Origin of the sequence: Streptomyces sp. NPDC056296 (assembly GCF_042268605.1) — a bacterium.
GTDB lineage: Bacteria > Actinomycetota > Actinomycetes > Streptomycetales > Streptomycetaceae > Streptomyces.
In genome coordinates this window covers 1-53689 of record NZ_JBHJRX010000025.1, presented here as the reverse complement: position 1 = coordinate 53689, position 53689 = coordinate 1, and the positions used below count along the sequence as shown (strand labels likewise).

At 70.9% G+C, this 53689-nt stretch carries 58 protein-coding genes (1 of these 58 cut by a window edge); 20 read left to right on the top strand and 38 right to left on the bottom strand.

The window, feature by feature from the left end; translation table 11 throughout:
* The 6 genes from ACFCZF_RS19785 to ACFCZF_RS19760 form a co-directional block, all read right to left on the bottom strand.
* Nucleotides 1-108, bottom strand: the 5' portion of a protein-coding gene (locus ACFCZF_RS19785) for a carbohydrate ABC transporter permease (protein ID WP_376672743.1). It extends 792 nt beyond the left edge of the window; the window shows 108 of its 900 coding nt (coding positions 1-108); the start codon lies at nt 106-108; its stop codon lies off the left edge, out of view.
* Entirely contained in the window at nt 105-1040 is a 936-nt protein-coding gene (locus ACFCZF_RS19780; protein ID WP_375923626.1) for a carbohydrate ABC transporter permease, read from the bottom strand. The genes ACFCZF_RS19785 and ACFCZF_RS19780 overlap by 4 nt, the downstream gene beginning before the upstream one ends.
* 106 nt (nt 1041-1146) lie before the next feature.
* Complete coding sequence (gene araD, locus ACFCZF_RS19775; protein ID WP_376672742.1) at nt 1147-2868, bottom strand: L-arabinonate dehydratase; 1722 nt, start codon at nt 2866-2868, stop codon at nt 1147-1149.
* Complete coding sequence (locus tag ACFCZF_RS19770) at nt 2865-3773, bottom strand: dihydrodipicolinate synthase family protein (protein WP_376672741.1); 909 nt, start codon at nt 3771-3773, stop codon at nt 2865-2867. The genes araD and ACFCZF_RS19770 overlap by 4 nt, the downstream gene beginning before the upstream one ends.
* Nucleotides 3770-4438: a GntR family transcriptional regulator gene (locus ACFCZF_RS19765; protein WP_375923635.1), complete on the bottom strand. Its 669-nt coding sequence runs from the start codon at nt 4436-4438 to the stop codon at nt 3770-3772. The genes ACFCZF_RS19770 and ACFCZF_RS19765 overlap by 4 nt, the downstream gene beginning before the upstream one ends.
* Before the next feature lie 193 nt (nt 4439-4631).
* Nucleotides 4632-5243, bottom strand: a complete 612-nt coding sequence (locus ACFCZF_RS19760; protein ID WP_376672740.1) for a TIGR03086 family metal-binding protein — start codon at nt 5241-5243, stop codon at nt 4632-4634.
* A 140-nt stretch (nt 5244-5383) separates the two neighbouring features.
* Between ACFCZF_RS19760 and ACFCZF_RS19755 the strand changes: the two genes are divergently transcribed.
* The gene (locus tag ACFCZF_RS19755) at nt 5384-6631 is read left to right on the top strand and encodes an MFS transporter (protein ID WP_376672739.1); all 1248 of its coding nucleotides are present in this window, start codon (nt 5384-5386) and stop codon (nt 6629-6631) included.
* Nucleotides 6632-6876: 245 nt separating this feature from the next.
* Here ACFCZF_RS19755 and ACFCZF_RS19750 read toward each other — a convergent pair whose 3' ends face one another.
* From ACFCZF_RS19750 to ACFCZF_RS19740, 3 genes are all read right to left on the bottom strand, one after another.
* Complete coding sequence (locus tag ACFCZF_RS19750) at nt 6877-7299, bottom strand: adenylyltransferase/cytidyltransferase family protein (RefSeq protein ID WP_376672738.1); 423 nt, start codon at nt 7297-7299, stop codon at nt 6877-6879.
* A gap of 206 nt (nt 7300-7505) precedes the next feature.
* Nucleotides 7506-7889 (bottom strand): hypothetical protein, encoded by a 384-nt coding sequence (locus ACFCZF_RS19745; RefSeq protein WP_376672737.1) that lies wholly within the window; start codon nt 7887-7889, stop codon nt 7506-7508.
* Nucleotides 7890-7937: 48 nt separating this feature from the next.
* Complete coding sequence (locus ACFCZF_RS19740; RefSeq protein WP_376672736.1) at nt 7938-8660, bottom strand: helix-turn-helix domain-containing protein; 723 nt, start codon at nt 8658-8660, stop codon at nt 7938-7940.
* Between the two features lie 196 nt (nt 8661-8856).
* On the opposite strand from ACFCZF_RS19740, the gene ACFCZF_RS19735 reads away from it, so the two are divergent.
* Both ACFCZF_RS19735 and ACFCZF_RS19730 read left to right on the top strand, forming a co-directional pair.
* Nucleotides 8857-9201 carry a hypothetical protein gene (locus ACFCZF_RS19735; protein ID WP_375924326.1) on the top strand — a complete coding sequence of 115 codons (345 nt, stop codon included), beginning with the start codon at nt 8857-8859 and terminating at the stop codon, nt 9199-9201.
* A gap of 352 nt (nt 9202-9553) precedes the next feature.
* A complete protein-coding gene (locus tag ACFCZF_RS19730; protein ID WP_376672735.1) occupies nt 9554-9694 on the top strand; it encodes a hypothetical protein in 141 nt (46 codons plus the stop codon).
* 361 nt (nt 9695-10055) lie between these two features.
* Here the strand turns inward: ACFCZF_RS19730 and ACFCZF_RS19725 are convergent, their stop codons facing one another.
* The 6 genes from ACFCZF_RS19725 to ACFCZF_RS19700 form a co-directional block, all read right to left on the bottom strand.
* Nucleotides 10056-11045, bottom strand: a complete 990-nt coding sequence (locus ACFCZF_RS19725) for a zinc-dependent alcohol dehydrogenase family protein (protein ID WP_376672734.1) — start codon at nt 11043-11045, stop codon at nt 10056-10058.
* On the bottom strand, nt 11042-11926 hold the full coding sequence (locus tag ACFCZF_RS19720; RefSeq protein ID WP_376672733.1) for a carbohydrate ABC transporter permease: 885 nt from the start codon (nt 11924-11926) through the stop codon (nt 11042-11044). The genes ACFCZF_RS19725 and ACFCZF_RS19720 overlap by 4 nt, the downstream gene beginning before the upstream one ends.
* Entirely contained in the window at nt 11923-12867 is a 945-nt protein-coding gene (locus tag ACFCZF_RS19715; RefSeq protein WP_375924332.1) for a carbohydrate ABC transporter permease, read from the bottom strand. The genes ACFCZF_RS19720 and ACFCZF_RS19715 overlap by 4 nt, the downstream gene beginning before the upstream one ends.
* Nucleotides 12864-14234 carry an ABC transporter substrate-binding protein gene (locus ACFCZF_RS19710; RefSeq protein ID WP_376672732.1) on the bottom strand — a complete coding sequence of 457 codons (1371 nt, stop codon included), beginning with the start codon at nt 14232-14234 and terminating at the stop codon, nt 12864-12866. The genes ACFCZF_RS19715 and ACFCZF_RS19710 overlap by 4 nt, the downstream gene beginning before the upstream one ends.
* A gap of 78 nt (nt 14235-14312) precedes the next feature.
* On the bottom strand, nt 14313-15083 hold the full coding sequence (locus tag ACFCZF_RS19705; protein WP_375924336.1) for a DeoR/GlpR family DNA-binding transcription regulator: 771 nt from the start codon (nt 15081-15083) through the stop codon (nt 14313-14315).
* 272 nt (nt 15084-15355) lie between these two features.
* A complete protein-coding gene (locus ACFCZF_RS19700; RefSeq protein ID WP_376672731.1) occupies nt 15356-16165 on the bottom strand; it encodes an NAD-dependent epimerase/dehydratase family protein in 810 nt (269 codons plus the stop codon).
* A gap of 194 nt (nt 16166-16359) precedes the next feature.
* Between ACFCZF_RS19700 and ACFCZF_RS19695 the strand changes: the two genes are divergently transcribed.
* Together ACFCZF_RS19695 and ACFCZF_RS19690 are read left to right on the top strand one after the other, a co-directional pair.
* Entirely contained in the window at nt 16360-17310 is a 951-nt protein-coding gene (locus tag ACFCZF_RS19695; protein WP_376672730.1) for a 5-dehydro-4-deoxyglucarate dehydratase, read from the top strand.
* Nucleotides 17307-18473: a hypothetical protein gene (locus tag ACFCZF_RS19690; protein ID WP_376672729.1), complete on the top strand. Its 1167-nt coding sequence runs from the start codon at nt 17307-17309 to the stop codon at nt 18471-18473. Before ACFCZF_RS19695 ends, ACFCZF_RS19690 begins: the two co-directional genes overlap by 4 nt.
* A 57-nt stretch (nt 18474-18530) precedes the next feature.
* Here ACFCZF_RS19690 and ACFCZF_RS19685 read toward each other — a convergent pair whose 3' ends face one another.
* On the bottom strand, nt 18531-18836 hold the full coding sequence (locus tag ACFCZF_RS19685) for a transposase (RefSeq protein ID WP_375924344.1): 306 nt from the start codon (nt 18834-18836) through the stop codon (nt 18531-18533).
* A 35-nt stretch (nt 18837-18871) separates the two neighbouring features.
* On the bottom strand, nt 18872-19129 hold the full coding sequence (locus ACFCZF_RS19680; protein ID WP_375924346.1) for a transposase: 258 nt from the start codon (nt 19127-19129) through the stop codon (nt 18872-18874).
* Nucleotides 19130-19248: 119 nt separating this feature from the next.
* Here ACFCZF_RS19680 and ACFCZF_RS19675 point away from each other — a divergent pair, with 119 nt between their 5' ends.
* Both ACFCZF_RS19675 and ACFCZF_RS19670 read left to right on the top strand, forming a co-directional pair.
* Nucleotides 19249-19482, top strand: coding sequence for a hypothetical protein (locus ACFCZF_RS19675; RefSeq protein WP_375924348.1), 234 nt, complete (start codon nt 19249-19251; stop codon nt 19480-19482).
* 64 nt (nt 19483-19546) lie between these two features.
* Nucleotides 19547-20767, top strand: coding sequence for a TerD family protein (locus ACFCZF_RS19670; RefSeq protein ID WP_375924356.1), 1221 nt, complete (start codon nt 19547-19549; stop codon nt 20765-20767).
* A gap of 52 nt (nt 20768-20819) precedes the next feature.
* Here ACFCZF_RS19670 and ACFCZF_RS19665 read toward each other — a convergent pair whose 3' ends face one another.
* Nucleotides 20820-21407, bottom strand: a complete 588-nt coding sequence (locus ACFCZF_RS19665; RefSeq protein ID WP_376672728.1) for a TetR/AcrR family transcriptional regulator — start codon at nt 21405-21407, stop codon at nt 20820-20822.
* Nucleotides 21408-21531: 124 nt separating this feature from the next.
* Here ACFCZF_RS19665 and ACFCZF_RS19660 point away from each other — a divergent pair, with 124 nt between their 5' ends.
* Nucleotides 21532-22005 carry a hypothetical protein gene (locus ACFCZF_RS19660; RefSeq protein WP_376672727.1) on the top strand — a complete coding sequence of 158 codons (474 nt, stop codon included), beginning with the start codon at nt 21532-21534 and terminating at the stop codon, nt 22003-22005.
* 66 nt (nt 22006-22071) lie between these two features.
* Here ACFCZF_RS19660 and ACFCZF_RS19655 read toward each other — a convergent pair whose 3' ends face one another.
* Complete coding sequence (locus ACFCZF_RS19655) at nt 22072-23532, bottom strand: alkaline phosphatase PhoX (RefSeq protein WP_376672726.1); 1461 nt, start codon at nt 23530-23532, stop codon at nt 22072-22074.
* 346 nt (nt 23533-23878) lie between these two features.
* A complete protein-coding gene (locus tag ACFCZF_RS19650; protein ID WP_376672725.1) occupies nt 23879-25306 on the bottom strand; it encodes a hypothetical protein in 1428 nt (475 codons plus the stop codon).
* Between the two features lie 312 nt (nt 25307-25618).
* Between ACFCZF_RS19650 and ACFCZF_RS19645 the strand changes: the two genes are divergently transcribed.
* Entirely contained in the window at nt 25619-27448 is a 1830-nt protein-coding gene (locus ACFCZF_RS19645; protein WP_376672724.1) for an endonuclease/exonuclease/phosphatase family protein, read from the top strand.
* A 22-nt stretch (nt 27449-27470) separates the two neighbouring features.
* On the opposite strand, the gene ACFCZF_RS19640 is transcribed toward ACFCZF_RS19645, so the two are convergent.
* The 3 genes from ACFCZF_RS19640 to ACFCZF_RS19630 all read right to left on the bottom strand — a co-directional run bounded on the left by ACFCZF_RS19640 (nt 27471) and on the right by ACFCZF_RS19630 (nt 29263).
* Nucleotides 27471-28175 carry an antibiotic biosynthesis monooxygenase gene (locus tag ACFCZF_RS19640; protein WP_376672723.1) on the bottom strand — a complete coding sequence of 235 codons (705 nt, stop codon included), beginning with the start codon at nt 28173-28175 and terminating at the stop codon, nt 27471-27473.
* Between the two features lie 168 nt (nt 28176-28343).
* Nucleotides 28344-28847 (bottom strand): DUF3618 domain-containing protein, encoded by a 504-nt coding sequence (locus ACFCZF_RS19635; RefSeq protein WP_376672722.1) that lies wholly within the window; start codon nt 28845-28847, stop codon nt 28344-28346.
* Complete coding sequence (locus ACFCZF_RS19630) at nt 28844-29263, bottom strand: phage holin family protein (RefSeq protein WP_375923385.1); 420 nt, start codon at nt 29261-29263, stop codon at nt 28844-28846. Before ACFCZF_RS19630 ends, ACFCZF_RS19635 begins: the two co-directional genes overlap by 4 nt.
* Nucleotides 29264-29418: 155 nt before the next feature.
* On the opposite strand from ACFCZF_RS19630, the gene dapA reads away from it, so the two are divergent.
* On the top strand, nt 29419-30345 hold the full coding sequence (gene dapA / locus ACFCZF_RS19625) for a 4-hydroxy-tetrahydrodipicolinate synthase (protein ID WP_376672721.1): 927 nt from the start codon (nt 29419-29421) through the stop codon (nt 30343-30345).
* Here the strand turns inward: dapA and ACFCZF_RS19620 are convergent.
* The gene (locus tag ACFCZF_RS19620) at nt 30330-30560 is read right to left on the bottom strand and encodes a hypothetical protein (protein ID WP_310873961.1); all 231 of its coding nucleotides are present in this window, start codon (nt 30558-30560) and stop codon (nt 30330-30332) included. The genes dapA and ACFCZF_RS19620 overlap by 16 nt on opposite strands.
* A gap of 171 nt (nt 30561-30731) precedes the next feature.
* On the opposite strand from ACFCZF_RS19620, the gene ACFCZF_RS19615 reads away from it, so the two are divergent.
* Nucleotides 30732-30920 carry a hypothetical protein gene (locus tag ACFCZF_RS19615; RefSeq protein ID WP_376672720.1) on the top strand — a complete coding sequence of 63 codons (189 nt, stop codon included), beginning with the start codon at nt 30732-30734 and terminating at the stop codon, nt 30918-30920.
* Nucleotides 30921-30989: 69 nt separating this feature from the next.
* Here the strand turns inward: ACFCZF_RS19615 and dapD are convergent, their stop codons facing one another.
* The 11 genes from dapD to ACFCZF_RS19560 form a co-directional block, all read right to left on the bottom strand.
* Complete coding sequence (dapD, locus tag ACFCZF_RS19610; protein WP_376672719.1) at nt 30990-31991, bottom strand: 2,3,4,5-tetrahydropyridine-2,6-dicarboxylate N-succinyltransferase; 1002 nt, start codon at nt 31989-31991, stop codon at nt 30990-30992.
* A gap of 79 nt (nt 31992-32070) precedes the next feature.
* Nucleotides 32071-32619 (bottom strand): TetR/AcrR family transcriptional regulator, encoded by a 549-nt coding sequence (locus ACFCZF_RS19605; protein WP_376672718.1) that lies wholly within the window; start codon nt 32617-32619, stop codon nt 32071-32073.
* Nucleotides 32619-32939, bottom strand: a complete 321-nt coding sequence (locus tag ACFCZF_RS19600; protein WP_376672717.1) for a DMT family transporter — start codon at nt 32937-32939, stop codon at nt 32619-32621. The genes ACFCZF_RS19605 and ACFCZF_RS19600 overlap by 1 nt, the downstream gene beginning before the upstream one ends.
* 103 nt (nt 32940-33042) lie before the next feature.
* On the bottom strand, nt 33043-33375 hold the full coding sequence (locus ACFCZF_RS19595; protein ID WP_055416328.1) for a metal-sulfur cluster assembly factor: 333 nt from the start codon (nt 33373-33375) through the stop codon (nt 33043-33045).
* Entirely contained in the window at nt 33372-33842 is a 471-nt protein-coding gene (gene sufU, locus ACFCZF_RS19590; RefSeq protein WP_030868583.1) for a Fe-S cluster assembly sulfur transfer protein SufU, read from the bottom strand. Before sufU ends, ACFCZF_RS19595 begins: the two co-directional genes overlap by 4 nt.
* A 17-nt stretch (nt 33843-33859) precedes the next feature.
* Complete coding sequence (locus ACFCZF_RS19585) at nt 33860-35131, bottom strand: cysteine desulfurase (protein ID WP_375923372.1); 1272 nt, start codon at nt 35129-35131, stop codon at nt 33860-33862.
* Entirely contained in the window at nt 35128-35892 is a 765-nt protein-coding gene (gene sufC, locus ACFCZF_RS19580) for a Fe-S cluster assembly ATPase SufC (protein WP_376672716.1), read from the bottom strand. The genes ACFCZF_RS19585 and sufC overlap by 4 nt, the downstream gene beginning before the upstream one ends.
* A 7-nt stretch (nt 35893-35899) precedes the next feature.
* On the bottom strand, nt 35900-36217 hold the full coding sequence (locus ACFCZF_RS19575) for a non-heme iron oxygenase ferredoxin subunit (protein ID WP_279565804.1): 318 nt from the start codon (nt 36215-36217) through the stop codon (nt 35900-35902).
* Nucleotides 36214-37398: a Fe-S cluster assembly protein SufD gene (gene sufD / locus ACFCZF_RS19570; RefSeq protein WP_376672715.1), complete on the bottom strand. Its 1185-nt coding sequence runs from the start codon at nt 37396-37398 to the stop codon at nt 36214-36216. The genes ACFCZF_RS19575 and sufD overlap by 4 nt, the downstream gene beginning before the upstream one ends.
* A gap of 59 nt (nt 37399-37457) precedes the next feature.
* Nucleotides 37458-38879: a Fe-S cluster assembly protein SufB gene (sufB, locus tag ACFCZF_RS19565; RefSeq protein ID WP_003976894.1), complete on the bottom strand. Its 1422-nt coding sequence runs from the start codon at nt 38877-38879 to the stop codon at nt 37458-37460.
* Entirely contained in the window at nt 38876-39637 is a 762-nt protein-coding gene (locus ACFCZF_RS19560) for a helix-turn-helix transcriptional regulator (protein ID WP_376672714.1), read from the bottom strand. Before ACFCZF_RS19560 ends, sufB begins: the two co-directional genes overlap by 4 nt.
* Nucleotides 39638-39797: 160 nt before the next feature.
* Here ACFCZF_RS19560 and ACFCZF_RS19555 point away from each other — a divergent pair, with 160 nt between their 5' ends.
* The 4 genes from ACFCZF_RS19555 (at nt 39798) to ACFCZF_RS19540 (ending at nt 43840) form a co-directional block, all read left to right on the top strand.
* Nucleotides 39798-40586, top strand: coding sequence for an aminoglycoside N(3)-acetyltransferase (locus tag ACFCZF_RS19555; RefSeq protein WP_376672713.1), 789 nt, complete (start codon nt 39798-39800; stop codon nt 40584-40586).
* Nucleotides 40587-40986: 400 nt separating this feature from the next.
* The gene (locus ACFCZF_RS19550; protein WP_376672712.1) at nt 40987-41910 is read left to right on the top strand and encodes an ABC transporter ATP-binding protein; all 924 of its coding nucleotides are present in this window, start codon (nt 40987-40989) and stop codon (nt 41908-41910) included.
* 88 nt (nt 41911-41998) lie between these two features.
* Nucleotides 41999-42775, top strand: a complete 777-nt coding sequence (locus ACFCZF_RS19545; RefSeq protein ID WP_376672711.1) for an ABC transporter permease — start codon at nt 41999-42001, stop codon at nt 42773-42775.
* 57 nt (nt 42776-42832) lie between these two features.
* Entirely contained in the window at nt 42833-43840 is a 1008-nt protein-coding gene (locus ACFCZF_RS19540; protein WP_376672710.1) for a heme A synthase, read from the top strand.
* On the opposite strand, the gene ACFCZF_RS19535 is transcribed toward ACFCZF_RS19540, so the two are convergent.
* The 3 genes from ACFCZF_RS19535 to ACFCZF_RS19525 all read right to left on the bottom strand — a co-directional run bounded on the left by ACFCZF_RS19535 (nt 43827) and on the right by ACFCZF_RS19525 (nt 46507).
* Nucleotides 43827-44981: an amidohydrolase family protein gene (locus ACFCZF_RS19535; RefSeq protein WP_375923347.1), complete on the bottom strand. Its 1155-nt coding sequence runs from the start codon at nt 44979-44981 to the stop codon at nt 43827-43829. The genes ACFCZF_RS19540 and ACFCZF_RS19535 overlap by 14 nt on opposite strands.
* A 115-nt stretch (nt 44982-45096) precedes the next feature.
* On the bottom strand, nt 45097-45441 hold the full coding sequence (locus ACFCZF_RS19530; protein ID WP_375923344.1) for a hypothetical protein: 345 nt from the start codon (nt 45439-45441) through the stop codon (nt 45097-45099).
* Between the two features lie 112 nt (nt 45442-45553).
* Nucleotides 45554-46507 carry a heme o synthase gene (locus ACFCZF_RS19525; protein WP_375925150.1) on the bottom strand — a complete coding sequence of 318 codons (954 nt, stop codon included), beginning with the start codon at nt 46505-46507 and terminating at the stop codon, nt 45554-45556.
* 385 nt (nt 46508-46892) lie between these two features.
* On the opposite strand from ACFCZF_RS19525, the gene tkt reads away from it, so the two are divergent.
* From tkt to pgl, 5 genes are read left to right on the top strand one after another with little or no spacing between them, the layout of a single operon-like run.
* A complete protein-coding gene (gene tkt / locus ACFCZF_RS19520; RefSeq protein ID WP_376672709.1) occupies nt 46893-48980 on the top strand; it encodes a transketolase in 2088 nt (695 codons plus the stop codon).
* Nucleotides 48981-49016: 36 nt separating this feature from the next.
* Nucleotides 49017-50135 carry a transaldolase gene (gene tal, locus ACFCZF_RS19515; RefSeq protein ID WP_375925154.1) on the top strand — a complete coding sequence of 373 codons (1119 nt, stop codon included), beginning with the start codon at nt 49017-49019 and terminating at the stop codon, nt 50133-50135.
* Nucleotides 50136-50139: 4 nt separating this feature from the next.
* A complete protein-coding gene (gene zwf, locus ACFCZF_RS19510) occupies nt 50140-51663 on the top strand; it encodes a glucose-6-phosphate dehydrogenase (protein WP_376672708.1) in 1524 nt (507 codons plus the stop codon).
* Complete coding sequence (opcA, locus tag ACFCZF_RS19505) at nt 51660-52727, top strand: glucose-6-phosphate dehydrogenase assembly protein OpcA (protein ID WP_376672707.1); 1068 nt, start codon at nt 51660-51662, stop codon at nt 52725-52727. Before zwf ends, opcA begins: the two co-directional genes overlap by 4 nt.
* A complete protein-coding gene (pgl, locus tag ACFCZF_RS19500) occupies nt 52724-53506 on the top strand; it encodes a 6-phosphogluconolactonase (protein WP_375925160.1) in 783 nt (260 codons plus the stop codon). Before opcA ends, pgl begins: the two co-directional genes overlap by 4 nt.
* Nucleotides 53507-53689: the final 183 nt, after the last annotated feature.

The following is a 53689-nucleotide window of genomic DNA, read 5'->3' as shown; positions in this document are numbered from 1 at the left end:
GCGGGGGACCTCGTCCCAGGCGGGGCGGCGCTTCTTCGTCTGCCGCGGCGGCTCGTGGTCGGCCCTCGCGGGCACGGGGGCGGGCGCGGTGGCCTCCTTGGTGATCACTTGTTCTCGCCTCCGAACTTGCTCAGCCGCAGATAGACGATCGAGCAGAAGAGCAGGATCACGAACGCGACCGTGGTGAGGGCCGACGCGTAGCCGAAGTCGTGGGCGTCGACGCTGGTGTTGGCGATGTAGAGGGGCAGGGTCGTGGTGACCCCCGCGGGTCCGCCGCCGGTCAGGGTGTAGAGCAGGTCGACGTTGTTGAACTCCCACACCGCGCGCAGCAGCGTGGACAGGATGATGGCGTCCTTCAGGTGCGGCAGTGTGATGTGCCAGAACTGCTTGAGCCGGCTCGCCCCGTCGACCTCGGCGGCCTCGTACAGGTCCTTCGAGACGGACTGGAGGTCGGCGAGGATGAGGATCGCGAAGAAGGGCACGCCGCGCCACAGGTCGGCGACGACCGCCGCGGAGAACACGGTCGAGGTGTCCGACAGCCAGCTGGTGCCGTAGTCGCCGATGCCCATGTCGGCGAGGTAACGGGTGATGCCGGTCTGGGAGTTGTAGAGCAGCACCCAGATCGCGGAGGTCAGCACGCCGGAGACGGCCCAGGGGGAGAAGACCAGGGCGCGCCCGATGCCCCGGCCCACGAAGGTCTGGTTGACGATGAGCGCCAGTGCCAGACCGAAGAGCAGTTGCAGTCCGACCTCGACGAAGACCCACTTGGCGCTGAAGACGAGGGTGTCCCAGAACATCGGGTCGTCGGTGAAGATCTTGACGAAGTTGTCGAAGCCCGCGAAGCCGTTCCGCCACGGCTTGGTGGGGTTGTACTCCTGCAGGCTGTAGTAGAAGACGCTGATGACCGGGTAGGCGATGAAGCCCAGCATCAGCAGGGCGGCCGGTGCGATCAGCAGGTACGGGAGCCTGCGCGGTGTGGCGGAGGCACGGCGCCGCCGGGGTGGCGCGGGCGGTTTCGCCACGGCTGCGGCTTGGGCCATGACAGTTCTCCGTTCTGGTACGTCGTGCTTGGGTGGTGCAGGAAGCGCTTTCTCGACGTGCAGGGATGTGCGGAGGTGTTCGTGTCGTGTGCGTGTCGTACGGGGTTCAGCCGGCGTACGGGTCCTGCACCTTGCCCGGGCGGGCCAGGAACTCGAAGTCGCAGCCGGTGTCGGCCTGGGTGATCTGTTCGTTGTAGAGCGCGCCGTAGCCCCGCTCGTAGCGGGCGGGCGGTGGTGTCCACGCGGCCCTGCGGCGCTCCAGCTCCTCGTCGTCCACGTGCAGCCGCAGGGAGCGGGCCTCGACGTCGAGGGTGATCGGGTCGCCGGTGCGCACCAGGGCGAGCGGTCCGCCGACGTACGACTCGGGGGCCACGTGCAGGACGCACGCGCCGTAACTGGTGCCGCTCATCCGGGCGTCGGAGATCCGGACCATGTCCCGCACGCCCTGCTTGAGCAGGTGGTCGGGGATGGGCAGCATCCCGTACTCGGGCATGCCCGGACCGCCCTTGGGACCGGCGCCCCGCAGCACCAGGACGCTGTCGGCGGTGATGCCGAGGTCCGGGTCGTTGATGGTGCGCTGCATCGTCCGGTAGTCGTCGAAGACGACCGCGGGCCCGGTGTGCTTGAGCAGGTGCGGCTCGGCGGCGATGTGCTTGATGACGGCGCCGTCGGGGCAGAGGTTGCCGCGCAGGACGGCGACCCCGCCCTCGTCCGCGACGGGGTTGTCGCGGGTCCGGATGACGTCGTCGTTGTGGACGAGGGCGCCGTCCAACTGCTCCCGCATCGTGTCGTGCGACACCGTGGGCCGGTCCAGGTGGAGCAGGTCGGTGATGCGGGAGAGGAAGCCGGGCAGGCCGCCGGCGAAGTGGAAGTCCTCCATCAGGTACCTCTGTCCGCCGGGGCGGACGTTGGCGAGTACCGGGACCGTGCGGGCGATGCGGTCGAAGTCGTCGAGGGTGAGGGTGACTCCCGCGCGGCCCGCCATGGCGATCAGGTGGATCACGGCGTTGGTGGAGCCGCCGAGGCCGAGCACGGTGGTGACGGCGTCCTCGAAGGCGGAGGCCGTGAGGATGTCGCTCAGCTTGCGGTCCCGGTGGACCAGTTCGACGATGCGCAGACCGGCCGCCGCCGCCATCCGGTCGTGCCCGGAGTCGACGGCCGGGATGCTGGAGGCGCCCGGGACCGTGACGCCGAGGGCCTCGGCGGCGGCGGTCAGCGTGGACGCCGTACCCATGGTCATGCAGTGGCCGGGCGAGCGCGCCAGGCCGCTCTCCAGTTCCTGCATCTCGCAGTCGCCGACAAGGCCGGCCCGCTTGTCGTCCCAGTACTTCCACATGTCGGTGCCGGAGCCGAGGGTCTCGCCGCGCCAGTGGCCGGGGAGCATGGGCCCGGCGGGCACGAAGACGGCGGGCAGGTCGACGCTGGCGGCGCCCATGAGCAGGGCGGGGGTGGACTTGTCGCAGCCGCCCATCAGCACGGCGCCGTCGACCGGGTAGGAGCGCAGCAGCTCCTCGGTCTCCATGGCGAGCAGGTTGCGGTAGAGCATCGGGGTGGGCTTCTGGAAGGTCTCGCTGAGCGTGGAGACCGGGAACTCCAGCGGGAAGCCGCCCGCCTGCCAGACGCCCCGCTTGACCGCCTGGGCGCGGTCGCGCAGGTGGACGTGGCAGGGGTTGATGTCGGACCAGGTGTTGAGGATGGCGATGACCGGCTTGCCGAGGTGCTCCTCGGGCAGGTAGCCGAGCTGGCGGGTGCGGGCGCGGTGGCTGAAGGAGCGCAGGCCGTCCGTGCCGTACCACTGGTGGCTGCGGAGCTGCTCCGGGGGCCTCATGCCGACCACCCCGCGGCTATCGCGGCGACCTCGGCCCGCTCGCCCTCGGGCAGCGGCTTGCTCGGCGGACGGACCTCCCTGCGGCACAGGCCCAGCGAGGCGAGGGCCTCCTTGACCACGGTGACGTTGTTGGCGGAGCCGTTGGCGGCGCGCAGCTCCTCGAAGCGGCGGATCTGCTCCCAGACCTTCATCGCCGCCGTGTAGTCACCGGATCGAAGCGCTTCGATCATGTTCAGCGAGACGGCCGGGGCGACGTTCACCAGACCCGAGGTGAATCCGGTGGCGCCCGCGGAGAAGTACGAGGGCGCGTACGGCTCGGCCAGCCCCGCGACCCACACGAAGCGGTCGAGGCCGGCGTCGCGGGCGAAGGCGGCGAACCTGGCGGCGTCCGGGACGGCGTACTTCACGCCGATGACGTTGGGGCAGGCGTCGGCGAGTTCGGCGAGGCGGGCGCCGGTGAGCCGGTCGTTGCGGATGTAGGGCACGACGCCCAGTGCGGGCACCGCCTCGGCGACGGCGCGGTGGTAGTCGACCCAGCCGCCCTGGGAGACGTAGGGGTGGACGGGCTGGTGGACCATCACCATGGAGGCGCCCAGGTCCCGGGCGTGCCGCGCGGAGGCGACCGCGGTCGGCACGTCGTGGCCGACACCGACCAGGATCTCCGCGCGGTCGCCGGCCTCCTCGATCGTCAGCTCGGTGACGAGGCGGCGCTCGGCCGGGGTGAGGGCGTAGAACTCGCCGGTGTTGCCGTTCGGGGTGAGGGTCGTGATGCCACCGTCGAGGAGACGACGCAGCAGGGCCCGGTGGGTGGCCGGGTCGACGGTGCCGTCCTCGGCGAACGGGGTCACCGGGATCGCCACCACGTCGGCCAGGGCCGCCCGCTGGGTCTCGAACGTCGCTGTCATGCCTGACCGTCCTCTTCCTGGGCCGCCGTCCCCGCTTCGGGGAAGGCCCGCTCGACGAACGACGCGATGTGCGCGTACAGGGCGCGGGCCGCGCCGTCCGCGTCACCGGCGAGGGCGAGGCGCAGGATCTCCTGGTGCTCGCCGGCCTCCCGCTCCCAGGAGGGGTCGGCGGCCCAGGCGACCGCGGAGACGAGGGCCGCCTGGTCGCGGACCTCGTCGAGCATCCGGCCGAGCAGCGGGTTGCCGCACGGCACGTACAGGGCGCGGTGGAACTCCCGGTTGGCGAGGGACCGTTCGGCGGTGTCCGTGGCCCGGTCGGCCCGGGTCAGCGCGTCGGTCGCCGCGTCCAGGGAGGCACCGCGGCGCACCGCGCGCTTGAGGGCCTCGGGCTCCAGGAGCAGCCGGACGTCGTAGACCTCGCGCGCCATGTCCGCGTCCACCATGCGCACGGTGACGCCCTTGTACTGGTTCATCACCACCAGTCCGGTGCCGGCCAGCGTCTTGAGCGCCTCGCGCACCGGTGTCTTGGACACCCCGAACTGTGCGGCGAGGTCGGTCTCGACAAGGGCCTGACCGGGCGTCAGTCGGCCGGTGAGGATGCGGCGTTTGATCTCCTCCAGCACGTACTGCGTGCGGGAGGGGATCGGCGTGGGCACAGAGGTCATGCGCGCCTCTCGGAATCTCGCGTCGGATGCGCGTCTCGGATGTCGCGTGCCGGACCCGGTGGGATCCCTCGCGTATCCGATCTCGCGTATCGCGTCTCATATATGACGTACGAAGTACGACGCGTTGAAGGTAAGAGGGGCGCGGGGCCACGTCAATGCTTCTGACAGAGGAAGTTGAGGTTGCGTGCCGTCCCTACGCGGGCCGCGTCCAGCCCGGGTCGCGCCCGCTCAGTCCCACGGCCCGGTCCAGCAGCGGGGCGTCGTCGGGGACGGGGACGACGGGGCCGAACATGCCGGCGTCTCGGTCGGGCTCCTCGGCGGACGCGGCGAGCAGGCCGTACGCCACCTGGAGAGCGGCCGGGTCGGGCTCGTACGCCTGGCCGGTCGCGCGGGCCAGGTCCCAGCCGTGGATCACCAGTTCGTCGGCCACCACGGCACCGGCCACCTCGCCGGGCAGGTCGACGCCGCCGGCCCGGGTCATGCCGCTCCAGGCCCCGGGGGCGCGCCATGCCTCGGCGAGTTGGCCGAGCACTTCGGCCAGTTCCTCGCGCCAGCCGGGCCGGATGTCCGGCACGGTCGCTTCGGGGCTGGTGTCGGTGGTGGCGCCCAGATCCTTGCGCGCGGCGTCGCGGAAGGCGGTGGCCAGGCCGGTCAGATGGCCGAGCAGGTTGCGGACCGCCATGTCCGGGCACGGTGTCGGATCCGCGAGCAGCGCGTCGCTGACGCCGTCGGCGAGGCGTGCCAGGACCCGGACCTGCGGGCCGAGGTCGAGGGTGGCGGTGGGGGTGGGGGCGTCGTGGGTCATCGGGTGCTCCTCGGGAACGCGTGGCCGGCTCTCTGCGGAGGTAGACCGATTCCGGCCGCGAAACTCATCGGCCGCCGCACCGACCGCTAAGGCACCTGCCCGATGCCCGTCCCTCCGCCTTGGCTCCACGATGACCAGGCATGACGCCAAGGACCGCACATACGAGGAAGACGACGCGCGGGGCCTGGCCCGTGGCCCGCGTCCTGCGCGACCGCAACGCGGGCCTGTATCTCGCCGGGGTGGTGGTGTCCGGCTTCGGCACCTCGGCGCTGTGGCTGGCCTCCGGGGTCTGGGTGAAGGACCTCACCGGCTCGGACGGACTCGCGGCGCTGTGCATGCTCGCCATGTGGGCGCCGACGCTGGTGGGCCCGGCGCTGGGCACGCTCGCCGACCGCGTCCGCCGCAAGCCGCTGCTGATCGCCACGAACCTGCTGCCGGCCGTCCTCCTGATGACCCTCTTCGCCGTGGACTCGCCGGACGGGCTGTGGCTGCTGTTCGCGGTCCTGTTCGTGTACGGCGCGGCGGGCGCCGTAAGCGACGCGGCCGAGTCGGCGCTCGTCGCCGCGGTCATCGACCCTCGCCTGCTCGGCGACTTCAACGGGCTGCGCATGACCGCGGGCGAGGGCATGAAGCTGGTGGCGCCGCCGGCGGGGGCGGGCGTCTACGCGGCGTACGGCGGTGCGAGCGTGGCGGCGCTGGACGCGGCGACGTTCGTGCTGGCCACGGGGTTGTACGCGGCCCTGCGGGTACGGGAGGCGCCGCCGCGGCGGCCAGCGGTGAACTGGCGGCGGCAGACGGCCGAGGGCGCCCGGTACCTGTGGGGGCATCCGCGGCTGCGCCCGCTCGTCGTCGCGGGCGGCGTCATGATGCTGTGCGCGGGCGTCTGCGGGCCCACGCTGTACGCCGTGGTCGACTCCCTCGGACACTCCCCCACGTACGCCGGTGTGCTGTACGCCTGCCAGGGCGCCGGCTCGGTGGCGGTCGGCCTGCTGGCGGGGCCCGCCCTGCGGCGACTGGGCGAGCGGTGGTTCGCGGCGGCCGGGATCGCGCTGCTGGCGGTGGCGGTGGCGGTGCGGGCCGTTCCGTACGACGCGGTGGCCCTGGTGTCCAGTGCGGCGGCCGGAGCGGGGATGCCGGCGGTGCTGATCGCCGCCCTGACCGCCGTCCAGCACGCGACGCCGGGGCCGCTGCTGGGGCGGGCCACGGCGACGGCCAACTCCCTGATCTTCATACCGAACGTGCTCGGACTGGCCGCGGGCGCGGCACTGGTCGAGACGGTCGGTCTGCCGCTGCTGCTGCCGACGCTGGGCGTCGTCCTGCTGGCGACGGCGGTGGCACTCGTGGCAGCACCCCGCAACCCTTCGGATACGGGCGCCGGACGCCCCTGAAAGGGGCGCGGGGAACTGCGCGACAAGCCCCCACCGCCCCGCGGCCGAAGCACGACGTCCAGCCCCCACGTCGTCGAGCAGACCTTCGCCCTCCTCCACCAGTTAAACCGCCTTGCCATCCGATGGGACACCGCCTCGAACTCACCATGCCTCCGTCTCGTTGGGCTGCAGCCTCATCTGCTGGAGACGCCTCAAGAAGGCCGGATCACATCCGCGTTAGGAACTACGAGGTCGCCGTGTACCGCTCATGAAGCGGCTACCGCGCGACAGCGTTGGATGAGGTCGGTCGTGGAGACGCCGGCCGTATACCGCACAAGCTGCAACTTTCCCGCAGCGACCACAGGCCCGAAGACCTCTTCGACCGCATCCGCCGTGAGGTCGTCACCATGCACGACCACGTCGATCCCGTGCCGGTCCAGGAACTCGTTCGTGACACGGTAGGGCGCGTCCGGGAGCACCACATCGACGTACCGGCACGCTTCGATCACCGCAACCCGCTCCGCCAGGGTCATGATGGGCCTGCGCTTGTACCCGGCCACGACCTCATCCGAGAGCACTCCGACAATCAGCCGCACCCCGAAGTCCCGCGCGGCTTTCAGCAGCGCGACGTGCCCTGGGCGGAACAGGTCTCCAACCATGTCGACGTAAACGTTCCCGCGCTCAGTCATGTCTGTTGCCCTCTCGACGGTCCCAAGCCGACCAAGACTGGGTCAACGGCCTTGCGCCGTCAACCATCTACCGATCGACGCCCGAAGCGGCTCACGACGGATTGCTCATGATCTTGTTACGAGCCCTATGGGTCCGGCGCCATGGCCTTCTCTCGGCCCATGCCGAGCGAGAGGGGGTTTGCACGCGGCGTTCGGCGTAAGCTGCTTCAAAGCGCGATACCGGCGCGCTCGGCGATCCGAGTAAGCCGTTCATTGCTGCGCTTGTGCTTGGACACCAGGACTCGTGTGAGTTCTAGACTGGTTGGGTGAACGGCTGCCATTTCCGGTGACGTGGCCCATGCCTTCTCAAGGCTTTCAAGGGTTCCGTCCTGGTCGCCTAGCGCGAGCTGAGAGCGGCCGAGATTCATGTAGACCGGAGCGACCCGGTTAGCAGGAAGAGTCATGCCCGCCTGAATAAGGCTTTCGCCGGTTTCCACGGCCCTACGGTGCTGCTCCATATCGGATGCCGTAGAGATGACGTGCGTAGCCGTTTGCTCGGGGCCGAATTGCATCCCGTGTTCGGCCATCTCTTCCGAAACTTCCTCAGCCATCCGCAAAGCGGCCTCGATGTGCTTGTTAGTGGTCTGCTTATCCCTGAGTCAACCGGCAAGGGTCAAGCCTCGCAGATGCAGAACGCCAAGCCCGAATGCCCGTTCGCGTCCGGAGAGCGTAGACTCCGCCTGCACGATGGCATGGTCAATGATGGCCAATCCGCCGGAAAAGTCGCCCGAGTTAAGGAACGTGCCCGCGTCATCGCGTGCGGCAACGATTGCCGAAATAGGATCTGCCCTCTCGGCTGCCATGCGTTGTTTGAGTGTTGCCAATTCAGCCAGATGCATCCACCTATGCCGAGCGGCCAGCCAATAAATGACACCATACACGTCCGCGACCAGACCCCATGCCTTCGATTGTCCTGTGAGATGAGCATGGCTGGTCACCCTGGTGAGTACTCCAGGAAGCCTCTGTAGAACCTTCGAAAGCTCCGTGTCCCAGCGAAGCTGATTCAGTTCGTCGACTTCACCTTGAAGTGTCTCAGGGTTCTGCGGCGGCTCCCCAGGAATGTCGAATCGCCGGATAGCCCAGTTAAGTTCATTCAGGTTTACTTCGGGAGCGCTGCCCAGTAGTTCATCAAGGGTGAGGTTCATCGCGCGGGCAAGGGCGGCGCCGACACCCTGAGTTAGCGCCCTGTCCCCTACTTCAATCTTGCTGAGAAGAGAAACCGACACCCCTGCTCTGCGGGCTAGGGCTACCTGACTTAGCCCATGTTCCTTCCGGTGCGCAGCGACATTGGCGCCTGGTCCGGGTACCTGTGTAGCGCTCATACCTTGCGTCTTCCCCGCTCGGTGACGTCCTCACGTCCCATGGTCCCGCAGCGGCGTGCAACGCGCTCGCCATCTGTGCAAGAAGTGTGCAAGTCGGTGAGCCAGGTGGGGCGTTGACTGATGACGACAGAGACCCCCGCGACCGTGCGACCGGCCCGGGGGCATGGCCAACGCTGAACAGGAGCGTCGACAGTCCATGCTTATCACGCAGCTACTCGAATGGTTGAGCGCGGTCATCTTCGGCCCTCGCACTCCCGGCAGGCACAGCAGCGCGTACGCGCCCCCTGCCGTCCCGCAGGCGCCCACCCCGTACGTCGTTGGCGCGAGGCTGGTCGACGTGGCCACGCTGCGCGCACAGCGCGCCACACCGCCCCCCAGGCCCCTGCCCGGCCCTCACTGGGCGCTGCCCCCTGCCGCCTGGGAGAACGGCCCCGTTGGCCGGCCGTACGTCGCCCACCTGGGCGCCCCGCCGCCCAGGACGGTCCCCGTGGAGGCGCCCTCCTGGGCGGGGCCCTACGCGACCCCGGAGGCTGCCCGATGAGCGCCTGTAAGCAGTGCAGGGCGCTGGAGGCGCTCAAGTCGCAGACCAGTGACGAGAGTCTGAAAACGGACTGCGCCGTGTTGCTGGCTCGCCACCCGCAACACGGGGCCTATCCGGAATCCATCACGGCTGCCCTGCGGACCCTGGAAACGGGCGCACAGGAGCGTGCCCCGCTGAGTGTGCGAGTGGCCGAAGCAAACCGGCGCAGCAGGGGGCGACTGTGACACGCGCGATCAGCAAAGCCGCGGAATGGGCACTCGGGCCTGAAGCCGGAGAGGGCGCACCGCAGGCCGTCCATTCCGCGGTGTGCATGGACTGCGGCCAGGAAGCACCGGCATCGGACCACGGCCGTGTGCCTGTGGAGATGTGGGCGCTCAAGCACACGGGCCTGAACCCCTCGCACCGCCAGTACAAGGCCATGATCGAGACCTATTGGCGGGTGACCCCGGCAGAGGGCAACCCCTACCGCGAGAGCGACATACAGAGCGTCTGAGCGCTCAGCACCAAACCCGATGGCTGCCGCTCCGGGGCGCTGCGAGGCGCAAGGGCAGCGACGCATGCCCCCGCCCAGGCGTCCTCCACCTGGGCGGCCAACGCCCCCGACCGAGCGAGCAAGGGCACACGGTTGGGGGCGTCTTGTAGTGTGCGCCGATCACTGCCGGTCAGTCACGGAAGGGTCACGGAACGGGTGTGCGTGCGTCTCAATCCCGGGCGCCCAGGACGGCCCTGTACCCTCGAATACCGACTGTTTCCGCAGGTCAGACGTCACCCACACTTAGGAAGGTGCAAGGCCCCCAGACCCCCGCTTTCGGCCCTGAACGGGCCTCGTCATCAAACGCCGGACGGGCTGTCCCTCATGGCACGACCACGATCTTCCGTCCCACCCCCGCCGCGAACTGCTCCAGCGCCTCCGGGTAGCGGTCCAGCGGGATGCGGTCGCTGATGAAGACGTCCGGGTCCAGGACGCCGTTCGCGAACAGTTCGGCGGCGCGTTCGTAGCTGTGCAGGACCGCCATCGAGCCGGTGATGGTGATCTCCTGGTTGTAGATGCGGTACGGGTCGATCTGCACTCGTGTCGCGTAGTCGGCCACGCCGAACTGGAGGAACGTGCCCGCCTTGGCGACCCGGTCCAGGCCGTCCTGGATGGCCGCCGCGTTGCCGGTCGCGTCGATGACGAGGTCCCAGCCCTGCGGGCGGTCCAGTTCGTCCGGGGTCGCGGCCGAGGCCGAGACGCCGAGGCCGCGGGCCGTTTCCAGGCGGGCCGGGTTGAGGTCGACCATGTCGACGCCGGCCGCGCCGGTGCGCTTGGCCAGCTCCAGCATCATCAGGCCCATGGTGCCGGAGCCGTAGATCAGGACGTGGGCGCCGAGGCGGGACTGGAGGACGTCGTAGCCGCGGACCGCGCAGGAGAGCGGTTCGATCAGGGCCGCGTCCTGGGTGCGGACGTGCTCGGGGAGCTTCACGCAGTTGGCCACGGGTGCCACCGCGTACTTCGCGGCGCCGCCGGCCGTCGTCACGCCGATGGCCGCCCAGCGTTCGCAGAGGTTGTTGTGGCCGGTGCGGCAGTAGCGGCACTCGTAGCAGTAGAGGGACGGGTCGACCGCGACCTGGTCGCCGACGGACACCTCCGTGACCCGGTCGCCGACGCCGACCACCTCGCCGGCGAACTCGTGGCCCGGCACGATGGGGAGCTTGGGCGCGAACTCGCCCTGGAGGATGTGCAGGTCGGTGCCGCACAGGCCGCAGGCGGCGACCTCCACGACGACCTCGCGCGGCCCTGGCGTCGGGTCGGGGACCTCGGTGACGACGGCACGGCCCACGGACTCGATGACGGCGGCCTTCATTTCACGGCTCCAAGCGACAGGCCCTGGACCAGTTTGTCCTGGGCGGCGAACCCCGCGGCGAGCACCGGCAGGGAGATGACGAGCGACGCGGCGCACACCTTGGCCAGGAAGAGGCCCTGGCTGGTGATGAAGCCGGTCAGGAAAACGGGGGCGGTCTCGGCGACCACGCCCGTCAGCACCCGGGCGAAGAGCAGTTCGTTCCAGCTGAAGATGAAGCAGATGAGCGACGTCGCGGCGATGCCGGGGAGGGCGATCGGGGCGACCACCCGGGCCAGGATCGTCGGCAGCCTCGCGCCGTCCACCCGGGCCGCCTCGATGATCGCGACCGGGACCTCGGCCAGGAAGGACTGCATCATCCAGACGGCGATCGGCAGGTTCATGGACGTGTAGAGGATGACCAGCAGCCAGATGTTGTCCAGCATGTCCGTGTTCTTGGCGAACAGGTAGATCGGCAGCAGGCCGGCCACCACCGGCAGCATCTTGGTGGAGAGGAAGAAGAACAGGACGTCCGTCCACTTCTTCACCGGGCGGATGGAGAGGGCGTACGCGGCGGGCAGGGCCAGGACCAGGACGAAGAGGGTCGAGGCGACCGATGCCACCGCCGAGTTGATCAGCGCCGGCCAGGGGCTGGCGCCACCGCCCGCGCCGAAGAACTCGCGGTAACCGTCCAGGGTGAGGGAGGCCGCGAAGGACGGTGGGTTGGTGGCGGCGTCCTCCTCCGAGTGGAAGGAGGTCAGGGCCATCCAGGCGATCGGCAGGAAGAAGACGATTCCGGCCAGCCAGGCCACCAGGCCCAGACCGGCACCCGCCTTGCGGCGGACTCGCACGGGCTTGGCACCGGTGGTGCCGGTGGCTGCGGGTCGTACGGCGGTGGCGCTCATGCGCGGCCGACCTCCTCGCGGAACAGGGACGACACCACGCGCAGCGCGAAGGTGGCGATGATGATGGAGCCGATGACGACCAGGACGCCCGCGGCCGAGGCGAGACCGTTCTCGTGGGCCTGGTAGAAGCTCTGGTAGACGGTGTAGGGCAGGTTGGCGGTGCCCAGGCCGCCGGACGTGATCGTGAAGACCGCGTCGAAGTTCTGGACGATGTAGATCGAGCCCAGCAGGGCGCCGAGTTCCAGGTAGCGGCGCAGGTGGGGGAGGGTGAGGTGGACGAAGATCTGCCAGTCGCTCGCGCCGTCCACCCGGGCGGCCTCGATCTGCTGCTGGTCCCGGCTCTGCAGTCCGGCCAGCAGGATGAGCATCATGAAGGGCGTCCACTGCCACACCAGCGAGGCCTCGACCGCGAGCAGCGGGGTGTTCGAGATCCAGTCCGGCTGTGGGCCGCCGACGTAGTGCAGCAGGCCGTTGAGCAGGCCGTACTCCGGGTTGTAGAGGACGTGCTTCCAGAGCAGGGCCGCCGCCACCGGGACCACCAGGAACGGGGCGATCAGCAGGGTGCGGACCACGCCCCGGCCCTTGAACCGGCGGTCCAGGAGCAGGGCGAGTGCCAGGCCGAGGACCAGGCTGGCGAGGACCACGGCCACCGTCAGCAGGATCGTCGTCCACACCGACTTGCGCAGCGCCGGGTCGGACAGGACGTCGCCGTAGTTGCCGAAGCCGGTGAAGGTGCGGGCGTCCGGGTAGAGGGAGTTCCAGTCGAAGAAGGAGATCACCAGGGTCGCCACGAAGGGCAGCTGGGTGACCACGATCATGAAGATCAGGGCGGGCAGGAGGGGGGCCCGGGTGGCCCAGGCCCGCAGCCGGGAGGACGGCGGACGGACGGTGGGTCGTGCGTGGTCGGGTGCGGCCGAGGGGGCCGTTGTCGTGGCGGTCATCGTCCCTCGTACTCCTCGGAGATCTGCTCGGCGAGCTGCTGGGACTTCTTCAGGGCCTCCTCGACGGACTGGCGTCCGGCGATGGCCGCGCTGATCTCCTGGGAGACCTTGGTGCCGAGGTCGGTGAACTCGGGGATGCCGACGAACTGGATGCCGGGCGCGGGGCGCGGCTGGACGCCGGGGTCGTTCGGCTTGGCGCCCTCGATGGCCTCCCTGGTCATCTCCTGGAAGGCGGCGGCCTCCTTGACGTAGTCCGGGTTCTCGTACGTCGAGGCGCGCTTGCCGGCCGGGACGTTGGACCAGCCGATCTCGTCGCCGACCAGCTGCTCGTACTCCTTGCTGGACGCCCAGGAGACGAACTTCCAGGCCTTGTCGGCGTTGCGGGAGGCCTTCTGGATGCCCCAGGCCCAGGTGTAGAGCCAGCCGGAGGACTCGGTCTTCTCCACGGGGGCGGGCGCGTAGCCCATCTTGCCCTTGACGGGGGAGTTCGCCGACTCCAGCGATCCGGCGGCGGAGGTGGCGTCGTACCACATGGCGACGTTGCCCTGCGTCATGTTGTTCAGGCACTCGGCGAAACCGGACTGGGCGGCGCCGGACTGGCCGTGCTCGCGGACGAGGTCGACGTAGAACTTCGTCGCCCTCTCCCACTCGGGGGAGTCCAGTTGTGCCTGCCAGTCCGTGTCGAACCAGGTGCCGCCGAAGGTGTTGACGACCGTCGTCAGCGGCGCCATCAGCTCGCCCCAGCCGGGCAGGCCGCGCAGGCAGATGCCCTTCATGTCCGGCTCGGCCCCGTCGAGTTCGGCGGCGAGTTCGGCCACCTGGGTCCAGGTGGGGTGCTCGGGCATCGTCAGGCCCTCCTTGGCGAACACGTCCTTGCGGTACATCAGGAAGGACGACTCGCCGTAGAAGGGCTGGCCGTAGAGCTTGCCGTCGTCGCCGGTGAGGGACTCGCGCATCGGCCCCAGGATGTCCTTCTCGTCGTACGCCGGGTCCTCGGCGACGTAGGAGTCCATCGGCTGCAGCCACTCGTTGCGGGCGTAGATCGGTATCTCGTAGTTGGAGAGGGTGGCGACGTCGTACTGGCCCGCCTGGTTGGCGAAGTCCTGGCTGATCTTGTCGCGGACGTCGTTCTCCGGCAGGACGGTGAAGTTCACCTTGATGCCGGTCTCCTCGGTGAAGTGGTCGGCGGTGAGTTTCTGCAGCTCGACCATCTGCGGGTTGTTGACCATCAGGACGTTGATGGCGTTGCCGCCGGATCCGGCGCCGCCCGCCCCGACCCAGCAGCCGGAGAGCAGCGGGGCGAGCAGCGTCCCTGCGGCGGCCATGGCGAGCGTGGCTCGCGGCCTCCGTCGGCTCTGGGTTCGCATGGATCGCTCCTGAACATATGGGGAGGTATGGGGCAGTGCGGGGCGTAGGGGTGCCCTGCGGGGACGTGCGTGTTGTTCTCAGACGCGGATGATCTGCGGACCGAGCAGCGAGTAGCGGTGGGCCTCGGCCGTGGGCAGCAGTGTGCTGGTGACGATCGCCTCCAGGGCGCCGACCTCCGCGAACCGGCAGAAGCTGACCGCCCCGAACTTGGTGTGCGTGCCCGCGAAGACGGTGCGGCGGGCGGCGCGGATCGCCTGGGTCTTGACCTCGCTGACCGCCGGGTCGGGGGTGGTGAGGCCGTGTTCGCGGGAGATGCCGTTGGCGCCGATGTACGCCAGGTCGATGACGAACCCGGCCAGCATCTTCGTCGTCCAGTGGTCGACGGTGGCCAGCGTGCCCGAGCGGACCCGGCCGCCGAGCAGCAGCACGGACATGTCGCCGGCCTCGGCGAGCGCGCCGGCGACCGGCAGGGACGCGGTGACCACGGTCAGCGGCCGGTCCCGGGGCAGGGCCTCGGCGATGAGCTGGGGGGTGAAGCCCTCGTCGACGAAGACCGTCTCCGCGTCGCCGAGCAGCTCGGCGGCCGCGGCGGCGACCCGGCGCTTCTCGGGCACGTGGCTGGTGGCGCGGAAGGCGAGCGTGGTCTCGAACCCGGCGCTCTCCACGGGGTAGGCGCCCCCATGGGTGCGGCGGACCAGGCCGTGGTCCTCCAGGGCGCGCAGGTCCCGTCGTACGGTCTCCTTCGCGACGCCCAGGTCGGCCGCGAGCGCGGTGACGTCGACCGAGCCGGTGGCGCGGGCGACCCGCACGATCTCGTGCCGGCGTTCTTCCGTCGTCCTCGTGCCCATGCCGAACACCTGCCTCACCGCCTTGTCGCCGTGTCCTTGCCCGTTCGGGCCCGTGGGGCCCATGGAGGAAGTTCTACAGCGGCCGTGCGGCACTGACCAGGCCTGTTGCGGACCCGATACTGCCCGCTTGTGCCCGTTCCGGTCGCCGGGTGCCCGGCGCGGACCTGGCAGGCAGCGGGGCGGGGCGTGAGAACGGGCAGCGCGGATGCCCGCATGCCGAAGCGGGCGGGCCCGTTCGGTGCCCGCCCGCCTCGTGATCGATCGGTTTCCGGTCAGTACGGCCAGATCGGGGGGTCGGTCACGAAGTGGCCGCCGAGGCGGGCGTGCGCCGGGTTGTCCGGGTCGAGGTCGCCCTGCTCGGCGACGAGCTTCTCGGCGTACGGCTCGGAGTCGTCCCGCGGTTCGTAACCGAGCGCCCGCGCGGAGGCGAGGTCCCACCACAGGCGGGTGTTGGCGGAGGAACCGTGGACGACGGTGTGCCCGACGTTCTCGGCGGTCAGGGCGGCGTGGAAGAGGCGGGCGCCGTCGGCGGGGCTCATCCACACCGAGAGCATGCGCACGCTGGTCGGCTCGGGGAAGCAGGAGCCGATGCGGACCGAGACGGTCTCCATGCCGTGCTTGTCCCAGTAGAACTGGGCGAGGTCCTCGCCGAAGGACTTGGACAGGCCGTAGAAGGTGTCCGGGCGGCGCGGGGTGTCGATCGGGATGAGGGGGTCGTCGCCCTGGGGGCGCGGGGTGTAGCCGACGGCGTGGTTGGAGGAGGCGAAGACGACGCGCCGGATGCCTTCCTCGCGGGCGGCCTCGTAGAGGTTGTACGTCCCCTCGATGTTGGCCTTCAGGATCTTCTCGAACGGGGCTTCCAGGGAGATGCCCGCGAGGTGGATGATCGCGTCGACACCCCGGACCGCCTCGCGCACGGCCGCCCGGTCGGCGAGGTCGGCGACCACGGCGTCCGGCTCGCCCTCGATCGGGCGCAGGTCGAGCAGGCGCAGCGTGTACCCGTGGTCGGGAAGCAGGTCCCGCATCAGGGTGCCGAGGCCGCCGGCGGCGCCGGTGAGCAGGACGGTGCGGGGAGCGGGCATCCTCGGGACTCCTGGTTTTCCTGAAGCGGCGACAGTTGTACGAATCCGTGCCTGGAGTTCATATGTGTGGACACGGTAAAGAGCGGGTGGTCGCGCGTCAAGGGGCGCCTGCTTGACGGTGTTCGCGAGGCGACTTAACGTGGTCACGTTCAGAAATGTAGACACAGATCATGGATATGGAATGGGGAGCGCCCGTGACCTCAGCCCCTCTCGCCGCCCGGCTCACCACCCCCAGCGGTCCGCTGTTCTTCCCCGTCACGGCCTACGGACCCGGCGGCGAGGCCGACCTCGACGCCTTCCGCACGCACGTGCGCCGCGGGATCGAGGCCGGGGCCGCCGCCGTGTTCGCCTGCTGCGGCACCGGTGAGTTCCACGCGCTCACCCCGGAGGAGTTCCAGGCCTGCGTCCGGGCGGCCGTCGAGGAGACCGCGGGCAGGGTGCCCGTCCTGGCGGGCGCGGGCTACGGCACCGCCCTCGCCGTGCGCTACGCCCGCCTCGCCGAGGAGGCCGGGGCCGACGGGCTGCTGGCCATGCCGCCGTACCTGGTGCTCGCCGGGCAGGAGGGGCTGCTGCGGCACTACCGGGAGGTGGCCGCCGCGACCTCCCTGCCGGTGATCGTCTATCAGCGCGACAACGCCGTGTTCACACCGGAGAGCGTGGTCGCACTGGCCCGCACGGACGGGATCGTCGGCCTCAAGGACGGGCTCGGCGACCTCGACCTCATGCAGCGGATCATCAGCGCCGTGCGCACCGAGGTGCCCGGCGACGACTTCCTCTACTTCAACGGGCTGCCGACCGCCGAGCAGACGCAGCTCGCCTACCGCGCGCTCGGCGTCACCCTCTACTCGTCCGCCGCGTTCTGCTTCGCCCCCGAGATCGCCCTCGCCTTCCACCGGGCGCTCCGCTCGGGCGACGACGCCGTCGCGCACCGCCTGCTGGACGGCTTCTACCGGCCGTTCGTCGAACTGCGCGCACAGGGCCGCGGGTACGCCGTCGCCCTGGTCAAGGCGGGCGTACGGCTGCGCGGGCTGGACGTGGGGGAGGTGCGGCCGCCGTTGCAGGAGCCGACCGAGGACCATGTGAAGCAACTCGCCCAGCTGATCGAGCGGGGTTACGCGCTGCTCGACGAGGAGGGCCTCAAGTGAGGGCGTCGGCGTTCGTCTACCCCTGGGACGTCAACGGGGACCCGTCGGCGGCGGAGTGCATCGCCGGGACCGGCGTCGAGCAGGTGACGCTCGCCGCCGCCTACCACTCCACCCGCGCCCTCACCCCCCGCCACCCGCGCCACCGCGTCGTCACCGCCGAGTACGCCGCCGTCCTCTACCCGCCGGACGCCCGCTGGAAGGGACGGGACCTGCGCCCTTACGAGGCCGGTGACTGGGCGCCCGGCGACGCCTGGGGCGAGGCCGCCGCCGCCCTCGCGGGCGCGGGCCTGGACGTGCACACCTGGGTCGTCCTCGCCCACAACTCCCGCCTCGGCGCCGAGCGTCCGCACACTTCCGTCGTCAACGCCTACGGCGACCGCTACCCATGGGCGCCCTGTATCGCGCAGCCCGCCACGCGCGCGTACCTCACCGACCTGGCCGCCGAGGCGGCGGTGCGGCCGGGGGCGGGCGGCACCGAACTCGAGTCCCTCGGCTGGTACGGGCTCGCCCACCTGCACGCCCACGACAAGACCGGCGGAGTCGGCCTCGGGGACGCCGGGCAGTACCTGATGTCGCTGTGCTTCTGCCCGGACTGCCGGGCGGGCTACGGCGGACAGGGCCTCGATCCCGATGGACTGGCCGCCGCCGTGCGCGCCGCGCTCGAACCGGTGTGGCGGGGAGCGGGGCCGTCGGACGGGGGCTGGGCCGGCGTGGCGAAGCTGCTCGGCGAGGCGCCGGCGAACGCCACGCGCGCGTGGCGGGACGAGACCGCCCGCACGCTCCAGGAGGCGGCGGTCGCGGCCGTACGCGCCGCCGCGCCCGACGGCTTCCGGGTCCTGCTGCACGCCGACCCCGTCTCGTACCACTGCGGCGCCAACGCCGGCGTCGACCCCGCGCACATCCTGTCCGTCGCGGACGGCGTGGTCGTGCCTTGCACGGGCGGCGCGGGCCTGCTGACGCCCTTCGCCGAGCAGGACCGCGCCGGGGCCGTACTCGCCGCCAACCTCACCGTGGTCTCCGGCATGGGCGGCAGACCGGACAGGCTCGCGGCCGACGCCGCCCGCGCGCGCGAACTGGGCGCGACGGAACTGCGGCTGTACCACGCGGGGCTGGCGTCGGACGGGGATCTGGAGGGGGTGCGGGCGGGGCTGCGGGTGAGGTGAGCGGGTCGGTTGCGGAGTCTGCCCAGGCCCCTGATGTTCGGGGCCCCTTGCGGGAGATCACGGGCAGGATCCGCGGTGCAGCAGTTGTCGGCGTACGGCCGTGGAGTCGTACGCCTTGTCGCCCAGGACGGACTCGGGTCGCCGTCGTGGTCGGCCGGGCCGTCCGGCGACGGGCGGGATGCCGTCGACCAAGTCGAGGGTCTGGGTGATGTCGTTGACGTTGGCGACAGTTGTGATGACGTGCAGTGGAGTGCCCTTGCCGTCGCAGATCAAGTGATGCTTGCTGCCCGTCTTCCGCCGGTCGACCGGCGACGGACCAGTCGCAGCTCCCCCCTTTCGCGCGGACGTGAGAACCGTCCACACACACGCGCGGGACCAGTCGAGGTCGCCGGCCGCGTTCAGCTCGGCGAGCAGGAAGGCGGTGCAGTTCCTCGAAGACTCCAGCCTGCTGCCAGCGGTCCAGACGGCGCCAGCAGGTCTGTCCGGGTCCGAACCCCAGCTCCAAGGGGCAGGAATCGCCAGGCGATGTCCTGATGCAGGACGTACAAGATGCCCTGCAAGCACAGCCGGTCATCAACCGGCCTCGGCCCTGGCGACCGCTCGGGCCAGGGCGGGAGGAGCGGTTCGATCCGTGCCCACAAGCCGTCGTCCACCATCCAAGGCCGAGTCGTCACACGACACGAACGGCGGGCGCAGCCCCAGGGACGGGAAGGGAAGGGGCGGCGGGGGCGAAAACCCCTGGGCCCTCCCCCCGCACCCCTCCTACGATCCCCGCATGCCCAAACCGAACGGCTTCGTCTACACCACCACCGCGAACGGCACCGTCCACATCACCCACCACAACCACCCCGCCACCACCCTCAACGGCTCCCGAGCCGCCCGCTTCCTCCAGGAGGTCACGGCTGGCGACCCCCAGCTGGTCATGGCCCGCTGGACGGGCAACTACAAACACGGAAACGAACGCACGGCCCGCAATCACCCCCGCAACAACCCCCGGCCCCGCCGCTGACCCGATTGGCCCCCGGGTAAGGGAACGGTAAAACGCCCTCGCTCGTTCACCCGGCATGACAGCTATGACCCCCGGCTCGAACATCCCCCTCTCCGCCGCCCGCGTGACGGTGGACGTCGCCGCGCCCGTGCGGCTCGACGTATCGGGCCTGCTGCTCACCGCCGACGGCAAGGTGCGCTCCGACGACGACTTCATCTTCTACAACCAGCCCACCGGCCAGGGCGTGACCTACCGCTCCGGCGGCGGCGCCGCCCCGGACGCGATCGTGGTCGACACCTCCGCGGTGCCGCCGGGCATCGAGAAGATCGTCGTCACCGCCAGCCCGGACGCCGCCGGGCAGACCTTCCAGGGCATCGAACCGACCGCCACCATCCGCAACGCGGACGACAACTCCGTCCTCGCCTCCTTCACGCCCCCGCAGCTCGGCGCCGAGACCGCGCTGGTGATCGTGGAGGTCTACCTGCGCAACGGCGCCTGGAAGGCCCGCGCGGTCGGCCAGGGCTACTCCAACGGCCTCGCCGGCATCGCGACGGACTTCGGCGTCACGGTCGAGGAGCCCGCTGCCCCGGCCGCCCAGCCGGCCACCCCGCCGGCCCCGCAGCGGTCCCAGGCGGCCACCCCGCCGCCCCCGCCCGCCGCCGCGCCCACGATGCCCTCCGCACCGCCCACCGCACCGGCCGCCCCGCCGGCCCCCGCCCCGGGCGCCGGGAAGATCAACCTCGACAAGGGCCGGGTCAGCCTCCAGAAGAACCAGACCGTCTCCCTCGTCAAGGGCGGCCGGCCGATGCTCTCCCAAGTCAAGATGGGCCTCGGCTGGGAGCCGGCGTACCGCGGCAAGGACATCGACCTGGACGCGTCCGTCATCGCGTACGGCCCGCAGCGCAACCACATCGACAGCTGCTACTTCGGCAAGCTGTCCATCGTCGGCGGCGCCATCAAGCACTCCGGGGACAACCTCACCGGCGAGGGCGGCGGCGACGACGAGGTCATCACTGTCGACCTGGGTCGGCTCCCGCAGGAGGTCAGCGGCCTGGTCTTCACGGTGAACTCCTTCTCCGGCCAGAAGTTCACGGAGGTCGCCAAGGCCTACTGCCGCCTCATGGACGCCGCGACCGGTGAGGAACTGGTCCGCTTCGACCTCACCAGCGCCGAGCCGCAGACCGGCGTGATGATGGCGAAGCTGATCCGGCAGTACTCCGGCGAGTGGGAGATGACCGCCATGGGCGACTTCGTCAAGTCCCGCACGGTCCGGGGCATGGTGAAGCCGTCGGCCCAGGCGCTGTAGGCAACCGGCAGGTGGGGCGCCCCCGGCACCACCGGCGCCCCACCAACGCCGCCTACGCCCGCAACCCGCCCCACACCAGGGACAGATACCGGCGGACGGACTCCCCGGCCTCCCCGGCGTCCCCGCCCTCCCCGTCGGTCGACTCGGACGCCGTCACCACCCCGTGCACCAGCCGCAGCACCTCGATCGGCTCGACGTCCCGCCGCAGCGTCCCCTCGTCCCGCGCCGCCCGCACCAGCCGCCCGGCCGCGCCCCGCACACAGTCGCCGCACGCCGTGTCCACCGCCGAGCCACCGGCCGTGACGGCGGTGCCCAGCAACGCCTTCATCCCGCGGACCTGGATCATCCCCACGGCCAGCTCGTTCAGCCACTCCAGCAACGCCTCGCCCGGCGCCCGCTCGGCCGCGATCACGTCGGCGCGCGCCGCGATCGCCTCGATCCGGTCGAGATAGGCGGCCTCCAGCAACGCCCGCCGCGTCGGGAAGTGCCGGTACAGCGTGCCGGTCCCGACTCCCGCGCGCTTGGCGATGTCGTCCAGGGAGGCGCCTTCGCCATGTTCGGCGAAAGCCGCCGCCGCGACCTCCAGCAGCCGCTCACGGTTGCGGCGGGCATCCGCGCGCATGGCCCTGACCTGCGCCATCCCACTACTCCCTGCACACAGAGGATTCTCGCCGCACCTTACCGCGCGCCCGCCCGACCCTGTCCCGAACGGCCCACACGACCGGAAGGAACCATTCCGTGCGCGCCGGATCTCCTGCCCATCGATGATGACCTTGGTGTTGCTGGTGTTCGCGTTGTACGCGCTCAGCGGATGGATAGCGGTACTCGTGGCCTTCGGGTACGTACTGGGGACGCTGGCGCGCATGCGGCCGGTGGACCTGATGCGCGTCGAGGGGCCGTGGCAGGTGAGGCTGTTCGTCCCGACGCGCGCCTACCTCCGCCTGGACCGGGTCGCGACCCTCTGCCTGATGCTGTTCGACCTGTGGGTCGTGTCCCTGATCCTGCTGCTCGGACAGGAGGGCATCTTCACCGAGGACTGGATGGCGCATCCGGGCATGATGGACACCTCCGCCGCCTCGTTCCAGAGCGACGCCGTGCACGCTCTGCTCACCATCATGTGGTGGACGTGCGGTTTCGCGGTCCTGTGCCGGTGGTGGACGGCGGCGGTGGCACAGCTGTGCGTCCTGTCGGCGGCGGCCTGGTGGATCGGCTCCTTCGAGACGTTCTGGAACAGCTGACGCCCCAGAGCACTATCGCCCGTCCGCCGAAGCGGACGGGCCCACTCGTAGGTGTGATCCCCTGTTCTAACGCCGCTGCCGCTTCCACGGCCCGGTGATGGCGAGCAGGATGCCGGGGTCCTGGATGTTGGCGTAAAGGGTCTTTCCGTCGGGCGAGAAGGTGACGCCGGCGAACTCGCTGTACTCGGGCTCCTCTTCGGATCCGACGTTCAGGTCGTTGCGGGCGATGGGGTACGTGCGCCCGCTGTCGGTGGCGCCGAACAGGTGCTGGACGCCGTCGCCGTCCTCGGCGATGACGATGCCGCCGTACGGGGAGACGGTGATGTTGTCGGGGCCGTCGAAGGCGCCGTCCGCCGACGGGTCGGGGTTGACGCCGAGGAGGACCTTGAGGGTGAGGGTGCGGCGCCCCGGGTCGTAGAACCAGACCTGGCCGTCGTGCGGCCGGCCGGGGCTCTCGTCACGGGCGAACGAGGAGACGATGTACGCGCCGCCGTCGGCCCACCACATGCCCTCCAGCTTGCGGGCGCGGGTGACCTGGCCGGCGCCGAACTGCCTGCGCACGGAGGTGCTCTGCGCGTCGCGGTCGGGGACGTCGATCCAGTCGACGCCGTAGACGGTGCCGGTCCTCGTCGCGCGGGAGAGGTCGTCGACGAACTTGCCGCCGGAGTCGAAGCACTTGAACGCCTGGAGGACCCCGGCGTCGTCGGCGAGGGTGCGCAGCCTGCCGCGGCCGTGCCGGAAGCCCTCCGGCGGGGTCCAGCGGTAGAAGAGGCCGTTGGGGCCGGAGGCGTCCTCGGTGAGGTAGAGGTGGCCGCGCCTGGGGTCGACGACGACGGCCTCGTGGGCGTAGCGGCCGAGCGCCTTGATCGGCTTGGGATCGCGGTTGGCGCGGCGGTCCTCGGGGTCGACCTCGAAGACGTAGCCGTGGTCCTTGGTCATCCCCTCCTCGCCGGCCTTGTCCTCGGTCTCCTCGCAGGTCAGCCAGGTTCCCCAGGGGGTGCTGCCGCCCGCGCAGTTCTGGGCGGTGCCGGCGATGCCGACCCACTCGGCGACGTGGCCGCCGCGGCGGACCTCGACGACCGTGCAGCCGCCGGCCGCGGCGGGGTCGTAGACGAGGCCCTCGATGAGCGGGACGGGGTGGTCCCAGTCGTCGCGGTGGCCGCCGAGCTCGTGGTTGTTGACGAGGAGGGTGGTGCCGCGCGGGCCGTCGAAGGTGGCGGTGCCGTCGTGGTTGGACGGGGTGTACTCGCCCGACTCCAGCTTGGTCCGGCCGCAGTAGGTGAGGATCTCGTAGCGGAAGCCTGCGGGCAGGGCGAGGATGCCGTCCGGGTCGGGGATCAGCGGCCCGTAGCCGACCCCGCCGTGGTCGTGTCCGTGGCCTCTGCCGTGCTCCTCCCCCGCGCTCTCGGTGTCCGTGGACGCGAGGGCGTTCGGGGCGGTGGCGAGGGCGCCGACGCTGCCCGCCAGCACGACTCCGGCGCCGGTGAGCGCGGAGCGACTGGCGAAGTCCCTGCGGGTGAGCGACATGGTGACTCCTGTAACGGTGGACGTGCCGGACGTGCCGTGGAGGGTGGCGGACCTCGGTCCGGCGACACGGTTCCGCCCACGCCTGAACGGCGGTTGAACTACGCACGGCGCCCGTGCGGCAGCCCGCACAACCACGAACCCGCCCCCTGTACCCGCGGGCACCCTCCCGCATAGCCGCGGCCACGCACACCCCCCGGCAACCGCGGGCATTCGTGCCGCCTAGGGCGGCACGGGTGGGCGCGGCGGCACCCCGCAACGCCGGGCCGCGCCACCCACCCCCGCCCAGCTGACCGGCGTGCAACAGGCTCCGCCCGACGCACCCCGACGCACCCCGACGCGCCCGGCGTCAGCCCCCCTGCTGCGACCGTGCCTTGAACGCCGCCTTGCGCGCTTCCTTCGCCACCTTCTTGTCGGGATGCAGCCGCCCCATCGCCTCCAGGACGTCCGGCGTGGCCGGGTGGTCGACCCGCCACACCGTGTCGAAGAACCCGCTGTGCTGCCGGGCCAGCCCCTCCACCAGCGCACGCAGTTCCTCGGAGTTCCCCTCGGCCGCGAGCTGTGCCGCCACGGTGTCGATGGTCAGCCAGAAGACCATCTCCTGCGGCGGGGCGGGAACGTCCCGCGCGCCGTGCTCGGTCAGCCAGACCCGGGCCAGGCCGCCCAGCTCGGCGTCGTCGAGGACCTCCCGCAGCGCGGGCTCCGCCTCGGCGCCGACCAGGGACAGCGCCTGCTGGCAGCGCAGCCGGCGCAGGGGCGCGCCGGTGTCCGAGCCGCGTGCCGCCGCCAGCAGTTCACGGGCCGCGTCGAGAGGGCTCCGGCCGGCCAGCCACAGCTCGGTCTCGGCGTGCGCCGCGGCCGGCGGGAAGGGGGCGGTGCCGTCGAGCAGCGCGTCGGCGCCCTTGTCGGTGAGGTCGCCGACGGCGGGTGCCTCGAAGCCGGCCTCCAGGAGCCGGGCGCGCAGTCCGTACAGGCCGAGCGGGGTGAGCCGCACCATGCCGTAGCGGGCGACGTCGGTCTCGTCGACGGGCGCCGCGGGCTCCTCGTCCGCGTCGGCCATCAGGGCCTCGTCGACCGGCTGGTACTCGACGAGGCCGATGGGCTCCAGCAGCCGGAACTGGTCGTCCAGCCGCATCATCGCGTCGGACACCTGCTCCAGCACGTCGTTGGTGGGCTCGCCCATGTCGCTGGGCACGATCACGGACGCCGCCAGCGCGGGCAGCGGCACCGAGGCGTCGCCGGGGCGGTCCTCGCCGACGGTGAGCAGGTAGAGGTTGCCGAGCACGCCGTCGAGGAACTCGGCCTCGGCCTCCGGGTCCCAGTCGAGGGACGACAGGTCGACCTCGCCGCCCTCGGCCATCGCGTCGACCAGGTCGTCGAGGTCGGGCACGCTCGCGTCGGCGAGCACCGCCTCCAGGGCGGTGAGCCACAGCCCGAGCACGTCCTGCGGAGAGCCGCCGGTGAGCAGGGCGACGTCCTCGCCCGCCGCGACGGTGCCCGCCTCCTCGTCGGTGATCTCGACGAGCCCGGTGTCCACGGCGATCCGCCACGCCTCGCTCGCGTGGGCCGCGGCGTCGTCCCCGCTCAGCCCGAGCTCCTCGGCCGCCGTCGGCAGCTGCTCCTCGACGAGCCCGCCCCCGGCGTCGACACGGGTGTCGGGACCGGCCCAGCGGGCCAGCCGGGCGGCCCGGGAGAGCACCGGCGTGGACAGCGCGTCGCGGGCCAGTTCCGCTTCGGCGCGCAGCCGTGCGGGCGGCAGGGTGGAGCTGTCTGACATCGGCTGTTTCTCCTCGCGCGCCTTGACCGCCGTACGGCCATCCGGACGCCGTACGGCTCAACAGCTCAGCCTAGACGGGTTTCCACCCATGCCGCCCGGTTCATCTCCCCGACGGGTGGCGTACATGGCCGAAACCTTGACAACTGGCGTGGCCAAGCAGGAGATTGACGCGCGTAGAAAGCGGGGGGACAAGTGTTCACTCAGGTCCACGTGTGCCTGCGGCCCCTCGCGTCCCATCACCCTCGTTCCGTCGCGCCACACCCTCGTCCCACCCTCGTCCCGGCGCTCTGTCACGTCCCCGGAGGGATCACGTTGGCCAGCAAGTCCTCCGCGCGCCTCGCCGCGCTCACCGTCGCCGCAGTCTGCTCGGCGGCGTCCACGGTCGTCCTCACCTCGCCCGCGCACGCCGACTCCGTGCGCGTCCACGACATCCAGGGCAGCACCCGGCTGTCGCCGTACGCCGGCAAGCAGGTCACGGACGTGGCCGGAATCGTCACCGGAGTCCGCGGCTACGGCAACTCCAGAGGTTTCTGGATCCAGGACCAGAAGCCCGACGCCGACCCGGCCACCAGCGAGGGCGTCTTCGTCTTCACCGGCTCCACCCCGAAGGGCGTCGCCGTCGGTGACGCGGTCACCGTGTCCGGCACGGTCTCGGAGTACGTGCCCGGCGGCACCTCCTCCGGCAACCAGTCGCTGACCGAGATCACCCGCCCGACGTTCACGGTCGTCTCCAGCGGCAACGCGGTCCCGGCCGCGACGACCGTCTCCGCCCGCACCGTGCCGCGCGCATACGCCCCCGAGGGCGACGAGGCCGGGAACGGCTCGGTCAACGGCCTGCCGCTGCGGCCCGCGCGTTACGCCCTGGACCACTACGAGTCCCTGGAGGGCATGAACGTCCGGGTCGCCGACGCCCGCGTGGTCGGCGCCTCCGACCCGTACACCGAGCTGTGGGTCACGGTGAAGCCCTGGGAGAACGCCAACCGCCGAGGCGGCACGGTGTACGGCTCCTACGACTCCCAGAACACCGGCCGGCTGCAGATCCAGTCCCTGGGCAAGCCGGCCGACTTCCCCGACGCCAACGTGGGCGACACCCTCGCCGGAACCACCGCGGGCCCGCTGGACTACAACCAGTACGGCGGCTACACGCTGGTCGCGAGCGAGATCGGCGTGCTGGAGAGCGGGGACCTGGAGCGCGAGTCGACGCGCCGGCAGAGCAGCCGCGAGCTGGCGGTGGCGACGTACAACGTCGAGAACCTCGACCCGTCCGACGGCACCTTCGCCGCGCACGCCGAGGCGATCGTGCACAACCTCGCGTCGCCCGACATCGTGTCCCTGGAGGAGATCCAGGACAACAACGGCGCCACCGACGACGGCACGGTGGCCGCCGACGCGACGGTCGGCAAGCTGATCGACGCGATCGTCGCGGCCGGCGGCCCGCGCTACCACTGGCGCGGCATCGACCCGGTCGACGGCGAGGACGGCGGCCAGCCCGGCGGCAACATCCGCCAGGCGTTCCTGTTCAACCCGGAGCGGGTCTCCTTCACCGACCGCGGGTCCGGCGACGCGGCCACCGCGACCGGGGTGACGAAGGTGCGCGGCAAGGCGGCGCTCACCCACTCCCCCGGCCGCGTGGACCCGGCGAACACCGCCTGGGAGGACAGCCGCAAGCCGCTGGCCGGCGAGTTCGTCTTCCGCGGCCGCACCGTCCTGGTCATCGCCAACCACTTCAACTCCAAGGGCGGCGACCAGAGCCTGTCCGCGCAGTACCAGCCGCCCTCGCGCGGCTCGGAGACACAGCGCCACCTCCAGGCGAAGGCCGTGAACACCTTCGTCAAGGACGTGCTCTCCACTCAGAAGAACGCGGACGTCATCGCCCTCGGCGACATCAACGACTTCGAGTTCTCCAGGACCACGCGCATCCTGGAGGACGACGGCGCCCTGTGGTCGGCGGTCAAGTCGCTGCCTCGGAGCGAGCGTTACTCCTACGTCTACCAGGGCAACAGCCAGGTCCTCGACCAGATCCTGGTCAGCCCGTCGATCCGGTGGGGCGGGCGCCTGTCGTACGACAGCGTGCACGTCAACGCCGAGTTCCACGACCAGATCAGCGACCACGACCCGCAGGTGCTGCGGTTCCGTCCGTAACCGGCGGGCGAAGGGGGCGGGTTCAGCGGGGCACGAGGCCGAGGGCGTGGTCGTAGCGGTTGACCGTACTGCTCTTCAGGCCCGGCCAGTTCCGCACCCGCTCCCACTGGTCCGACGCCGAGCCGACGCCGTCGCCCGGTGCGGCGAGGGCGTCGATGTGGGCCTGGGCGCTCTCCCACTCGGCGTAGTTGAGGACCCGGGTGCCGTCGGTGCTGAGGTGGAAGTGGGCGGAGATGCCGCCGGGGTGCGGCTCCGGCTCGCTCGCCAGGGCCTCGAAGACGGCGTCCACCCAGGCGCGCTGCCGCTCGGGGTCGGGTCCCTCGAACTCGACGTCGACGATCACGATGCAGCCCGGGACGGGTGCCGGCCCGTTCCCGCGGGTGCCGCCGCGGTAGTGCCGGTACCTGCCGAGCCACAGCCGCTCGATGCCGGGCACGGCGGTGTCGATCTCGTCGACGCGCTCCTGCCGGTGCGTCTTGACGAAGGCCTCGTACGCCTGCTCGCTCGCCCACTGCGAGTGGTGCAACAGCGTGCTGCCGTCGTGGCCGGTGTAGACGTGGTAGCCCAGCAGGTCGTCGGCAGGCCAGGGGCGGCGCTCCCAGGTACGGGCGATGGCGTCGACCGTCTGCCGCTGCCGCTCGGGCGTGCCCACACTCCAGGTACTGAAGAAGGGCGCTTGGACATCGGCGCGGGCGAGTTCGGGGTGTGCGTCGGTACGGCGGGTCATGCCGGCCTCCACTGATCGGGGCGTCGGTTGCACGCACCACTCTCCGACCTCGACCAAGGTTGAGGTCAAGCGCCTTCCGAAATGCACCCCGGTACCGGTACGACGTGCACCGGCAAGACATGCGTGACGAGGGGCCCCGCCCCGGAGCCCCTCGTCACGCCCGCGCCCTCAGCAGTGCCCGTGACGGTGGCGGCGCCGCAGCACGCCCGCCGCGACCACCGCACCGGCCGCCGCACCGGCGACCAGCACCGCACGGGGATGCCCGAGCCCGGCCCGAACCGCACCGCGCGCCCGTCCCGGCACCCGCTGCTCCACGGTGTGCCCCGCCCTGCCCGCCTTGTCCTGCGCTGTACGGCCGGCCCGGCTCGCCTTGTCCTGCGCGGTGTGCCCGGCCCGGCCCGCCTTGTCCTGCACGGTGTGCCCGGCCTGCGCGGCGGAACTGCGCAGCTGCACGGTCATGGCACCGGCCTTGTCCCTGAGGTCGGCGGCCCGGGCCTTGGCGCGGCCCTTCACATCCGCCTTCCCCGCCAGCTCCTCCACGGTGTCGCCGAGCTGACCGCGGGTCTGTTCGATCTGCTGTCGCAGCTCGTCGGGCCCCTTGGCCCCGCCGGCCGGCTGTGCGGTGGAGCCGGTCCTCCTGCCGTCACCGTCGCCGCTTGTCGCGTCGGTCATCGATGCGCCCTTTCCCTGATCTGGTCCACGTCGGCCCTGACGCTGCCGAGGGTCTCCTCGGGTTTCGGGGGCACGGCGCGGCGGAGCTGGGCGCGGCCCATCATGGCCAGTACGCCCGCGATCACGAAGAGCACCGCCGTCACGATGAGCGCCGCGGCCCAGACGGGCAGCGCCAGTGAGAGCGCGGCCGTGGCCGTTCCGGCCAGCGCGAACAGACCGACGTACGCGATGGCGCCCGCGGCGCCCAGCATCCCGCCGCCCCGCCCGGCCCGCTTGCCCTTCTCGGCCAGCTCCATCTTGGCGAGGGCCACTTCCTGGCGCACGAGCCGGGAGAGCTGTTCGGTGGCCTGACCGACCAGTTCACCCACGGAGTGCTGCTCGTCGTGCACAGGCCTGGTGTGCATGGTCCCGGTCACGGTTCCGCCTCCTCTCGGTTCGGAGCACCCCGGGTACCCATGGCCGACCGGCACTACCCCTGCCCTCTCCCACCGCCGACCACGCAGCACTCCTTACACATACCTCGTAGCAGATTTAAGTGGAGCTACACGATCCGGCCGCCGACACTACTCCCATGACGACAGACGACGACCGCCCCTCCCCTCCCCCCTTCGGCCGCGCCCTGTGCGCCATGGTCACGCCCTTCACCGGGACCGGCGCGCTCGATCTCGACGGCGCACAGCGGCTCGCCGACCGGCTGGTGTCGCGGGGCTGCGACGGCCTGGTGCTGTCCGGCACCACGGGTGAGTCGCCGACCACCACGGACGCCGAGAAGGCGGCGCTGGTCACGGCGGTGCGGGAGGCGGTCGGGGACCGGGCGTCGGTCGTCGCCGGGGTGGGCACCGCCGACACTCGGCACACGGTGGAACTGGCGCTGGCCGCGGAGCGGGCCGGCGCGGACGGGCTGCTGGTGGTCACGCCGTACTACAGCAGGCCCCCGCAGGACGCCCTGGAGGCGCACTTCCTGGAGGTCGCGGACGCCTGCGGACTGCCGCTCGCCCTCTACGACATCCCGGGCCGCACCGGCACCCGCATCGAACCCGACACACTCGTCCGCCTCGCCGGTCACCCGCGGATCGTCGCCGTCAAGGACTGCTCCTACGACCTCCTCGGCACCCAGAAGGTGCTGTCCCGCTCGGACCTGGCGTACTACGCGGGCTGCGACGAGCAGGTCCTCGCCCTGTACGCGGTCGGCGCGGCGGGGTACGTCAGCACGGTCGCGAACGTCGTGCCGGACCTGTTCCGGGCCGTCCTCGACGCCTTCGACGCGGGCGACACCGGGCGGGCCGCCCGGCTCCAGCGCCGGGCGATCCCCCTCGTCGAGCCGATGATGGCCGCGGGCCTGCCCGGCACGGTCACCGCGAAGGCCCTCCTCGGGACACTGGGCCTGCCTTCGGGGCCGGTCCGCGCACCGCTGCGGCCCGCGGACCGCGAGACGACCGACAGGCTGTTGGCGACCTACGAGGAACTGGTCGCCGATACCGATCAGCTCCAGGTGTAGCCGTCCCCGAGCAGCAACGTGTGCTCCAGTACGTCCTCCGCCGGGTCGTCGATCTGCCCCACGTTGACGTTGAGGAGGCCGACCCGGGGGCCGTTGTGCGATCCGGAGGTGGTCTCGTCCGCCTGCGCGGCCCCCGCCGAACCCCAGCACACCAGCACCGCGGCGCCCGCCCCGGCCAGCCAACGCGCCACGGTCCTCGCCCGCTCGTTCGTCATACCAGGCCCCTCGTTTCGTCGGATCGGCGTCTGATCGGACTCTGCGTCCACCCGTTCATCCGCCAAGACCACCGGAAGGTCACGGGCCGTCATCCGTACGTGCGGGGGCGCTCGGAGCACGTGCTCTCATCGCGTTGGCGGTATGCTCCCCCTCCGCCTAGGGTCACCGCGATGAGCAGAAGACGCTACGTGGCCCGGGGCGTGCCGGGCGGCTACCGGATCTGGGACAACCGGGGCCGCCACTGGTGGGGCGACCTCTACGAGCTGTGCCCCGACGACCTCCTGACCGAGCTGAACGGACCCGCCGACCTCGCGCGCATCACCGCGCTGCTGAAGCGCTACCGGGCCCTGAAACGGTGAGCGCCCTCCCGACGGGCCCGCTGGGGCACGTCGGAAGGGCGGCTCGGCCGTCGGCGACCGGCTACGGCGTCAGTTGTGGCTGTGCAGGACCTCGTTCAGGCCGCCCCACACCGCGTTGTTCGGGCGGGCCTCGACCGTGCCCGTGACCGAGTTGCGGCGGAAGAGGATGTTGGAGGCGCCGGAGAGTTCGCGCGCCTTGACGACCTGGCCGTCGGGCATCGTCACCCGGGTGCCCGCGGTGACGTAGAGGCCGGCCTCGACCACGCACTCGTCGCCGAGCGCGATGCCGACGCCCGCCTCGGCGCCGACCAGGCAGCGCTCGCCGATGACGATGCGGACGTTGCCGCCGCCGGAGAGCGTGCCCATGGTGGAGGCGCCGCCGCCGATGTCGGAGCCGTCGCCGACGACCACGCCCGCGGAGATGCGGCCCTCGACCATCGAGGTGCCGAGCGTGCCCGCGTTGAAGTTGACGAAGCCCTCGTGCATGACCGTGGTGCCCGCGGAGAGGTGCGCGCCGAGCCGGACCCGGTCGGCGTCGGCGATGCGGACGCCCTTGGGGGCGACGTAGTCCGTCATGCGCGGGAACTTGTCGACGGAGGTCACCTGGAGGTGCAGGCCCTCGGCGCGGGCGTTGAGGCGCACCTTCTCGATGTCGTCCACGGCGACCGGGCCGAGCGAGGTCCAGGCGACGTTGGCCAGGTGGGCGAAGATGCCGTCCAGGTTCTGGCCGTGCGGCTCGACCAGGCGGTGGGAGAGCAGGTGCAGGCGCAGGTAGACGTCGTGCGTGTCGACCGGCTTCTCGTCCAGCGAGGCGATGACCGTGCGGACCGCGACCACTTCGACGCCCCGCCGGGCGTCCGGACCGACCGCCGCGGTCGCACCGCCGCCGAGGAGTTCGGCGGCCTGTTCGGCGGTGAGGCGCTCGGTGCCGGACGGGCCGGGGCCCTCGGCACTCGCAGCGGTCAGTTCGGGGGCCGGGAACCAGGTGTCGAGGACGGTGCCGTCGGCGGCGATCGTGGCAAGCCCGGCGGCCACGGCGCCGGTGGAGCGGGGAGCAGTCGTGTCGGTCATGAGGGCAACCTAACCGGCCGTCGCCCGCGGAAGCGAGCCGACCCCTCGGGCGTCTCGCCACCCGGGCACGGCCCCGCGGTCACCGGCCCGGTGGGATCACCCGCGCCAGTACCTCCCGCGTGTACTCCTCGTCGTACGGCGTGTCCGTCAGCAGCACCTGGAGACAGACGCCGTCCATCAGCGCGACCAGGGCCCGCGCCGTGAGCGGGTCCGTACGGTGGGCGAGCAGGTCGGCGACGCCCTCGGCCCACTCCGCCGCCACCGGACGCAGGGCGGGGCGGCGCAGCGCGGCCAGGTACAGCTCGTACTCCAGCTCCACGCCCGTGCGGTCGCCGCCCAGCCACTCTCCGAGGACGCGGGCCAGCTCGCCGGCCAGGTCGGCGTCGGGGTCCGCCAGGCCCGGGTGTGCGGCGACCACCTTGGCGAAGCCCTCGTTGGCCTGGCGCAGGGCGGCGACCAGGAGTTCGTCCAGGGTCGCGAAGTGGTACGTCGTCGAGCCGAGGGGTACGTCGGCCTCGGCGGCGACGGTGCGGTGGCTGAGGCCGGCGATGCCCTTCCGCCCGACGACCCGGATCGCCGCGTCGATGATGCGCTGACGCCGTTCGGGGTCGTAGCGGCGGCCAGACATCAGTGGGCGCCACCCAGGTTGAGGACGACGACCCCGATGATGATCAGCGCGATGCCGGCGGCCTTGGCCACGGTCATCCCCTCGCCCATGAACGCCACGCCGATCGCGGCGATCGCGGCGGTGCCCACACCGGCCCAGATGGCGTACGCCGTGCCTACGGCGAGGACCTTCAGGGTCTGGGCGAGCAGTGCGAAGGAGAGCACGTACGCGAGCGCCGTGAGCAGCGAGGGGACCAGCCTGCTGAAGCCCTCGCTGTACTTCATGGCGGTGGTCCCGGCGACCTCGGCGGCGATGGCTCCGGCCAGGAGCAGATATCCCATGTGTACGAGCGTACATAACGGAGCCCGTCCAGACACGGGAACGGCGACACCCGGTGGGTGTCGCCGTTCCTGCTATGCAGCGATGTGTGCGCAGCGGTGTGCCTCAGACGTTGAACCCCAGCGCGCGCAGCTGCTCGCGGCCGTCGTCCGTGATCTTGTCCGGGCCCCACGGCGGCATCCAGACCCAGTTGATCCGCAGCTCGTTCACGATGCCGTCCGTGGCGGACTTGGCCTGGTCCTCGATCACGTCCGTCAGCGGACAGGCCGCCGACGTCAGGGTCATGTCGATGGTCGCGATGTTGGCGTCGTCGATGTGGACGCCGTAGATCAGGCCCAGGTTGACGACGTCGATGCCCAGCTCGGGGTCCACGACGTCCAGCAGGGCCTCGCGGACCTCCTCCTCGGAGGCCGGCTTCATTTCCACGGTCTCACTCATGCCGTCGTCTCCTTCTCGGCGTCGGCGCCGTCCAGTGCCTGGGCCGTCGCGTCCTTCCAGGCCATCCAGCTCAGCAGGGCGCACTTGACCCGGGCCGGGTACTTCGAGACCCCGGCGAACGCGACCGCGTCCTCCAGGACCTCCTCCATCGCGTCGTCCGGCTCGATCCTGCCCTTGGACTGCATCAGCTCCAGGAAGGTCTCCTGGATCCGCTGCGCCTGGGCGAGGTCCTTGCCGACCAGCAGGTCGTTCAGCACGGAGGCGCTCGCCTGGCTGATCGAGCAGCCCTGGCCCTCGTAGCTGACATCGCTGATCGTCGTGCCGTCGTACTTCACGCGCAGCGTGATCTCGTCGCCGCACGTCGGGTTGACGTGGTGCACCTCGGCGTCGCCGTCCCTCAGACCACGCCCGTGCGGGTTCTTGTAGTGGTCCAGGATGACTTCCTGGTACATGGAGTCCAGCTTCATGCTCTTCGCTCGTCCCGTCAGCCGAAGAAGTTCCGTACGTGCTCCAGGCCGTCGACCAGTGCGTCGATCTCGGCCGGCGTGGAGTACAGATAGAACGACGCTCGCGTGGTCGCAGGAATTCCGTAGCGGAGGCAGACGGGGCGGGCGCAGTGGTGGCCGACCCGCACCGCGATGCCCTGCTCGTCGAGGACCTGGCCCACATCGTGCGGGTGGATGTCGCCGAGCGCGAAGCTGATCGCCGCGCCGCGCTCCTCGGCCGTCGTCGGGCCGATGATGCGCAGGTCCGGGACCTCCAGCAGGCGCTTGACCGCGTACTCGGTCAGCGCGTGCTCATGGGCCTGGATCTTGTCCATGCCGATCGAGTTGAGGTAGTCGATCGCCGCGCCCAGACCGACCGCCTGCGCGATCGGGGGCGTGCCCGCCTCGAACTTGTGGGGAGCCGGGGCGTACGTGGAGGAGTGCATCGAGACCGTCTCGATCATCTCGCCGCCGCCGAGGAAGGGCGGGAGGTCCTCCAGCAGTTCCTGGCGGCCCCACAGGACGCCGATGCCCGTCGGGCCGCACATCTTGTGGCCGGTGAAGGCCACGAAGTCGGCCTGGAGGGCCTGTACGTCCATCGGCATGTGCGGCGCGGCCTGGGAGGCGTCGATGCAGACGAGCGCGCCGACCTCCTGGGCGCGGCGCACGATCGCCTCGACCGGGTTCTGGGTGCCCAGGATGTTGGAGACCAGCACGAAGGAGACGATCTTCGTCTTCTCCGTGATGACCTCCTCGATGTTCGAGAGGTCGAGGCGGCCGTCGTCCGTGAGGCCGAACCAGCGGAGCTTCGCGCCGGTGCGCTGCGCCAGCAGCTGCCACGGCACGATGTTGGAGTGGTGCTCCATCTCCGTGATGACGATCTCGGTGTCGGAGTCCACGCGGTAGGGGTCGTCGGCCCAGCCCAGCATGTTCGCGACCAGGTTGAGCGACTCCGAGGCGTTCTTCGTGAAGATCACCTCGTCGCGGGAGGGCGCGTTGATGAACTCCGCGACCTTGTCCCGCGCGCCCTCGTACAGTGCCGTGGCCTCCTCGGCGAGGACGTGCACGCCACGGTGGACGTTGGCGTTGTAGCGCTCGTAGTACTCGCTGAGCGCGTCCAGCACCTGGCGCGGCTTCTGCGAGGTCGCCGCGTTGTCCAGGTAGACGAGCTTCTGCCCGTCGTGGACCTGGCGGTCCAGGATCGGGAAGTCCTTGCGGATCGCCTCGCCCAAAAGATTGGACTCGGTGAGGAGGCCCGGCAGCTGTGTCACTCGGATGCGCCGCCCTTCGTGTATGCCTCGTAGCCCTCGGCCTCCAGCTTGTCGGCCAGCTCGGCGCCGCCCGACTCGGCGATGCGGCCGCCTGCGAAGACGTGGACGTGGTCGGGCTTGATGTAGCGCAGGATGCGCGTGTAGTGGGTGATCAGCAGGGTGCCGACCTCGCCCGACTCGTGGACGCGGTTGACGCCCTCGGAGACGACGCGCAGGGCGTCGACGTCGAGGCCGGAGTCGGTCTCGTCGAGGATCGCGATCTTCGGCTTGAGCAGCTCCAGCTGGAGGATCTCGTGGCGCTTCTTCTCACCGCCGGAGAAGCCCTCGTTGACGTTGCGCTCGGCGAAGGCGGGGTCCATGTTGAGGCGCTCCATGGCCTCCTTGACCTCCTTCACCCAGTGGCGCAGCTTGGGGGCCTCGCCGCGGACGGCGGTGGCGGAGGTGCGCAGGAAGTTGGAGACCGAGACGCCGGGGACCTCGACCGGGTACTGCATCGCGAGGAACAGGCCGGCGCGGGCGCGCTCGTCGACGGACATCTCCAGGACGTCCTCGCCGTCGAGGGTGACGGTGCCGCCGGTGATCGTGTACTTGGGGTGACCCGCGAGGGAGTAGGCGAGGGTCGACTTGCCGGAGCCGTTCGGGCCCATGATGGCGTGCGTCTCGCCCTGCTTCACGGTGAGGTCGACGCCCTTGAGGATCTCCTTCGTGGCGTTGTCGGCCTCGACGGTGACGTGCAGGTCTCGGATTTCAAGCGTTGCCATGGGTGCCTCAGGACTCCTGGGTGAGGGAGACGAGCACGTCGTCCCCTTCGATCTTTACGGGGTATACGGGGACGGGGCGCGTCGCCGGAAGACTGTCGGGCTTGCCGGAACGGAGGTCGAAGCGCGAGCCGTGCAGCCAGCACTCGATGTGGCAGTCGTCGACCTCGCCCTCGGCGAGGGAGACGTTCGCGTGCGAGCAGATGTCGTGGATCGCGAACAGCTCGCCCTCGGTGCGCACGACGGAGATCGGCGTGCCGTCGAGTTCCACCCGCTTCGGGGTGTCCTCCTCCAGCTCGCCCGCTCCACAGACGCGTACGAAGGTCATGCGACCGACGCCTCCAGCTCCTCTTCGATCTTGGCGAGCAGACGCTCCTCGATGTCCGCGACACCGATCTGCTGGACCAGCTCGGCGAAGAAGCCGCGGACCACCAGACGGCGGGCGTCGATCTCGGGGATGCCGCGCGCCATCAGGTAGAAGAGCTGCTCGTCGTCGAAGCGGCCGGTGGCGGAGGCGTGGCCGGCGCCGACGATCTCGCCGGTCTCGATCTCCAGGTTCGGCACCGAGTCGACCCGCGCGCCGTCCGTGAGGACGAGGTTGCGGTTCATCTCGTAGGTGTCGGTGCCCTCGGCCACGGCCTCGATGAGCACGTCGCCGATCCAGACCGCGTGCGCGTCGTCGCCCTGCAGCGCGCCCTTGTAGACGACGTTGGACTTGCAGTGCGGGACGTTGTGGTCGACCAGGAGGCGGTGCTCCTGGTGCTGGCCCTGGTCGGTGAAGTACAGGCCGAACAGCTCGGCCTCGCCGCCGGGTCCTGCGTAGGCGACGCGCGGGTGCAGCCGGACCAGGTCGCCGCCGAAGGTGACCACGAACGACTTGAAGGTCGCGTCCCGGCCGATCAGCGCGTTGTGCTGGCCGACGTGCACGGCCTTGTCGTCCCAGTCCTGGACGGAGACGACGGTCAGCTTGGCGCCGTCGCCCAGGACGTAGTCGACGTTGGCCGCGAGTACCGCGTCACCGGTGTGGTCGATGACGACCACGGCCTCGGCGAAGGCACCCAGCTCGACGACCTGGTGGGCGTAGGCGGTGCCGCCCTCGCCGTGCACGGCGATGCGGATCGGCTCGGTGAGGACCGTCTCCTTGGGGACGGTGAGCACGCCGGCCTTCTCGAACGCCGAGTAGGCCTGGGCGGCGACCCGGTCCACGGGGGTGCCGGCCCTGCCGATGCGCGCGTCGTCACGGCCGACGGTCTCCACGACGACGCCCTCGGGCGCGTCGATGTCGACCTTCACGCCGTCGCCGGTGGCGACCGCGGTGCCGTCGTGCAGCCCGCGCAGCCGCTCCAGCGGCGTGAACCGCCACTCCTCCTCGCGGCCGTGCGGGACCGGGAAGTCCGCCACGTCGAAGGACGCGGGCGTGCTCATGCGCGTGGCGACGGTCGACTCGGCGGCCACCGCGATCTGGCCCGCGGTGGTGGACCCCACGGGGATGTTCTGAGCCTCAGCCATGGCTGTCGGTCTGCTCTCTTCCTACGTCAGAAATCTGGCGACTGCTTCGGGGGCGGGTCTTAACCGACCGCGCCTTCCATCTGCAGCTCGATCAGCCGGTTGAGCTCGAGGGCGTACTCCATCGGCAGCTCCTTGGCGATCGGCTCGACGAAGCCGCGCACGATCATCGCCATCGCCTCGAACTCGCTCAGACCGCGGCTCATCAGGTAGAAGAGCTGGTCCTCGGAGACCTTGGAGACGGTCGCCTCGTGGCCCATGGACACGTCGTCCTCGCGGACGTCCACGTAGGGGTACGTGTCGGAGCGGGAGATGGTGTCGACGAGCAGCGCGTCGCACAGCACGTTCGACTTGGAGCCGTGGGCGCCCTCGCCGATCTCCACGAGACCGCGGTAGGACGTACGGCCGCCGCCGCGTGCCACGGACTTGGAGACGATGTTGGAGGACGTGTTCGGCGCCATGTGGACCATCTTGGAGCCGGCGTCCTGGTGCTGGCCCTCGCCCGCGAAGGCGATGGACAGGGTCTCGCCCTTGGCGTGCTCGCCCATCAGATAGACGGCCGGGTACTTCATCGTCACCTTGGAGCCGATGTTGCCGTCGATCCACTCCATGGTCGCGCCCTCGTACGCCACGGCGCGCTTGGTGACCAGGTTGTAGACGTTGTTCGACCAGTTCTGGATGGTCGTGTAGCGGCAGCGGGCGTTCTTCTTGACGATGATCTCGACGACCGCGGAGTGCAGCGAGTCCGACTTGTAGATCGGAGCCGTGCAGCCCTCGACGTAGTGCACGTAGGCACCCTCGTCGACGATGATCAGGGTCCGCTCGAACTGGCCCATGTTCTCCGTGTTGATACGGAAGTAGGCCTGGAGCGGGATCTCGACGTGCACACCCTTCGGCACGTAGATGAAGGAGCCGCCGGACCACACCGCGCTGTTCAGCGAGGCGAACTTGTTGTCGCCGACGGGGATGACGGTCCCGAAGTACTCCTTGAAGAGCTCCGGGTGCTCCTTCAGGGCCGTGTCGGTGTCCAGGAAGATGACGCCCTGCTCCTCCAGGTCCTCGCGGATCTGGTGGTAGACGACCTCGGACTCGTACTGGGCCGCGACACCGGCGACGAGGCGCTGCTTCTCCGCCTCGGGGATGCCGAGCTTGTCGTACGTGTTCTTGATGTCCTCGGGCAGGTCCTCCCAGGACTCCGCCTGCTTCTCCGTGGAGCGCACGAAGTACTTGATGTTGTCGAAGTCGATGCCCGACAGGTCCGAGCCCCAGTTCGGCATGGGCTTCTTCTCGAAGAGGCGCAGGCCCTTGAGGCGGAGCTTGGTCATCCACTCCGGCTCGTTCTTCTTCGCGGAGATGTCGCGGACGACGTCCTCGTTGATGCCGCGCTTGGCAGAGGCGCCGGCCGTGTCGGAGTCGGCCCAGCCGTATTCGTACTTGCCCAGGCCCTCGAGCTCAGGGTGAGCAGTCTCCGTGGGGAGAGTCATGCGGGGTTCCTCCCGGCCGTGCTTGCAGATGCGTTAGCGGTGTTCGTGGGCGCTTGCGCCGCCGTGGGCGGCGCGTGCGAAGTCTTCGGAATGAACGTGGTGCAGACCCCGTCGCCGTGCGCGATGGTCGCGAGCCGCTGTACATGAGTACCGAGCAGCTCGGCGAAAAATTCCGTCTCCGCCTCGCACAGCTGCGGAAACTGCTCTGCGACGTGGGCGACCGGGCAGTGGTGCTGGCACAGCTGCTCGCCCTGCTGGGGGTGGGGTGCGCTCCGCGCGGTAGCAGCGTACCCGTCCGCGCTCAGGGCCTTGGCCAGCGCTTCCGTGCGCTTTTCGGCCGGGACGGACTCGACCGCCTTGCGGTACGCGCCTCCCTGGGCGGCGATCCGGGCGCGGGCGAAGGCGGCGATCGCCTGCTCCCCGCCCTCCTGCCGACCGATCCAGCGCAGGGCGTCCGCGGCCAGCTTGTCGTACGACTGGTCGAAGGCGTCCCGGCCGCAGTCGGTGAGCGCGAAGACCTTGGCGGGCCGCCCGCGCGTGCGCGTGCCGTAGACCCGCTGCTCACGGGCTTCGACCACGTCGTCGGCGACCAGCGCGTCGAGATGGCGCCGGACGGCGGCCTGGGTGAGGCCCAGACGCCCGGCGAGCTCGGCGACGGTCGACGGCCCGTGGTCCAGGATGGATCGCGCGACGCGGTTGCGGGTCGACCGCTCACCGGTCGCGAGTTCCTCCTGCGGAGCCTCGCCAACGTTTTTCACAACGCCATTGTTGCGTAATTCCTCCGGGGTCGGCAAGCCGCGTCCGGATCTTCGTGCGGTGCCCTGCGTCACTTAGGTACACCTAACCTGACCTGCGGAAACGATCTTTGATCGATCAATCCGGTGGCGCCCCGGACCGGCCTGCGGGACACTCCCCGGCATGCCCACACCCCCTCCCACCGGCCCACTCGTCACCCGCGGCACGATCGCCGCCGGGCTGCGCGAGCTGGGTGTGCGGACCGACGACACCCTCCTCGTGCACTCCTCCCTCAGCTCCCTCGGCTGGGTCTGCGGAGGTCCGGTCGCGGTCGTCCAGGGACTGCTCGACGCGCTCGGCCCGGACGGCACGCTGGTGGTCCCCACCCAGACCGGCGACCTCTCGGACCCGGCCCTGTGGAAGAGCCCGCCGGTGCCCGAGGAATGGTGGGACACCGTCCGGACCGCGATGCCCGCCTACGACCCGCTGATCACGCCCTCGCGCGGGGTCGGGGTGCTCCCGGAGACCGTGCGCACCTGGCCGGGCGCCCTGCGCAGCGCACACCCGCAGACGTCCTTCGCGGCGCTCGGCCCCCGCGCCGCCGAGGTGGTCTCCGGCCACGCGACCGACTGCCGGCTGGGCGAGCGCAGCCCGCTGGCGACGCTGGAGCGGATGGGCGCCCAGGTGCTGCTGCTCGGCGCGGGCTTCGAGGCCTGCACGGGCTTCCACCTCGCCGAGTACCGGATTCCGTCCCCGCTGGTGGAGGTGGGGCGGCCCGGGCCGGTGGGCTGGGAGCGCGTGACCGAGGTGTCGATCACCTCGGACCGGTTCGACGAGCTGGGCCACGACTTCGAACGCGACCGGCCCGTCGTACGGGGGCGGGTCGGCGCGGCCGTCACGCTGCTGTTCCCGCTGGCGGACGCGGTCGCCTACGCGGAGCGCTGGCTGCCGCTGCACCGTCCCCGTGAGTGACGGCCCGGCGACCGGCCTCGGGGGGCGTGCCCGGTCGCGTGCCCGCGCGCACCGGCACCGGTGAGCGGCCCGCACGGGGCCTCGCGAGCCCGGCGCACCCCGCGAGCGACGGCTCACGGGACCCTGAGCGCCGTACGCCGAGCGACGGCCCGGGCGACCGGCCTCGAGCGACGTACCGGTTCGCGTGCCCGCCGCACCGGCACCGGTGAGCGGCCCGCACGGGGCCTCGCGAGCCCGGCGCACCCCGCGAGCGACGGCTCACCGGACCCTGAGCGCCGTACGCCGTCCCGGTGCGCAAGCGTTCACCGGCCCGCACGAGCGCCCCGTGCGCCCACCCCTCCGGAGGAGATCCCGCACCCCCGCGCCTGAGCCCCCGGCCGCGTACCTAGACTCGTGACCCATGCGAAGCGAGCCCGTGGTCCAGGTCCAGGCCCTGGTGAAGCGGTACGGCACGAAGACCGCGGTGGACGGCCTCGACCTGGTGGCCCGGGCGGGTGTCACCGCCGTGCTCGGCCCCAACGGGGCGGGCAAGACGACCACGGTCGAGACCTGCGAGGGGTACCGGAAGCCCGACTCCGGCACGGTGCGCGTGCTGGGCCTCGACCCGGTGGCACAGGGCTCCGAGCTGCGGCCCCGGATCGGCGTGATGCTCCAGTCCGGCGGGGTCTACTCCGGCGCCCGCGCGGACGAGATGCTGCGCCACGTCGCGAAGCTGCACGCCCATCCCCTGGACGTCGACGCGCTGATCGAGCGGCTCGGTCTCGGCTCGTGCGGCCGGACGACGTACCGCAGGCTCTCCGGCGGCCAGCAACAGCGGCTCGCCCTCGCGATGGCCGTGGTCGGCCGCCCCGAGCTGGTGTTCCTGGACGAGCCGACCGCCGGCCTGGACCCGCAGGCCCGCCGCGCCACCTGGGACCTGGTGAGGGATCTGCGGGGCGACGGGGTCTCCGTCATCCTCACCACCCACCACATGGACGAGGCCGAGCAGCTGGCCGACGACGTCGCCATCATCGACGCCGGCCGGGTCATCGCGCAGGGCTCGCCCGAGGAGCTGTGCCGCGGCGGCGCCGAGAACACCCTGCGGTTCTCCGGACGGCCAGGACTGGACGTCGCCTCCCTGCTCAAGGCGCTGCCCGCGGACTCCGCGGCCGCCGAGTTGACCCCGGGCTCCTACCGCGTCAACGGCAAGGTCGACCCCCAGCTGCTGGCCACGGTGACCTCCTGGTGTGCCCAGCACGGGGTGATGCCGGACCGCATCTCGGTGGAGCGGCACACCCTGGAGGACGTCTTTCTGGAGCTCACGGGCAAGGAGTTGCGCTCATGATTTCGGGCAAGGCAGACGTCGGCCGGGGGTCCGGGGGTTGTTCCCCGGGAAGACACAGCTTGGAGCTGACGGGCAAGGAACTGCGCTCATGACGACGACGCCCACCGGCACCTACACGCCGAAGCCCGGTGCCGCGCCGCTCGGCCGCATGATCGCGACCCAGGCCGTGCTGGAGACGAAGATGCTGCTGCGCAACGGCGAGCAGCTGCTGCTGACGGTGATCATCCCGACGCTGCTGCTCGTCCTGTTCAGCTCCGTGGACATCATCGACACCGGCGCCGGCGAGGCCGTCGACTTCCTCGCGCCCGGCATCCTGGCGCTCGCCGTGATGTCGACGGCGTTCACCGGGCAGGCCATCGGCACCGGCTTCGAGCGCCGGTACGGGGTGCTGAAGCGGCTGGCCGCCTCGCCGCTGTCGCGCTGGGGCCTGATGACCGCGAAGACGGTGTCCGTGCTGGTCACCGAGGTGCTCCAGATCGTGCTGCTGACGGTGATCGCCTTCGCGCTGGGCTGGTCGCCGCACGGCAACCCGTTCGCCGTGCTGCTGCTCCTGGTCCTCGGCACGGCCGCCTTCTCCGGGCTCGGGCTGCTCATGGCGGGCACGCTGAAGGCGGAGGCCACACTGGCCGCCGCCAACCTGGTCTTCCTGCTGCTGCTCGTGGGCGGCGGGGTGATCGTGCCGCTGGACGAGTTCCCGGACGCGGCGCAGAGCGTGCTGGGGCTGCTGCCGATCTCCGCCCTGTCGGACGGGCTGCGGGACGTCCTCCAGCACGGCGCCGGGATGCCCTGGGGCGACCTGGGAATCCTCGCCGTCTGGGCGGTCGTGGGGCTCGTGGCGGCCGGGAAGTTCTTCCGCTGGGAGTGAGGACGCGTGCGAGAGACGGGGCCCCCTCGTGAAAGCGTGCACAAGCGGGCGCCTACGATGGACGGCGTGCCAAACGTGACCCGCGCCGACGCCGCAGCCGCCGTGCGCAATCCGCTCGCCTTCATCGCCGCGCGCTGGACCCCGGAGCCCCGGACGGTCCAGCGGGCGGCCCTCGCCGCGCTCGTCATGGCGGTGGCCATCGTCGTCACCGGCGGTGCCGTGCGCCTGACCGGCTCGGGCCTCGGCTGCCCGACCTGGCCCAAGTGCACCGACGACTCGCTGACCACCACCAGCGAGATGGGCTTCCACGGCGTCATCGAGTTCGGCAACCGCCTGCTGACCTACGTGCTGTGCGCCGCGGTCGGCTGGGCGATCATCGCCGCGCGGTCGCAGAAGCCGTACCGGCGTGGCCTGACGCGGCTGGGCTGGCTTCAGTTCTGGATCGTGATGGGCAATGCCATCCTCGGCGGCATCGTGGTCCTGGTCGGCCTCAACCCGTACACCGTCGCGGCCCACTTCCTGCTGTCGACCGCGCTGATCGCGGTCGCGACCGTGATGTGGCAGCGCACCCAGGAGGGCGACGCGGCACCGCGCCCCCTGGTCGGCAAGGCCGTCCAGCAGCTGGTGTGGGCGATGATCGGCGTCTCCGTACTGCTGATCGCGGTCGGCACGGTGGTCACCGGCGCCGGTCCGCACGCGGGCGACTCCAGCGACGTCCCCCGGATGCCGCTCGACTGGGAGACGGTGACCAAGGTGCACGCCGTGCTGGCGTGGATCGTGGTGACGCTGACGTTCGCCCTGTGGTTCGTCCTGAAGGCGGTCGACGCGCCCAAGGGCCCGCTGGCCCGCACCCGCGACCTGTTCCTGGTGCTGCTCGCGCAGGGGGCCATCGGCTACGTCCAGTACTTCACCGACCTGCCCGAGGTCCTGGTCGGCCTGCACATGTTCGGCTCGTGCGTGATGTGGATCGCGGCGCTGAGGGTGCTGCTGGCGCTGCGCGAGCGGCCGGAGGAGACGGCCGGTGTGCCCGGCCCGGCGGTGGAGTCGACGCTCACACGGGCCTGAAAGGGCTGACGTTCCCGGCGGAGGACGCCGGTACCTGCTCCAGGCCGTACACCCGCCCCGCGTTCCCCGACGCGATCATGCCCGCCACCCGCTGCGCGTCCCCGAGGGACCAGGCCCCCTCGGCCACCCAGGTGCCCAGCACCCGTCCCAGGGCCTCGCGGAACAGCCGGGCGGCGACCACGTGCAGTTCCGGCAGACCCTGGGCGCCGCTGGAGAACAGGATCTTGCCGAAGGGGGCCAGCTCCAGGATCTCCGCGAGGACCGTCGCGGCGCGGGCGCCGGTGCGTACCAGGGCGGCGCCCGAGTCGGCGTAGACGTGCGGGAAGACGCCGGCGAGGTGGGCGGCGTGGCGGTGGTACGGGTAGCCGTGCAGCAGGACCAGGTCGGTGCCGAGGCCGGCGGTGGCCCGCACGAAGTCCGTCAGCAGGACCGGGTCGGTGCGGTCGATGCGCAGGCCGGGCTCGCCGAGGCCCGCGTGCAGCTGGAGCGGCAGGCCCGAGGCCACGGCGATCCACAGCAGGTGCCGCAGGAGCACCGGGTCGCTCAGCTCACCGCCGACCTCGCGTCCGGTCAGCCAGCGGGCGGCGGCGCCGCGCACCTCGCCGGGGCCGGGCGGTTCCGGTGCGAGCGCCAGTCCGTGCCGTACCCCGGCGACGGAGGTGAAGGCGACCGCGTTCGCGGCGGCGCCGTGCACCGCCTCGGCGAGGTTGGCGAGGAAGGAGTCGACGGTGCCGGAGGTGTCGGCGACCTGCTCGGCCAGCAGTTCGAGGCGCACGATCTCGTGGGCGTCCGCGCCCGCCGCGGAAGCCATCTCGGCGGGGCCGGTGAGGTCGCCGGGCAGGCCCGCGTCGACCAGGTACGTCGTGATGCCGCTGCCGCGCAGCAGCCGGCGGTCGGCCTCCATGACGCCGAGCTCTCGGCGCCGGGCCAGATAGCGGGCGGGCGGGCAGTGCGGTTCCAGTCCGAGCAGGGGCGGGCACCAGCGGCGTACCGCGAAGCCGGTCTGGGTGTCGAAGAGGGTGGTGCCCGGGGCGGGCGGTCCCTCGGTGCGGGCCAGCCGGGCCTCGAAGGTGCCGAGGCCCAGCTCCGTTCTCAGGACGCCGTGGCAGTACTGGTCCACCAGGGACGGCGTTTCGATCATCCGGACTCCCCGTGATGGGACCGTGCGCCTTATGGCTCGTGCGCCCTATGGCTCGTGCGCCTTCACGGCTCGCGCGCCATACGGCTTCCTACGGTCCTAACGGGTGAACCCGGTCTCAGGTGTTGCTCGGCCCGCCCACCTGGATGCCCGCCATGCGCGACCACTCGTAGGGGCCGGTCTCCACCTTGGCCGCGAACTCGCCGTCGAAGTCCTCGTGGACGGTGATCCCGGACTTCTCCACGGCCTTCTGCGCCGTCTCGTAGGAGCGCGCGACCAGGTCGCCCCAGGCGCCGTCCGCGCCGACGAGCACGATCCGGGCGCCGCTCTCACCGAGGTAGGCCACCTGGCCCTCGGCGCCGCCGTGCGCCTTGGAGAAGGAGTCGATCCGCCCGGCCAGCCGGGCCACCCGGCGCTCGGCCCACCGGTCGGCCTTCGTCTCAACCTGCTGCGTGTCTGCCATGACCAGGATGCTACCGACGGGTAGATCAAACGGCGACGGGCGGGGTGCGTGGCCTTGACCACGCACCCCGCCCGTCGGAGCCTTTTACGATCGGCCTTTTACAAGGAGATCCTCAGCGCAGGAAGGGATCAACCGCGATCGCCAGGAACAGCACCGACACATAGGTGATGGACCAGTGGAAGAGCCGCATCTCCTTGAGCTTGCCGCCCGTGGCCTCGGCCTTGGCGCGGTTCTGCAGCCCGTGCGCCTCCCACAGCCACATGCCGCCGGCCAGCAGGGCGACCGCCGTGTAGAACCAGCCGGTGTAGCCGAGCGGCGTCAGCAGCAGCGACACGGCGACCATCACCCAGCTGTAGATGACGATCTGCCGGGCCACGACCTTGTTGGAGGCGATGACCGGGAGCATCGGCACGCCCACGCGCGCGTAGTCCTCCTTGACCTTCATGGACAGCGGCCAGTAGTGCGGCGGCGTCCAGAAGAACATCACCCCGAAGAGGATGATCGGCGCCCAGGACATCGAGTCGGTCACGGCCGACCAGCCGATGAGTACCGGCAGACAGCCGGCGATGCCGCCCCAGACGATGTTCTGCGAGGTGCGCCGCTTGAGGATCATCGTGTAGACGACGACGTAGAAGAGGAGCGCGCCGAGCGAGAGCCAGGCCGACAGCCAGTTGACGGTGAGGCCGAACAGCAGCGTCGAGACGATGGCCAGCGTGATGCCGAAGACGAGGCATTCGGCCGGGCTGACCATGCCGGTCACCAGCGGACGCTGCGAGGTGCGGTCCATCAGCGCGTCGATGTCGCGGTCGATGTACATGTTCAGCGCGTTGGCGCCGCCCGCGGACAGGTAGCCGCCGACGCAGGTCAGCAGCACCAGCTTAAGATCCGGAACACCCTGCTCGGCGAGGAACATCACCGGAACGGTGGTGATCAGCAGCAGCTCGATGATCCGCGGCTTGGTCAACGCCACGAACGCCTTGACACGGGCCCCGAACGGCCGGTGACTCGGGCTCTGGCTCGTCCCGATAACCCCCGCAGGACGGGATTCAACGGCCGTCACGCACACCCCTGACAGAGACTCCCAGCAAGCCCGACCGTGTGAAGTGGCGGTAAAGGCTCGCGCGTACCACGCCACTTTAGACGTTGCCCATACCTCGGCCTTCGCGGGGGTGGGGTCGTGTTGAAGGGGGCGCTGAAGGGGGTGCTCCGACGTGCGTTCGGGGAGTCGATTGAGCGGTCAGATGAGCGGCTCCGTATTCACTTGCCGAATGCGGTTTCGCCCAGTCGACAGGCGGATCCAAGAGAGTCCCGGCAGTCTGGTTTCCAGCGGAAAAACGCACGTACTTACGGGGGTAGGCTCAACAACGGCCGGCCGACTCAGGACGCGCCGGCAGCCGGTGGGCGCCCACGTGCACCGGCATCCGACATGTGGAGAGGAGCCCTGACTCAGGGTGAGCACCAAGCCGACCACCACAGACCTCGAGTGGACCGAACTGGACCAGCGGGCCGTGGACACCGCCCGCGTCCTGGCCGCCGATGCCGTACAGAAGGTTGGCAACGGCCATCCGGGTACGGCGATGAGCCTGGCGCCCGCCGCCTACACCCTCTTCCAGAAGGTGATGCGGCACGACCCCGCCGACGCGAACTGGGTCGGACGCGACCGTTTCGTGCTGTCCGCCGGCCACTCGTCGCTGACCCTCTACACCCAGCTCTACCTGGCCGGCTTCGGCCTGGAGCTGGCGGACCTGGAGTCCTTCCGCACGTGGGGCTCCAAGACCCCGGGTCACCCCGAGTACGGCCACACCACGGGCGTGGAGACGACGACCGGCCCGCTCGGCCAGGGTGTCGCCAACGCGGTGGGCATGGCGATGGCCGCCCGCTACGAGCGCGGTCTGTTCGACCCGGAGGCCGCCGAGGGCGAGTCCCCGTTCGACCACTTCATCTACTGCGTCGCCGGTGACGGCTGCCTCCAGGAGGGCATCTCCGCCGAGGCCTCCTCCCTCGCGGGCCACCAGAAGCTCGGCAACCTGGTCCTGCTGTGGGACGACAACCACATCTCGATCGAGGGCGACACCGAGACCGCCGTCTCCGAGGACACCTGCAAGCGGTACGAGGCGTACGGCTGGCACGTGCAGCGCGTCGCCCCGAAGCCGGACGGCGACCTGGACCCGAACGCGCTCTACGACGCGATCGAGGCGGCGAAGCAGGTCCCCGACCGGCCGTCCTTCATCGCCATGCGCTCGATCATCGCCTGGCCCGCCCCGAACGCCCAGAACACCGAGGCCGCGCACGGCTCGGCGCTCGGCGACGACGAGGTCGCGGCGACCAAGCGGGTTCTGGGCTTCGACCCGGAGAAGTCCTTCGAGGTCTCCGACGAGGTCATCGGCCACACCCGGCAGGCGCTGGAGCGGGGCCAGGCGGCCCGCGCGGTGTGGGAGAAGTCCTTCCAGCAGTGGCGGGACAACAACCCCGACCGCGCCGCCGAGTACGAGCGGGTCGCCAAGGGCGAGCTGCCGGGGGGCTGGGAGGAGAAGATCCCGGTCTTCGAGACCGGCAAGGGTGTCGCCACCCGCGCCGCGTCCGGCAAGGTCCTCCAGGCGCTCGGCGCGATCGTCCCCGAGCTGTGGGGCGGCTCGGCCGACCTGGCCGGCTCGAACAACACGACGATCGACAAGACGTCGTCCTTCCTCCCGGCGGACAACCCGCTGCCCGAGGCTGACCCGTACGGCCGCACGATTCACTTCGGTATCCGCGAGCACGCGATGGCCGCCGAGATGAACGGCATCGCGCTGCACGGCAACACCCGCATCTACGGCGGAACGTTCCTGGTCTTCTCGGACTACATGCGCAACGCCGTCCGGCTGTCGGCGCTGATGCACCTGCCGGTGACGTACGTGTGGACGCACGACTCCATCGGTCTGGGCGAGGACGGCTCGACCCACCAGCCCGTCGAGCACCTCGCCTCGCTGCGCGCCATCCCGGGTCTGAACGTGGTCCGCCCGGCCGACGCCAACGAGACCGCCATCGCCTGGCGCGAGATCCTGCGCCGCTGGACGAAGGAGTTCGGCAAGGGCCAGCCGCACGGTCTGGCGCTGACCCGCCAGGGTGTGCCGACGTACGAGCCCAACGAGGACGCGGCCAAGGGCGGCTACGTGCTGTTCGAGGCGGACGGCGGCGAGGCCGAGGTCGTCCTCATCGCCACCGGTTCCGAGGTGCACGTCGCCGTGGAGGCGCGCGAGCGGCTCCAGGCCGACGGTGTGCCGACCCGCGTGGTGTCCATGCCGTCCGTCGAGTGGTTCGAGCAGCAGGACCAGGGGTACCGGGACAGCGTCCTGCCCCCGTCCGTGAGGGCCCGTGTCGCGGTGGAGGCCGGGATCGGCCTGACCTGGCACAAGTACGTGGGGGACGCCGGCCGCATCGTTTCCCTGGAGCACTTCGGTGCTTCGGCGGACGGCAAGGTGCTCTTCCGCGAGTTCGGCTTCACTGCCGAGAACGTGGCCGCCGCCGCCCGGGAATCGCTGACCGCAGCTCAGCGCTGACGCTCGTACATACGACACGTAGGAGATGCATTTTCCATGACAGACGCACTCAAGCGCCTCTCCGATGAAGGCGTCGCGATCTGGCTGGACGACCTGTCGCGCAAGCGGATCACGTCCGGCAACCTCGCCGAGCTGATCGACCAGCAGCACGTCGTGGGCGTCACCACCAACCCGTCGATCTTCCAGAAGGCGATCTCGCAGGGCGACGGCTACGACCAGCAGCTCTCCGACCTCGCCTTCCGCAAGGTCACGGTCGAAGAGGCCGTCCGCATGATCACCACGGCGGACGTCCGCGACGCCGCCGACGTCCTGCGCCCCGTCTTCGACGCCACCGGCGGCAAGGACGGCCGGGTCTCCATCGAGGTCGACCCGCGCCTCGCGCACAACACCAAGGCGACGGCCGCCGAGGCCAAGCAGCTCGCCTGGCTGGTGGACCGGCCGAACACCTTCATCAAGATCCCGGCCACCGAGGCGGGCCTGCCGGCGATCGCCGAGACGATCGGCCTGGGCATCAGCGTCAACGTCACGCTGATCTTCTCGCTGGAGCGCTACCGCCTGGTCATGGACGCCTTCCTCACCGGCCTGGAGAAGGCCAAGGAGCGCGGCCTGGACCTCTCGCAGATCCACTCGGTGGCGTCCTTCTTCGTGTCCCGCGTGGACACCGAGATCGACAAGCGGCTCGACGCGCTCGGCACCGACGAGGCCAAGGCCCTGCGCGGCAAGGCCGCCGTCGCCAACGCCCGTCTCGCCTACCAGGCGTACGAGGAGATCTTCGCCTCCGACCGCTGGAACGCCCTGGAGAAGGCCGGCGCCAACAAGCAGCGTCCGCTGTGGGCGTCGACCGGCGTGAAGGACAAGGCGTACAGCGACACCATGTACGTCACCGACCTGGTCGCGCCCAACACGGTCAACACCATGCCGGAGGCCACGCTGGAGGCCACCGAGGACCACGGCGAGATCACCGGCAACACGGTCGCCGGCACCTACGAGCAGGCCCGCGCCGACCTCGACGCGGTCGAGAAGCTCGGGATCGGCTACGACGAGGTGGTCCAGCTGCTGGAGAAGGAGGGCGTCGACAAGTTCGAGGACTCCTGGACGGACCTGCTGAAGTCGACCGAGGCGGAGCTGAAGCGCCTCGCCCCCTCGGAGGGCTAAAACATTGTCAAGCAGCAACCCGCTGCGTGACCCCGCAGACCGACGGCTCCCGCGTATCGCGGGGCCGTCGGGTCTGGTCATCTTCGGCGTCACCGGCGACCTCTCCCGCAAGAAGCTCATGCCCGCCGTGTACGACCTCGCCAACCGGGGTCTGCTGCCGCCGGGCTTCTCGCTCGTCGGGTTCGCCCGCCGCGACTGGGAACACGAGGACTTCGCCCAGGTCGTGCACGACGCCGTCAAGGAACATTCGCGCACGCCGTTCCGCGAGGAGGTCTGGCAGCAGCTCAGCCAGGGCATGCGCTTCGTCCAGGGCACCTTCGACGACGACGAGGCGTTCGAGCGGCTGCGCGGCACCATCGACGAACTGGACAAGGCGCAGGGCACGGGCGGCAACTTCGCCTTCTACCTGTCGGTGCCGCCGAAGTCCTTCCCGGTGGTCATCCAGCAGCTGAAGAAGCACCAGCTGGCCGACCAGTCGAGCGGCTCCTGGCGCCGTGCGGTGATCGAGAAGCCGTTCGGCCACGACCTGAGGTCGGCCGAGGAGCTCAACGGGATCGTCCACGAGGTCTTCGCCCCGGACCAGGTCTTCCGCATCGACCACTACCTGGGCAAGGAGACCGTCCAGAACATCCTGGCGCTGCGCTTCGCCAACACGATGTTCGAGCCGATCTGGAACCGGTCCTACGTCGACCACATCCAGATCACGATGGCCGAGGACATCGGCATCGGCGGCCGGGCCGGCTACTACGACGGCATCGGCGCCGCCCGTGACGTCATCCAGAACCACCTCCTCCAACTGCTCGCGCTGACCGCCATGGAGGAGCCCGCCTCCTTCGACGCGGACGCGCTGGCCGCCGAGAAGACCAAGGTGCTCGGCGCGGTCCGGCTCCCCAAGGACCTGGGCCGGGACACCGTGCACGCCCAGTACGCGGCGGGCTGGCAGGGCGGCGCGAAGGCCGTCGGCTACCTCGAAGAGGACGGCATCGACCCCAAGTCGAAGACCGACACCTACGCCGCGATCAAGGTCGGCATCGACAACCGCCGCTGGGCGGGCGTCCCCTTCTACCTGCGCACCGGCAAGCGCCTGGGCCGCCGGGTCACCGAGATCGCGGTCGTCTTCCAGCGCGCCCCGCACTCCCCCTTCGACTCCACGGCCACCGAGGAACTCGGCTCGAACGCGATCGTCGTCCGCGTCCAGCCCGACGAGGGCGTCACCGTCCGCTTCGGCTCCAAGGTGCCGGGCACGTCGATGGAGATCCGGGACGTGTCCATGGACTTCGCGTACGGCGAGTCCTTCACGGAGTCGAGCCCGGAGGCGTACGAGCGCCTCATCCTGGACGTGCTGCTCGGCGACGCCAACCTCTTCCCGCGCACCGAGGAGGTCGAGCTGTCCTGGAAGATCCTCGACCCGATCGAGCAGTACTGGGACGAGCACGGCGCTCCGGCCCAGTACTCGGCGGGCACCTGGGGGCCCGTCGAGGCGGACCACATGCTCGAACGAGACGGACGGAGCTGGCGCCGCCCATGAAGACAGACCTCACGGACACCACGGCCAGCAAGATCAACAAGGCGCTGGTGCTGGGCCGCCGGGCGATCGGCACCCCGGCCATCGGCATGGTGCTCACGCTGGTCATCGTCACCGACGAGGAGAACGCCTACGACGCGCTGAAGGCCGCGAGCGACGCCGCGCACGAGCACCCCTCGCGCACGCTCGTCGTCATCAAGCGCGTCTCGCGTTCGCCCCGGGACCGTACGAAGTCCCGGCTGGACGCCGAGGTACGGCTCGGCGCCGACGCGGGCACCGGCGAGACGATCGTGCTGCGGCTGTACGGCGACGTCGTCGACCACGCCCAGTCGGTGGTCCTGCCGCTGCTGCTGCCGGACGCGCCGGTCGTGGTGTGGTGGCCGGTGAACGCGCCGCTGGACCCGGCGAAGGACCCCCTGGGCGCCCTCGCCCAGCGCCGGGTCACCGACACCTACGCCTGCGAGGAGCCGGTACGGGAGCTGGCCGCCCGCGCCGACGCCTACGCGCCGGGCGACACCGACCTGTCCTGGACCCGCATCACGCCGTGGCGTTCGATGCTGGCGGCGGCCCTGGACCAGGTCGACTGCGAGGTGCGGTCGGTCGAGGTGGAGGGCGAGGAGTACAACCCGAGCTGCGAGCTGCTCGCGATGTGGCTCGCCGACCGGCTGGACGTCCCGGTGCAGCGCTCCGCGTCGAACGGTCCGGGTCTGACGGCGGTCCGGCTGGACACCGACTGCGGCCCGGTCGTCCTGGACCGGGCCGACGGCTCGCTGGCGAACCTGTCCATCCAGGGCCAGCCGGCCCGCGCGGTGGCGCTCAAGCGCCGCGAGACGGCCGAGCTGATCGCGGAGGAGCTGCGGCGCCTGGACCCGGACGACACGTACGCCTCGGCGCTGCGGTACGGGGTGCACCGGCTGAACGCGCCGGACGCGCCGGACGCCCCGGGCAAAGGGGGCTCCGGCGGCGGGGCCGTCGCGGTCCCCGCTCCCGTCGAGACGGCTGCGAAAGCTCCCCCGAAGGACGCGGCGCAGGAGAAGACACCGGTGAAGAAGGCGGCGGCGAAGTGAGCACTCCCCAGCTGGTCGTGCACCGCGACAAGGAGCTGATGGCCGAGGCCGCGGCGGCCCGGCTGATCACGAGGATCGTGGACGCGCAGGCCTCCCGGGGCAGCGCGTCCGTGGTCCTGACCGGCGGCCGCAACGGCAACGGCCTGCTGGCCGCGATCGCCGGGTCCCCGGCCCGGGACGCCGTCGACTGGGCCCGCCTCGACCTGTGGTGGGGCGACGAACGCTTCCTGCCGGAGGGCGACCCGGAGCGCAATGTCACCCAGGCGCGCGAGGCGCTGCTCGACTCGGTGCCGCTGGACCCGAAGCGGGTGCACGCGATGCCGGCGTCGGACGGCCCGCACGGCTCGGACGTGGAGGCCGCGGCGGCGGCGTACGCGCGGGAACTGGCCGAGGCATCGGTCCCCGAGAACCACGCGTCGGTCCCGTCCTTCGACGTCCTCCTCCTGGGCGTGGGCCCGGACACGCACGTGGCGTCACTCTTCCCGGAACATCCGGGCGTACGGGAGACCGAGCGCACGGTGATCGGCGTCCACGGCTCCCCCAAGCCGCCGCCCACCCGCGTCTCCCTGACCCTGCCGGCCATCCGCACGGCCCGTGAGGTGTGGCTGCTCGCGGCAGGCGAGGACAAGGCGAACGCGGTCGCGATGGCCCTGTCGGGCGCGGGCGAGATCCAGGCCCCGGCGGCGGGCGCGCAGGGCCGCGCCCGCACCCTGTGGCTCCTGGACACGACGGCGGCTTCACAACTACCGAGGTCGCTGTACCCGCCGGCGTCGGCGTAACCGGGCATCGTCCGAGGCCCCCGACCGTGTGCGTTCGCTCTCGCGGTCGGGGGCGTTGCCCGTCCGGTGGTCCTACGAGGAGCGCTTAAGAGGTCGTTTTCTCCTGGACTGCCCGCGTATCGAGTGGTTTTCAGACCGGCAGGGTGTGGTGCTCGTGCTGCTGGAGATTCGGGGTGGTTCTTG

What these genes read in the sequence shown, in the direction of transcription:
- ACFCZF_RS19780 (WP_375923626.1), bottom strand. Translation starts at nt 1,040, where the DNA reads ATGGCCCAAGCCGCAGCCGTGGCGAAACCGCCCGCGCCACCCCGGCGG.
- araD (WP_376672742.1), bottom strand. Translation starts at nt 2,868, where the DNA reads ATGAGGCCCCCGGAGCAGCTCCGCAGCCACCAGTGGTACGGCACGGAC.
- ACFCZF_RS19770 (WP_376672741.1), bottom strand. Translation starts at nt 3,773, where the DNA reads ATGACAGCGACGTTCGAGACCCAGCGGGCGGCCCTGGCCGACGTGGTG.
- ACFCZF_RS19765 (WP_375923635.1), bottom strand. Translation starts at nt 4,438, where the DNA reads ATGACCTCTGTGCCCACGCCGATCCCCTCCCGCACGCAGTACGTGCTG.
- ACFCZF_RS19760 (WP_376672740.1), bottom strand. Translation starts at nt 5,243, where the DNA reads ATGACCCACGACGCCCCCACCCCCACCGCCACCCTCGACCTCGGCCCG.
- ACFCZF_RS19755 (WP_376672739.1), top strand. Translation starts at nt 5,384, where the DNA reads ATGACGCCAAGGACCGCACATACGAGGAAGACGACGCGCGGGGCCTGG.
- ACFCZF_RS19750 (WP_376672738.1), bottom strand. Translation starts at nt 7,299, where the DNA reads ATGACTGAGCGCGGGAACGTTTACGTCGACATGGTTGGAGACCTGTTC.
- ACFCZF_RS19745 (WP_376672737.1), bottom strand. Translation starts at nt 7,889, where the DNA reads ATGGCTGAGGAAGTTTCGGAAGAGATGGCCGAACACGGGATGCAATTC.
- ACFCZF_RS19740 (WP_376672736.1), bottom strand. Translation starts at nt 8,660, where the DNA reads ATGAGCGCTACACAGGTACCCGGACCAGGCGCCAATGTCGCTGCGCAC.
- ACFCZF_RS19735 (WP_375924326.1), top strand. Translation starts at nt 8,857, where the DNA reads ATGCTTATCACGCAGCTACTCGAATGGTTGAGCGCGGTCATCTTCGGC.
- ACFCZF_RS19725 (WP_376672734.1), bottom strand. Translation starts at nt 11,045, where the DNA reads ATGAAGGCCGCCGTCATCGAGTCCGTGGGCCGTGCCGTCGTCACCGAG.
- ACFCZF_RS19720 (WP_376672733.1), bottom strand. Translation starts at nt 11,926, where the DNA reads ATGAGCGCCACCGCCGTACGACCCGCAGCCACCGGCACCACCGGTGCC.
- ACFCZF_RS19715 (WP_375924332.1), bottom strand. Translation starts at nt 12,867, where the DNA reads ATGACCGCCACGACAACGGCCCCCTCGGCCGCACCCGACCACGCACGA.
- ACFCZF_RS19710 (WP_376672732.1), bottom strand. Translation starts at nt 14,234, where the DNA reads ATGCGAACCCAGAGCCGACGGAGGCCGCGAGCCACGCTCGCCATGGCC.
- ACFCZF_RS19705 (WP_375924336.1), bottom strand. Translation starts at nt 15,083, where the DNA reads ATGGGCACGAGGACGACGGAAGAACGCCGGCACGAGATCGTGCGGGTC.
- ACFCZF_RS19700 (WP_376672731.1), bottom strand. Translation starts at nt 16,165, where the DNA reads ATGCCCGCTCCCCGCACCGTCCTGCTCACCGGCGCCGCCGGCGGCCTC.
- ACFCZF_RS19680 (WP_375924346.1), bottom strand. Translation starts at nt 19,129, where the DNA reads ATGGTGGACGACGGCTTGTGGGCACGGATCGAACCGCTCCTCCCGCCC.
- ACFCZF_RS19675 (WP_375924348.1), top strand. Translation starts at nt 19,249, where the DNA reads ATGCCCAAACCGAACGGCTTCGTCTACACCACCACCGCGAACGGCACC.
- ACFCZF_RS19670 (WP_375924356.1), top strand. Translation starts at nt 19,547, where the DNA reads ATGACCCCCGGCTCGAACATCCCCCTCTCCGCCGCCCGCGTGACGGTG.
- ACFCZF_RS19665 (WP_376672728.1), bottom strand. Translation starts at nt 21,407, where the DNA reads ATGGCGCAGGTCAGGGCCATGCGCGCGGATGCCCGCCGCAACCGTGAG.
- ACFCZF_RS19660 (WP_376672727.1), top strand. Translation starts at nt 21,532, where the DNA reads ATGATGACCTTGGTGTTGCTGGTGTTCGCGTTGTACGCGCTCAGCGGA.
- ACFCZF_RS19655 (WP_376672726.1), bottom strand. Translation starts at nt 23,532, where the DNA reads ATGTCGCTCACCCGCAGGGACTTCGCCAGTCGCTCCGCGCTCACCGGC.
- ACFCZF_RS19650 (WP_376672725.1), bottom strand. Translation starts at nt 25,306, where the DNA reads ATGTCAGACAGCTCCACCCTGCCGCCCGCACGGCTGCGCGCCGAAGCG.
- ACFCZF_RS19640 (WP_376672723.1), bottom strand. Translation starts at nt 28,175, where the DNA reads ATGACCCGCCGTACCGACGCACACCCCGAACTCGCCCGCGCCGATGTC.
- ACFCZF_RS19635 (WP_376672722.1), bottom strand. Translation starts at nt 28,847, where the DNA reads ATGACCGACGCGACAAGCGGCGACGGTGACGGCAGGAGGACCGGCTCC.
- dapA (WP_376672721.1), top strand. Translation starts at nt 29,419, where the DNA reads ATGACGACAGACGACGACCGCCCCTCCCCTCCCCCCTTCGGCCGCGCC.
- ACFCZF_RS19620 (WP_310873961.1), bottom strand. Translation starts at nt 30,560, where the DNA reads ATGACGAACGAGCGGGCGAGGACCGTGGCGCGTTGGCTGGCCGGGGCG.
- ACFCZF_RS19615 (WP_376672720.1), top strand. Translation starts at nt 30,732, where the DNA reads ATGAGCAGAAGACGCTACGTGGCCCGGGGCGTGCCGGGCGGCTACCGG.
- dapD (WP_376672719.1), bottom strand. Translation starts at nt 31,991, where the DNA reads ATGACCGACACGACTGCTCCCCGCTCCACCGGCGCCGTGGCCGCCGGG.
- ACFCZF_RS19605 (WP_376672718.1), bottom strand. Translation starts at nt 32,619, where the DNA reads ATGTCTGGCCGCCGCTACGACCCCGAACGGCGTCAGCGCATCATCGAC.
- ACFCZF_RS19600 (WP_376672717.1), bottom strand. Translation starts at nt 32,939, where the DNA reads ATGGGATATCTGCTCCTGGCCGGAGCCATCGCCGCCGAGGTCGCCGGG.
- ACFCZF_RS19595 (WP_055416328.1), bottom strand. Translation starts at nt 33,375, where the DNA reads ATGAGTGAGACCGTGGAAATGAAGCCGGCCTCCGAGGAGGAGGTCCGC.
- sufU (WP_030868583.1), bottom strand. Translation starts at nt 33,842, where the DNA reads ATGAAGCTGGACTCCATGTACCAGGAAGTCATCCTGGACCACTACAAG.
- sufC (WP_376672716.1), bottom strand. Translation starts at nt 35,892, where the DNA reads ATGGCAACGCTTGAAATCCGAGACCTGCACGTCACCGTCGAGGCCGAC.
- ACFCZF_RS19575 (WP_279565804.1), bottom strand. Translation starts at nt 36,217, where the DNA reads ATGACCTTCGTACGCGTCTGTGGAGCGGGCGAGCTGGAGGAGGACACC.
- sufD (WP_376672715.1), bottom strand. Translation starts at nt 37,398, where the DNA reads ATGGCTGAGGCTCAGAACATCCCCGTGGGGTCCACCACCGCGGGCCAG.
- sufB (WP_003976894.1), bottom strand. Translation starts at nt 38,879, where the DNA reads ATGACTCTCCCCACGGAGACTGCTCACCCTGAGCTCGAGGGCCTGGGC.
- ACFCZF_RS19555 (WP_376672713.1), top strand. Translation starts at nt 39,798, where the DNA reads ATGCCCACACCCCCTCCCACCGGCCCACTCGTCACCCGCGGCACGATC.
- ACFCZF_RS19550 (WP_376672712.1), top strand. Translation starts at nt 40,987, where the DNA reads ATGCGAAGCGAGCCCGTGGTCCAGGTCCAGGCCCTGGTGAAGCGGTAC.
- ACFCZF_RS19545 (WP_376672711.1), top strand. Translation starts at nt 41,999, where the DNA reads ATGACGACGACGCCCACCGGCACCTACACGCCGAAGCCCGGTGCCGCG.
- ACFCZF_RS19540 (WP_376672710.1), top strand. Translation starts at nt 42,833, where the DNA reads ATGGACGGCGTGCCAAACGTGACCCGCGCCGACGCCGCAGCCGCCGTG.
- ACFCZF_RS19535 (WP_375923347.1), bottom strand. Translation starts at nt 44,981, where the DNA reads ATGATCGAAACGCCGTCCCTGGTGGACCAGTACTGCCACGGCGTCCTG.
- ACFCZF_RS19530 (WP_375923344.1), bottom strand. Translation starts at nt 45,441, where the DNA reads ATGGCAGACACGCAGCAGGTTGAGACGAAGGCCGACCGGTGGGCCGAG.
- tal (WP_375925154.1), top strand. Translation starts at nt 49,017, where the DNA reads ATGACAGACGCACTCAAGCGCCTCTCCGATGAAGGCGTCGCGATCTGG.
- opcA (WP_376672707.1), top strand. Translation starts at nt 51,660, where the DNA reads ATGAAGACAGACCTCACGGACACCACGGCCAGCAAGATCAACAAGGCG.